General features: G+C 42.6%; 53 protein-coding genes (2 of these 53 running past the window's edge). 29 read left to right on the top strand and 24 right to left on the bottom strand.

Features of this window, described 5'->3' with window-relative positions:
* Positions 1-408, bottom strand: partial view of a hypothetical protein gene (locus R8N28_RS05900; RefSeq protein WP_017634623.1) — the 5' portion only. It extends 129 nt beyond the left edge of the window; the window shows 408 of its 537 coding nt (coding positions 1-408); its start codon is at positions 406-408; its stop codon lies off the left edge, out of view.
* A gap of 154 nt (positions 409-562) precedes the next feature.
* Entirely contained in the window at positions 563-937 is a 375-nt protein-coding gene (locus R8N28_RS05895; protein WP_005376220.1) for a YgiW/YdeI family stress tolerance OB fold protein, read from the bottom strand.
* 155 nt (positions 938-1092) lie between these two features.
* Here R8N28_RS05895 and R8N28_RS05890 point away from each other — a divergent pair, with 155 nt between their 5' ends.
* The 4 genes from R8N28_RS05890 to modC all read left to right on the top strand — a co-directional run bounded on the left by R8N28_RS05890 (position 1093) and on the right by modC (position 5189).
* Positions 1093-2544 (top strand): cobyric acid synthase, encoded by a 1452-nt coding sequence (locus tag R8N28_RS05890; RefSeq protein ID WP_047101159.1) that lies wholly within the window; start codon positions 1093-1095, stop codon positions 2542-2544.
* Between the two features lie 69 nt (positions 2545-2613).
* Complete coding sequence (modA, locus tag R8N28_RS05885) at positions 2614-3369, top strand: molybdate ABC transporter substrate-binding protein (protein WP_065275320.1); 756 nt, start codon at positions 2614-2616, stop codon at positions 3367-3369.
* Between the two features lie 27 nt (positions 3370-3396).
* Complete coding sequence (gene modB / locus R8N28_RS05880; protein WP_054575444.1) at positions 3397-4086, top strand: molybdate ABC transporter permease subunit; 690 nt, start codon at positions 3397-3399, stop codon at positions 4084-4086.
* On the top strand, positions 4083-5189 hold the full coding sequence (gene modC / locus R8N28_RS05875; RefSeq protein ID WP_065275319.1) for a molybdenum ABC transporter ATP-binding protein ModC: 1107 nt from the start codon (positions 4083-4085) through the stop codon (positions 5187-5189). Before modB ends, modC begins: the two co-directional genes overlap by 4 nt.
* 76 nt (positions 5190-5265) lie before the next feature.
* Here the strand turns inward: modC and R8N28_RS05870 are convergent, their stop codons facing one another.
* Complete coding sequence (locus R8N28_RS05870) at positions 5266-5703, bottom strand: DUF3069 domain-containing protein (RefSeq protein ID WP_005376232.1); 438 nt, start codon at positions 5701-5703, stop codon at positions 5266-5268.
* A gap of 273 nt (positions 5704-5976) precedes the next feature.
* Here R8N28_RS05870 and R8N28_RS05865 point away from each other — a divergent pair, with 273 nt between their 5' ends.
* Positions 5977-6936 carry a diguanylate cyclase gene (locus R8N28_RS05865; protein WP_017634619.1) on the top strand — a complete coding sequence of 320 codons (960 nt, stop codon included), beginning with the start codon at positions 5977-5979 and terminating at the stop codon, positions 6934-6936.
* A gap of 250 nt (positions 6937-7186) precedes the next feature.
* Here R8N28_RS05865 and R8N28_RS05860 read toward each other — a convergent pair whose 3' ends face one another.
* Positions 7187-8425 (bottom strand): sensor domain-containing diguanylate cyclase, encoded by a 1239-nt coding sequence (locus R8N28_RS05860; RefSeq protein ID WP_065275318.1) that lies wholly within the window; start codon positions 8423-8425, stop codon positions 7187-7189.
* 253 nt (positions 8426-8678) lie between these two features.
* Here R8N28_RS05860 and R8N28_RS05855 point away from each other — a divergent pair, with 253 nt between their 5' ends.
* From R8N28_RS05855 to R8N28_RS05810, 10 genes are all read left to right on the top strand, one after another.
* Entirely contained in the window at positions 8679-9047 is a 369-nt protein-coding gene (locus tag R8N28_RS05855; protein WP_065275317.1) for a late competence development ComFB family protein, read from the top strand.
* A 41-nt stretch (positions 9048-9088) separates the two neighbouring features.
* On the top strand, positions 9089-9370 hold the full coding sequence (locus R8N28_RS05850) for an HlyU family transcriptional regulator (protein WP_005376244.1): 282 nt from the start codon (positions 9089-9091) through the stop codon (positions 9368-9370).
* A gap of 434 nt (positions 9371-9804) precedes the next feature.
* Positions 9805-11361 (top strand): Re/Si-specific NAD(P)(+) transhydrogenase subunit alpha, encoded by a 1557-nt coding sequence (locus R8N28_RS05845; protein WP_065275316.1) that lies wholly within the window; start codon positions 9805-9807, stop codon positions 11359-11361.
* Positions 11362-11369: 8 nt separating this feature from the next.
* On the top strand, positions 11370-12746 hold the full coding sequence (gene pntB / locus R8N28_RS05840) for a Re/Si-specific NAD(P)(+) transhydrogenase subunit beta (protein WP_005376248.1): 1377 nt from the start codon (positions 11370-11372) through the stop codon (positions 12744-12746).
* Between the two features lie 155 nt (positions 12747-12901).
* Entirely contained in the window at positions 12902-14356 is a 1455-nt protein-coding gene (vxrA, locus tag R8N28_RS05835) for a sensor histidine kinase VxrA (RefSeq protein ID WP_025767766.1), read from the top strand.
* Positions 14331-14993 carry a response regulator transcription factor VxrB gene (vxrB, locus tag R8N28_RS05830; RefSeq protein ID WP_005376251.1) on the top strand — a complete coding sequence of 221 codons (663 nt, stop codon included), beginning with the start codon at positions 14331-14333 and terminating at the stop codon, positions 14991-14993. The genes vxrA and vxrB overlap by 26 nt, the downstream gene beginning before the upstream one ends.
* A 6-nt stretch (positions 14994-14999) precedes the next feature.
* Entirely contained in the window at positions 15000-15881 is an 882-nt protein-coding gene (locus R8N28_RS05825; RefSeq protein WP_005388048.1) for a DUF2861 family protein, read from the top strand.
* A gap of 60 nt (positions 15882-15941) precedes the next feature.
* A complete protein-coding gene (locus R8N28_RS05820) occupies positions 15942-17063 on the top strand; it encodes a conjugal transfer protein TraF (RefSeq protein WP_065275315.1) in 1122 nt (373 codons plus the stop codon).
* Between the two features lie 41 nt (positions 17064-17104).
* Positions 17105-17266, top strand: coding sequence for a YoaH family protein (locus tag R8N28_RS05815; protein ID WP_005376257.1), 162 nt, complete (start codon positions 17105-17107; stop codon positions 17264-17266).
* 875 nt (positions 17267-18141) lie between these two features.
* A complete protein-coding gene (locus R8N28_RS05810) occupies positions 18142-18531 on the top strand; it encodes a universal stress protein (protein ID WP_017634770.1) in 390 nt (129 codons plus the stop codon).
* Positions 18532-18621: 90 nt separating this feature from the next.
* On the opposite strand, the gene R8N28_RS05805 is transcribed toward R8N28_RS05810, so the two are convergent.
* Complete coding sequence (locus R8N28_RS05805; protein WP_065275314.1) at positions 18622-18834, bottom strand: hypothetical protein; 213 nt, start codon at positions 18832-18834, stop codon at positions 18622-18624.
* 296 nt (positions 18835-19130) lie between these two features.
* Positions 19131-19970 carry a LysR family transcriptional regulator gene (locus R8N28_RS05800; protein WP_065275313.1) on the bottom strand — a complete coding sequence of 280 codons (840 nt, stop codon included), beginning with the start codon at positions 19968-19970 and terminating at the stop codon, positions 19131-19133.
* An 81-nt stretch (positions 19971-20051) separates the two neighbouring features.
* On the opposite strand from R8N28_RS05800, the gene R8N28_RS05795 reads away from it, so the two are divergent.
* A complete protein-coding gene (locus tag R8N28_RS05795; protein WP_065275312.1) occupies positions 20052-20402 on the top strand; it encodes a hypothetical protein in 351 nt (116 codons plus the stop codon).
* Between the two features lie 736 nt (positions 20403-21138).
* On the opposite strand, the gene yciH is transcribed toward R8N28_RS05795, so the two are convergent.
* From yciH to R8N28_RS05775, 4 genes are all read right to left on the bottom strand, one after another.
* Entirely contained in the window at positions 21139-21450 is a 312-nt protein-coding gene (gene yciH / locus R8N28_RS05790) for a stress response translation initiation inhibitor YciH (protein ID WP_005376292.1), read from the bottom strand.
* Between the two features lies 1 nt (position 21451).
* On the bottom strand, positions 21452-21838 hold the full coding sequence (locus R8N28_RS05785; RefSeq protein ID WP_005376294.1) for a DUF3319 domain-containing protein: 387 nt from the start codon (positions 21836-21838) through the stop codon (positions 21452-21454).
* A 128-nt stretch (positions 21839-21966) separates the two neighbouring features.
* On the bottom strand, positions 21967-22956 hold the full coding sequence (locus R8N28_RS05780) for a D-alanine--D-alanine ligase (RefSeq protein ID WP_065275289.1): 990 nt from the start codon (positions 22954-22956) through the stop codon (positions 21967-21969).
* A gap of 149 nt (positions 22957-23105) precedes the next feature.
* Positions 23106-23675, bottom strand: coding sequence for an SPOR domain-containing protein (locus R8N28_RS05775; RefSeq protein ID WP_065275288.1), 570 nt, complete (start codon positions 23673-23675; stop codon positions 23106-23108).
* A 236-nt stretch (positions 23676-23911) separates the two neighbouring features.
* On the opposite strand from R8N28_RS05775, the gene R8N28_RS05770 reads away from it, so the two are divergent.
* Positions 23912-26545, top strand: coding sequence for a bifunctional acetate--CoA ligase family protein/GNAT family N-acetyltransferase (locus R8N28_RS05770; protein ID WP_065275287.1), 2634 nt, complete (start codon positions 23912-23914; stop codon positions 26543-26545).
* 77 nt (positions 26546-26622) lie between these two features.
* On the opposite strand, the gene R8N28_RS05765 is transcribed toward R8N28_RS05770, so the two are convergent.
* The gene (locus R8N28_RS05765) at positions 26623-27510 is read right to left on the bottom strand and encodes a LysR family transcriptional regulator (protein WP_017634152.1); all 888 of its coding nucleotides are present in this window, start codon (positions 27508-27510) and stop codon (positions 26623-26625) included.
* 231 nt (positions 27511-27741) lie between these two features.
* On the opposite strand from R8N28_RS05765, the gene R8N28_RS05760 reads away from it, so the two are divergent.
* Complete coding sequence (locus tag R8N28_RS05760; protein WP_065275286.1) at positions 27742-29880, top strand: TonB-dependent hemoglobin/transferrin/lactoferrin family receptor; 2139 nt, start codon at positions 27742-27744, stop codon at positions 29878-29880.
* A gap of 335 nt (positions 29881-30215) precedes the next feature.
* Here the strand turns inward: R8N28_RS05760 and galE are convergent, their stop codons facing one another.
* On the bottom strand, positions 30216-31232 hold the full coding sequence (gene galE / locus R8N28_RS05755) for a UDP-glucose 4-epimerase GalE (RefSeq protein WP_005376309.1): 1017 nt from the start codon (positions 31230-31232) through the stop codon (positions 30216-30218).
* 54 nt (positions 31233-31286) lie between these two features.
* Positions 31287-33245, bottom strand: a complete 1959-nt coding sequence (locus tag R8N28_RS05750) for a diguanylate cyclase domain-containing protein (RefSeq protein ID WP_065275285.1) — start codon at positions 33243-33245, stop codon at positions 31287-31289.
* A 319-nt stretch (positions 33246-33564) separates the two neighbouring features.
* Here R8N28_RS05750 and R8N28_RS05745 point away from each other — a divergent pair, with 319 nt between their 5' ends.
* From R8N28_RS05745 to R8N28_RS05735, 3 genes are read left to right on the top strand one after another with little or no spacing between them, the layout of a single operon-like run.
* Positions 33565-34320 (top strand): 5-oxoprolinase subunit PxpA, encoded by a 756-nt coding sequence (locus R8N28_RS05745; protein ID WP_064354779.1) that lies wholly within the window; start codon positions 33565-33567, stop codon positions 34318-34320.
* Positions 34320-35003, top strand: a complete 684-nt coding sequence (locus tag R8N28_RS05740; protein WP_064354778.1) for a 5-oxoprolinase subunit B family protein — start codon at positions 34320-34322, stop codon at positions 35001-35003. Before R8N28_RS05745 ends, R8N28_RS05740 begins: the two co-directional genes overlap by 1 nt.
* The gene (locus tag R8N28_RS05735) at positions 35000-35935 is read left to right on the top strand and encodes a biotin-dependent carboxyltransferase family protein (RefSeq protein WP_064354777.1); all 936 of its coding nucleotides are present in this window, start codon (positions 35000-35002) and stop codon (positions 35933-35935) included. The genes R8N28_RS05740 and R8N28_RS05735 overlap by 4 nt, the downstream gene beginning before the upstream one ends.
* A gap of 28 nt (positions 35936-35963) precedes the next feature.
* Here the strand turns inward: R8N28_RS05735 and R8N28_RS05730 are convergent, their stop codons facing one another.
* The 3 genes from R8N28_RS05730 to R8N28_RS05720 all read right to left on the bottom strand — a co-directional run bounded on the left by R8N28_RS05730 (position 35964) and on the right by R8N28_RS05720 (position 40904).
* On the bottom strand, positions 35964-37403 hold the full coding sequence (locus R8N28_RS05730; protein WP_065275283.1) for an FAD-dependent oxidoreductase: 1440 nt from the start codon (positions 37401-37403) through the stop codon (positions 35964-35966).
* Between the two features lie 352 nt (positions 37404-37755).
* Complete coding sequence (locus R8N28_RS05725; RefSeq protein ID WP_065275282.1) at positions 37756-40212, bottom strand: ABC transporter permease; 2457 nt, start codon at positions 40210-40212, stop codon at positions 37756-37758.
* Positions 40212-40904 carry an ABC transporter ATP-binding protein gene (locus tag R8N28_RS05720; RefSeq protein WP_054575180.1) on the bottom strand — a complete coding sequence of 231 codons (693 nt, stop codon included), beginning with the start codon at positions 40902-40904 and terminating at the stop codon, positions 40212-40214. Before R8N28_RS05720 ends, R8N28_RS05725 begins: the two co-directional genes overlap by 1 nt.
* Here R8N28_RS05720 and tesA point away from each other — a divergent pair.
* The 4 genes from tesA to R8N28_RS05700 all read left to right on the top strand — a co-directional run bounded on the left by tesA (position 40903) and on the right by R8N28_RS05700 (position 46608).
* A complete protein-coding gene (gene tesA, locus R8N28_RS05715) occupies positions 40903-41505 on the top strand; it encodes a multifunctional acyl-CoA thioesterase I/protease I/lysophospholipase L1 (protein ID WP_005376324.1) in 603 nt (200 codons plus the stop codon). The genes R8N28_RS05720 and tesA overlap by 2 nt on opposite strands.
* A gap of 82 nt (positions 41506-41587) precedes the next feature.
* Positions 41588-42787, top strand: coding sequence for an enoyl-ACP reductase FabV (gene fabV / locus R8N28_RS05710; protein WP_054575179.1), 1200 nt, complete (start codon positions 41588-41590; stop codon positions 42785-42787).
* 180 nt (positions 42788-42967) lie between these two features.
* A complete protein-coding gene (locus tag R8N28_RS05705; protein ID WP_017821934.1) occupies positions 42968-44881 on the top strand; it encodes a sensor domain-containing phosphodiesterase in 1914 nt (637 codons plus the stop codon).
* 71 nt (positions 44882-44952) lie between these two features.
* The gene (locus R8N28_RS05700) at positions 44953-46608 is read left to right on the top strand and encodes an ABC-ATPase domain-containing protein (protein WP_065275281.1); all 1656 of its coding nucleotides are present in this window, start codon (positions 44953-44955) and stop codon (positions 46606-46608) included.
* A gap of 79 nt (positions 46609-46687) precedes the next feature.
* Here the strand turns inward: R8N28_RS05700 and R8N28_RS05695 are convergent, their stop codons facing one another.
* Both R8N28_RS05695 and R8N28_RS05690 read right to left on the bottom strand, forming a co-directional pair.
* Positions 46688-47308 carry a DNA-J related domain-containing protein gene (locus tag R8N28_RS05695; RefSeq protein ID WP_054575177.1) on the bottom strand — a complete coding sequence of 207 codons (621 nt, stop codon included), beginning with the start codon at positions 47306-47308 and terminating at the stop codon, positions 46688-46690.
* Positions 47309-47436: 128 nt separating this feature from the next.
* A complete protein-coding gene (locus R8N28_RS05690; RefSeq protein ID WP_005376329.1) occupies positions 47437-48276 on the bottom strand; it encodes an isopenicillin N synthase family dioxygenase in 840 nt (279 codons plus the stop codon).
* A gap of 242 nt (positions 48277-48518) precedes the next feature.
* On the opposite strand from R8N28_RS05690, the gene R8N28_RS05685 reads away from it, so the two are divergent.
* Entirely contained in the window at positions 48519-49115 is a 597-nt protein-coding gene (locus R8N28_RS05685; RefSeq protein ID WP_005376330.1) for a DUF2238 domain-containing protein, read from the top strand.
* On the opposite strand, the gene cutA is transcribed toward R8N28_RS05685, so the two are convergent.
* From cutA to R8N28_RS05660, 5 genes are all read right to left on the bottom strand, one after another.
* Entirely contained in the window at positions 49077-49409 is a 333-nt protein-coding gene (gene cutA, locus R8N28_RS05680) for a divalent-cation tolerance protein CutA (RefSeq protein ID WP_005376332.1), read from the bottom strand. The two genes, R8N28_RS05685 and cutA, sit on opposite strands and share 39 nt — an antisense overlap.
* A gap of 14 nt (positions 49410-49423) precedes the next feature.
* Complete coding sequence (locus R8N28_RS05675) at positions 49424-49675, bottom strand: hypothetical protein (RefSeq protein ID WP_005376334.1); 252 nt, start codon at positions 49673-49675, stop codon at positions 49424-49426.
* Positions 49659-51368, bottom strand: coding sequence for an SgrR family transcriptional regulator (locus R8N28_RS05670; RefSeq protein WP_054575176.1), 1710 nt, complete (start codon positions 51366-51368; stop codon positions 49659-49661). The genes R8N28_RS05675 and R8N28_RS05670 overlap by 17 nt, the downstream gene beginning before the upstream one ends.
* A 79-nt stretch (positions 51369-51447) precedes the next feature.
* A complete protein-coding gene (locus tag R8N28_RS05665) occupies positions 51448-51681 on the bottom strand; it encodes a DUF3389 domain-containing protein (protein WP_054575175.1) in 234 nt (77 codons plus the stop codon).
* 6 nt (positions 51682-51687) lie between these two features.
* Complete coding sequence (locus R8N28_RS05660; RefSeq protein WP_054575174.1) at positions 51688-52122, bottom strand: hotdog fold thioesterase; 435 nt, start codon at positions 52120-52122, stop codon at positions 51688-51690.
* Positions 52123-52323: 201 nt separating this feature from the next.
* On the opposite strand from R8N28_RS05660, the gene R8N28_RS05655 reads away from it, so the two are divergent.
* Positions 52324-53112, top strand: coding sequence for a M48 family metallopeptidase (locus R8N28_RS05655; RefSeq protein ID WP_017634168.1), 789 nt, complete (start codon positions 52324-52326; stop codon positions 53110-53112).
* Between the two features lie 82 nt (positions 53113-53194).
* Here the strand turns inward: R8N28_RS05655 and R8N28_RS05650 are convergent, their stop codons facing one another.
* Positions 53195-54223 (bottom strand): site-2 protease family protein, encoded by a 1029-nt coding sequence (locus R8N28_RS05650; protein ID WP_054575173.1) that lies wholly within the window; start codon positions 54221-54223, stop codon positions 53195-53197.
* Between the two features lie 422 nt (positions 54224-54645).
* Here R8N28_RS05650 and R8N28_RS05645 point away from each other — a divergent pair, with 422 nt between their 5' ends.
* Both R8N28_RS05645 and R8N28_RS05640 read left to right on the top strand, forming a co-directional pair.
* Positions 54646-55881, top strand: coding sequence for an outer membrane protein transport protein (locus tag R8N28_RS05645; protein ID WP_054575172.1), 1236 nt, complete (start codon positions 54646-54648; stop codon positions 55879-55881).
* Between the two features lie 20 nt (positions 55882-55901).
* Positions 55902-57671: the 5' portion of a VolA/Pla-1 family phospholipase gene (locus R8N28_RS05640; protein WP_065275279.1), read on the top strand. The gene runs 639 nt beyond the window's last position; the window shows 1770 of its 2409 coding nt (coding positions 1-1770); the start codon lies at positions 55902-55904; the stop codon falls past the right edge of the window.

The following is a 57671-nucleotide window of genomic DNA, read 5'->3' as shown; positions in this document are numbered from 1 at the left end:
GTCATTATCTATGATTTGGCCGATACGGCCATGTAGCTCAACATTTTGCATAAACCAAATACGAGTACCAATATTCACTTCCGTGCGCCACTCGTCGCCCACTTTATCACTGCCGTTCTCTTTAATGTTGTGTACCAACATTTGGCCATAAATATCTGCAAATTGGCCTGCTGGCCCATTAAAGCCTATACCACCAGCAATGTCCCAGTCTCCGCTGAATTCACTGTCTGCGCGAGCAATGAAATGGGTATTCTCTGTAAAGTAGGTATTGAACTCGCCACCAAATGTACCAGGGCTAGTGCCCATGCGAAATTCCATCGTGTTGTAGTTGAAATTATTTGCATGTGCGGAAAGTGGCAAAATAGCACACAAACCAAAGGCTGCAACCTTTAGAGCTTTACCTAGCATGGTGTCTCCGGGCAAGATGATTAAAATGAACAAAAAAATGGTCTGCAAAAAGCAGACCAAGATTGATAAAGCTATCATTTTAAGTGCTTGCCGTCACTATTTAGCTGTAATCGTCACTACATCATGTTGATATGCACAGCAATCGGGGTTTGTTTTACATGACCACGAGTTGTTCGACTTCAATCTCTGGTTTGTTCCCGCCTTCAAATTCGCCAAACAGACGGACTTTAGTCGTGTGATCAATCGGAGTATTTAGCTGAATATCGTCATCGAGTTCGACCATCACTTCACCGGAACCATCGCTAAAGACAAACTTATCCGCGCGAACTTGACGCAATAAGTTACCTTCAACGACCACATCTTTTTCAGTAAACATATTGGAGTCGTTTAGCAAGGCATCCAATTTTTCCACAGTGACAGGACCGTTAAACTGCAAGTTTGATTGGTTTTGAGCGTTATCTTTCGCGAATGCGATAGAAGGAGCAATAGCTAAGGCGGCGATTGTTGCGATAATTGTATTCTTTTTCATGTTACATCCTCATCGGTTTGTTTTGATGGGGTCATTAAAGCAGGGCTTGTTTGAACCAATGATGATTTCAACATTCATATTCTATTCATTTGCTTGAGTAAGTGGGGACGATGACGTTATGATTATTCATCTTCCTCTATTCCTTACAAATGTTCATGAAATCAGCGATCCCATCTTTAATGGTTCAAGGCACCACTTCGGATGCCGGAAAAAGTGTCCTTGTGGCAGGTTTATGCCGTGTATTAGCACGAAAAGGGATAAATGTTGCCCCATTTAAGCCACAAAACATGGCACTAAATAGTGCGGTAACCAAAGATGGCGGTGAAATAGGTCGAGCACAGGCCGTTCAGGCACAGGCGTGTAATATTGAGCCAACTGTACATATGAATCCGGTTTTAATTAAACCTAACAGTGATACAGGTGCTCAGATCATTTTGCAGGGTAAGGCGATTTCCAATATGGATGCGGCTGGCTTTCATGATTACAAGAAAGTGGCGATGGACACGGTGTTAGATTCCTTCTCTCGTCTGACTCAAGAATTTGATTCGATCATTATCGAGGGCGCGGGGAGTCCTGCTGAAATCAATTTACGAGAAGGCGATATTGCAAACATGGGTTTTGCTGAGGCCGCTGATGTACCAGTGATCATTGTCGCTGATATTGATCGTGGTGGAGTGTTTGCACATTTGTACGGAACACTTGCGTTACTTTCTGAATCTGAACAAGCGCGAGTAAAAGGATTTGTTATCAACCGTTTTCGAGGTGATATTCGTTTATTGCAATCGGGCCTCGATTGGCTCGAAGAAAAAACAGGTAAACCTGTACTTGGTGTACTTCCTTTTCTTCATGGTTTGAATTTAGAAGCAGAAGACGCGATCACTGCACAGCAAGAGTTGCACTCTGAGGTAAAACTGAATGTTGTTGTGCCTGTTTTAACCCGGATTAGTAATCATACTGATTTTGATGTGCTGCGATTGAATCCAGACATCAATCTACGTTATGTAGGTAAAGGCGAAAAAATAGATAAAGCCGACCTGGTTATTTTGCCTGGGACCAAATCAGTGAGAGACGATCTGGAGTATCTAAGAAGCCAAGGGTGGGATAACGATATATTACGTCATATTCGTCTTGGTGGAAAAGTGATTGGTATCTGTGGCGGCTACCAGATGCTTGGAAACTTGATTGATGATCCAAACGGCGTCGAAGGCCAACCAGGTCAAAGCGAAGGACTTGGCTTGCTTGATATCACTACGACGCTAACTAACAGCAAACAGCTTACAAACACACAAGCACAGCTTTCTCTTAACGGCAAAACAGCCAATGTAAAGGGTTATGAAATCCACGTAGGGCGAAGTGAAGTACGGGGCCTGCAACCTCTTACATTCAGTTCCGGTGAAGCGGAAGGGGCGATCAGCGAGTGTGGCCAAATCATGGGAACCTACCTTCACGGGTTCTTTGACGAGGCAGATGTCTTAAGCCTGGTATCAGAATGGGTAAACGGCACCCAAATCAAACAACAAGACTTTGAAGAGTTAAAGGAGCAAGGCATTAATCGCATCGCAGATGCGATAGAACAACATATGCGCCTTGATTTTTTGTTTAAATAGCACATTAACTGATTGAACTTTATATTCAAATAACCTGTTCTTTCGCTTGCCTTGTATTGGAGTATCTCTATGAAAGCATGGAAACAGCATGCTTGCCTTGCGGCAGTATTAAGCATTTCATTTTCAGCAAACGCAGCAACGAACCTAAAAGTGTATGCAGCCTCTTCTATGACGAATGCGATTAACGAGATCGCGCAAAACTTTGAAGAAAAGTATGACGTTTCTATCACTCCCGTTTATGGTGGTTCTTCTTCTATCGCTCGACAAATTATCAATGGCGCACCAGCGGATGTATTCATTTCTGCGAACACGAAATGGATGGATTATTTGGTCGATAAAGACGTCATTTATCGTGACAATGTCACAAATCTAGTGCGCAATAGCTTAGTGTTGATTGCTCCCCAGTCTTCAGAATTAACCTCATTTAACTTTTCTGATACAAAGGCATGGGAGAAGGCATTGCATGGAAATCGTCTTGCTTTAGGCAATCCGACGTCAGTACCTGCTGGTATGTACGCGAAAGAGTCATTGACTACACTGGGTGTATGGAAAGCGGTTCAAACTCACGTCGCACCAGCAAAGAATGTGCGCTTAGCTTTGGCGTTGGTTGAACGTGGAGAAGCGCCTTTAGGTGTGGTCTACAAAACCGATGCTCAGTTAACTGATAAAGTCAAAATTCTCGGCGAATTTGCGAGTGATACGCATGCGGCTATTGTTTACCCGGCTGCAATTGTGAATGATTCTACTGAGTCGGAGCAGTTCTTCCAGTACCTAAAATCGGACGAAGCCGCACGCGTTTTTGCTCAATATGGCTTTCAGCAATAAACCGGCCTTCAATTATAGGAACTAAGCGTGACAGAACTGGAATACCAAGCCTTAATGTTAAGCCTCAAAGTAGGCGCGTACGCAGTACTTTGGCTGATTCCTCTCGGCGTTTTTCTTGCTTGGCTACTTTCTCGAAAAACGTTCTTTGGTAAATCGATTCTCGATAGCTTAATTCATTTACCACTGGTATTGCCGCCAGTGGTAATCGGCTATTTATTGTTGATTTCTTTAGGACGACAAGGGGTCCTTGGAAAGTGGCTCTATGAAAACTTAGGGGTAGTATTTAGCTTTAATTGGAAAGGGGCAGTAGTCGCTTGTATTGTCGTGGCTTTGCCTTTGATGGTTCGTTCAGTACGCTTAAGCTTAGATAGCGTCGACCCTAAATTGGAGCACGCAGCCTCTACGTTAGGCGCTTCTCCTTTAAAAGTGTTTCTCACCATCACGTTACCACTGACCATTCCCGGAATTATTACGGGCACGATGCTGTCATTTGCTCGTAGTCTTGGCGAATTCGGGGCGACGATCAGTTTCGTCTCTAACATTCCGGGTGAGACCCAAACGATTCCGCTGGCAATGTACAACTTTATTGAAACGCCAGGTGCAGAAATGCAGGCGGCTCGTCTGTGTATCATTTCTATCGCGTTAGCCTTGTCTACATTAATGATCTCTGAATGGCTAAATCGTAAAGCGGCAAGCAGATTGGGTGCGAAGCAATGACGATTAAAGTCCAATTTAAACAAATGCTTGGTGAGACTGACTTCGACATCAAACTTAAGTTACCCTGTAATGGAATTAGTGCCTTGTTTGGACGATCTGGTGCAGGTAAAACGACGTTGATTAACATCATCAGCGGATTAGTCACTCCAAGACAAGGGTATGTTGCGGTTGGTGAGCATGTTTTGTTTGACAGTGAACAGGGAATCAACCTACCAACGCACAAGCGTGGTATTGGTTATGTGTTTCAGGATTCACGTTTGTTTCCTCACTATTCGGTTCAAGGCAATTTGTTATATGGCGTTAAAGAAAAAGATGACGAGTATTTTGATGCAGTCACCGAACTCTTGTCTATCAAACCGTTACTAAAGCGCTTTCCGGTATCACTTTCTGGTGGTGAAAAGCAACGTGTTGCGATTGCGCGCGCATTGCTATCTAAACCCAATTTGCTTTTGATGGATGAGCCACTTGCCTCACTCGATATGCCAAGAAAGCGTGAGGTAATGCCTTTTCTCGAGGAGTTGTCGGAGAAGGTAAATATCCCTATTATCTATGTCACACACAGTCTCCAGGAAATTTTAAGGCTTGCTCAGCACCTTGCAATTATTGACCAAGGTAAAATTTCGAGTTCAGGTAAGCTTGAGGAAGTGTGGGCTTCTCATGTTATGCGTCCATGGCAATCTTTCTCAGATCAAAGCAGCTTATTTGAAGGCCGGATTGCTGAACATCATGAACGTTATGCACTGACTTGTATCAGCCTTGCACCTAATGTATTCCTGTGGGTGCAAAAGATCGACGGAACACCAGACACGCCAATACGCTTGCAAGTGCGTGCCAACGACGTTTCTATCACGCTCGAGCAACCCAAGGCGACGTCGATTCGAAATATTTTGCCTGCTATTGTCGATTCCATCGAGGCGTTTAACGCAGCCGATGACAAGCAGAGTATTAATGTATCACTCAAGCTAGACGAGAAATGTTATTTGTGGGCAACGATCACACCGTGGGCCCTTGATGATCTCAACCTAAAAGTTGGTAGCCGTGTTTTTGCACAAATTAAAGGTGTCAGTGTGACACAAAAAGATATGGCACTAGCGCCTCATTAACCGTTTAGACTGATTTACGCTTCATGATCAAAAAAGGCCGCAAAGTGCGGCCTTTGTTACTAGAAGAATGTCGGAATTACTTCGCGAATACTTCTTTGAATTCACGCTTAAGAAGTGGGTCACGACGTGCTTTCTTAAGTTGCTTAACCATGTCTTTCACACAGTTGTGAAGCACATTATCAAGTAGTTGAGCACGGTATTCTTCTTTATCTTCATCTGTCATGTTTTCTGGCAGATTAAGAGTAGGAAACTCTTCCATCACATTAATACCAGCGAATGCTTGGCCTACAGAAACTAGAGCATGAAACTGTTCAAAGTTGTCTAGAATGTTCTGTGCACTTGCTGGCATTTCGTCCCATGATTCACGTACCGCTTCTTCAGACACTTCATGGATAGAGGTAACCATTTCGAACATTTGCTCTGGAACTTCGTCAAATTCGATAACTTTACGTAGCTCTGGAGAAATGCTGGCTAGATCGATTTTTTTGCTTTCGCTGTTAGTTGCTTCTGACATGGTGTGTCTCTCATTACAAAAAGGCGGGAATATTAATACCAAATGCATCAAATAGCTATACCCATTAATCCACAAGATGACCAAAGTGAATGAGTTTGTTGAACTTCTGCTCACAGGCCATGATTAGATAGGGTAACGTCCAGTCTAACTGCTTTATGCAATGGATTCCGTGATATTCAAACAAAAATATAGCACTTAATTATGAGTCGAATGCAACAACTCTATGAGTATGGTATATGTTTAATAAAGACATAATTAAAAATGGAACGCGTTATGCAACCGACAGGGACATCGATGCGAATCCTTCTGGTTGACGATGTTCAGCTAGACAGGATGCAGTTGGCTATTCGTCTAAAGCAACTTGGACATATTGTAAAAGCCGTAGGTAGTGGACTAGAGGCGTTAAATACCTACGAGAGTTTTGATCCGGAACTGGTGTTGCTCGATATATCAATGCCAGATATGAACGGTTTTGAAGTCTCTCTTCATATAAGAGAAACGTTTCCGGATTGGATCCCAATTATTTTCTTGAGTAGTCACGAAGAGCCAGAAATGATTGCTAAAGCCATAGATGCGGGCGGTGATGACTATTTAATTAAGCCGGTAGATAAACTGGTACTAAACTCTAAACTTATCGCAATGCAGCGTATTGCTCATATGAGACGAGAGCTTAAGCAAGCGACAGCTCAATTAGAGCAAGTTAATCAACTTTTGACTCAGCAAGCGAATGAAGATGGCCTAACCAAACTCTATAACCGCCGTTATATCGACCATAAGTTGGAATCGATGGTTGCATGGCATGGCCGTCACAATATGCCAATGGCTTTGATTCTATTGGACGTCGATTTCTTTAAACCGTTTAATGATAATTACGGTCATATTGAAGGCGACCGTTGCTTGCAAGCGATTGCGAATCAACTAAAGGCGACGTTTTGTCGCTCTGGGGAATATGTAGGTCGATATGGTGGGGAAGAGTTTGTCGTGTTGCTAGGGTGTACCGACACTCAAACAGCAGAAAGAGAAGCCGAGCGTATACAAGAGGCTATGTATTTTCTCGATTACCCACATGAGTATTCTAGTGTGTCAAATAGAGTGACAGTGTCACAGGGTGTTTTTGTTTTTCAACCGACAGGGAAAGAAGTGCAATCAGACTTGTATGCAACCGTTGATAAAGCACTATATACATCGAAGTCTTTGGGAAGAAACACACATACTGTAGTTAATTCTTTTTAAAAACAAAATCTTATGAATGCCATTCTTTTTGTTGCGTTGTCACTTTTGGTGGTTATTTTAAAGCTAACTCAAAGTAAGATAGGCAAACAGTGCGAACGGAATGTCGCAATCGGGCGTATACCTTATACCTTTGATTAGATAGATAACATCGGGATAGTGGCAACGATGAGTGCAGTTATTATGCTGATGGGGAAGTTCGGTTTTGTTGTAAACCCAGACAAGCTTGTTAACTTTCACGATTGGTGAGGGTCTAACGAAGCTTTATGCAGTTACGTCCGGCCTTTTTCGCTTTGTAAAGAGCTTCGTCCGCTGATTTAATGACGTCCAGAGGAGCTTGCCCATTCCGGCTATCAGCAACTCCGAAACTTGCGGTAACAAAAACCGACTTTCTTTTCGAACTGTTGCTACCACGACGTTTTTGTCCTTGTTTATGGTTCTCAGGGCGAGATTCTTCATCGCGTAATATCATCTCGTATTCTGCAATCGATTTGCGAGCTTCTTCCAAAAAGTTCTTACATTCGTCAGCGTATTTGCCTTTAAAAACGATGGTAAATTCTTCTCCGCCAAATCGATAAACTTTTGCGCCGCCTGGGGTTTTAGTGAGGCGCGAAGCGACCATTTTTAGAACGTCATCACCAGTATCGTGACCGTAGGTGTCGTTAAACTTTTTAAAATGGTCAACATCAAGCATTGCGATCGTGAACTTCTTACCCATGTGTTTTAGATCGAGATCAAGTGCACGTCTGCTCGGAATCAGCGTTAGGCTATCGGTGAAAGCCAGTTGATGGCTAGCGGAAGCGGCATAAATAATGATAAGCAGCCCTGTTAGCGTAAACATGGTGCTTGATATGTACTGCACATCAAAGAAAATGAACGTCGCAGACGCCAATACCATGGCAGAGTAGGTCATCGCATGGATAATTTCATTCTTCTTTAAAACAAGGATTCCAAGAAAACAGACAATACCCACGCAATATAAAACAAGAATTAAAGGCAGTTTAGAGACCGTAGGTACAATAAATAAAATACCGCTTGTCCATTGTTCAAACCCTCCTTCAACGTAATATGCTAGCGTTAGATAAGACCAAAGAACGAACATTGCTAACATCAAGATGTAAGTCAACATGGCTCTAGAGTCAAAACCTTCTTTACTAAACAAAAATACCGTAAGAAACGAGACAGGAAGTAACGTGGCTAAAATGGTTAGCTCAAGTAAAGCGGTACCACTTTGAAGCGGGACTTGTAGGCGGTGCTGTATCACGAAGTAGGCTAGCAACATTGCCAAGCACACCATGGACTCTCTGCCTTGCTTAAATGAATAACAAAGGAGTAGCGCACAACCTAATAGTATGTACGGCAAGTTTGCGGCAATGCCCCAGTTTGCCTGAGTCATCTGAATAATGCTGTCCATGCCCGAACTCACTATGCCCAGTAGCAAAAAAGGGAATGAGAATCTGAAGCCTGATGAAGTCATTGACGATGAGGACATCTATTACAAACTGCCTGAAAATAGTTGACTATATAATTGGTTAGGTAAATCGTTTTATCAATATGGATATTTATCCGTTATTGAATTTCGAACTTTGAGAACTAGCAAGAATACGTCTATTTGTTCCTTTTCCCAAGTATTTTGGAAGACATTACGGCAAAAAGAGAGAGATTGATTAAATTAAGAGCAATCAATAAGTTGTTATAAACAAGTCGTTGCTATACTCATTTCATAGGAAAAAGGAGATTTATAGATGAAGATAAGCTCAGATGTGCACAACTACATGGAAACATTAGTAGGCCAGGTTCTCAGTTTGCCCGAATTTTTAGAACAGTATGACAACGAACAGTTAGCCGATATTGCTTGCCTTGCGCTTATCCAGCTCAAGCCTGTCTATATCCGTCATGATATTGATTTTTTGTCTTCACTTCCTGAACAAAAATTAAGCCAGTTTAAGCAAAGCGCGGATATAGCGGTGAAAAACGCCGCAGAAATGGTGAAAGAAGACAGGCGTAAGAACCGAGAGTATGATGTGCCTGTAATTTTTTCCCATACTAGTTATGATGATGACAAAGAGTTGGATTGGTATGAAAAACCGATCCTTAACGTTAATATTAAGTAAGAGTCGCTCAGTTGACTAGTGAGCTGACCCAAGGAGGAATCGTGGGATTTTTTTCGCGTTTGTTTGGTGGTAGTGAGAAAACGGTTGAAGCCAAAAATATCGAACCAGTTGAATATAAAGGTTTCCTTATTTACCCAGAGAGCCTTTCAGAGGGCGGACAATATCGCATCGCTGGTCGAATAGAAAAGCATGACAATGATGAAGTGAAAACACATCGGTTTATTCGCTCCGATTTACTTGGCTCAGAGCAAGATGCCAATGACCTTATGTTGAAGAAATCTCAAATGTTTATTGATCAAATGGGCGATAAAATCTTCGACTAGCAATTTACTGCAATTTGATTCCAGTCATCTTAAAAAGAGCCATTAGTGTATATGCTAGTGGCTCTTTCTTTTTAACGCTTAAATCTCTGTTAAGTCAGTATTTAATCGTTACCTGGTTAGACCTCAGTCTAGTACGGTGTTGCGTTGTTATTTTTCGAGCACAGAGCGACAATCATTCATTACTTAGCGTTATATGTAATGAAATTTAGTATTTAAATTACAAAACACTTGAAGTAATGAGACGCGTTCGATACAAACAGAATAATAACAGGGCTGTTAGTCAAGGTGTTATTGTGCAAATGGGTGTCCCCAAACATCATCTTTCGTTTGCAATTGTCTTGCGTGGTAAACAGATAGAAATAAAAAAGAATTAGAGTAGAGCGACGCTCTGTTTTGGGACTAATTTATTGATATGTATACAAGGAGTATGCGTTTTGCAAATCGGTGTACCTAAAGAGATACTCGCGGGTGAATCGCGAGTGGCTGCATCGCCGAAGTCGGTTGAGCAGTTAATAAAATTGGGATTCGATGTCGCGATCGAATCCCAAGCGGGGGTGCTAGCGAGTTTCGATGATGCCGCTTATGAAGCAGCTGGTGCGAAAATCGTTTCTAGTGAAGAAGTTTGGGTATCTGGCCTTATTTTAAAAGTTAATGCGCCAATTGTGGATGATGAGCAAAGCATTGACGAAATTGCGTTACTGCAAGATGGAGCAACACTGGTTAGCTTTATTTGGCCGGCTCAAAATGCTGAGTTGATGGAACAACTTTCAAGTAAGAACATTAACGTTCTTGCCATGGATTCCGTTCCTCGTATCTCACGTGCACAAGCCTTAGACGCGCTATCTTCGATGGCTAATATCGCTGGTTATCGTGCAGTGGTTGAGGCAGCTCATGAGTTTGGTCGTTTCTTTACAGGTCAAATTACGGCTGCCGGTAAAGTACCTCCAGCGAAAGTATTGGTTGCGGGTGCTGGCGTCGCTGGCTTGGCGGCTATCGGTGCTGCAGGTAGCTTAGGTGCCATTGTCCGTGCGTTTGACGTCCGCCCAGAAGTAAAAGAGCAAGTTGAATCGATGGGCGCTGAGTTCCTGACCGTTGACTTTCAAGAAGAGTCAGGCTCTGGGGATGGCTACGCAAAAGAAATGTCTGATGACTTCAACAAAAAAGCGGCAGAGTTATACGCAGAGCAAGCTAAAGATGTTGACATCATTATTACGACCGCGCTCATCCCTGGTAAACCTGCGCCGAAGTTGATCACCAAAGAAATGGTCGACAGCATGAAAGCGGGCAGTGTAATTGTCGACTTGGCAGCTGCTAATGGCGGTAACTGTGAATATACAGTGAAAGACCAAGTTATCATGACGGATAACGGCGTAAAAATTGTTGGTTACACTGACATGGTTGGTCGTTTGCCAACACAATCTTCTCAGCTTTACGCGACAAACCTTGTCAACCTTCTAAAACTGCTTTGTAAAGAGAAAGATGGCAACATCAATATTGATTTTGAAGATGTTGTTATCCGTGGCGTTACCGTGGTGAAAGCAGGTGAAGTTACTTGGCCAGCGCCACCAATTCAGGTTTCAGCTCAGCCGCAAGTGAAACAAGAACAGCCTGTAAAGCCAGAGCCTAAAGTAGAAGAACCTACGTCTCCAACGAAGAAAATTATTGGTGTGGCAGCGGCTGTTGGAGCCTTTGCATGGGTAGCATCGGTTGCTCCGGCAGCGTTTCTTTCTCACTTTACTGTATTTGTTCTAGCGTGTGTTGTCGGATACTACGTAGTATGGAATGTTACCCATGCACTTCATACTCCACTAATGTCAGTAACGAATGCTATCTCTGGCATTATTGTCGTTGGTGCATTACTGCAAATTGGACAAGGTAATGGCGTCGTTTCATTCCTATCTTTTATTGCCGTATTGATCGCGAGTATCAATATCTTCGGTGGTTTCACCGTCACCAAGCGTATGCTTGAAATGTTCCGCAAAGATAAATAGGAGTCACAATGTCTGCAGGATTAGTACAAGCAGCTTACATTGTTGCTGCATTATTTTTCATCATGAGTTTGGCGGGGCTTTCAAAGCAAGAGTCTGCTCGTAATGGTAACTACTACGGTATCGCTGGTATGACGATCGCGCTAATAGCGACGATCTTTAGCCCAGATGCGCAAGGTTTTGGTTGGATCATTATCGCGATGGCGATAGGTGGTGCGATCGGTATTTTCTATGCGAAGAAAGTAGAAATGACCGAGATGCCAGAACTGGTTGCGATTCTACACAGTTTTGTAGGTTTAGCTGCGGTTTTAGTTGGCTACAACAGCTACCTAGATGCGCCAGAAGCAGCAACACATGCTGAGCATGTTATCCACCTTGTAGAAGTATTCTTGGGTGTGTTCATCGGTGCCGTAACTTTCACCGGTTCAATTGTCGCATTTGGTAAGCTGCGTGGTGTGATTTCTTCGTCGCCACTTAATCTGCCTCATAAGCACAAAATGAACCTCGCAGCGGTTGTTATTTCTACGCTTCTTATGATCTACTTCGTAAAAGCAGATGGCAGCATGTTCGCTCTTATTGTGATGACTTTGATCGCGTTCGCATTCGGCTACCATTTAGTCGCTTCAATCGGTGGTGCAGATATGCCAGTTGTTGTCTCTATGTTGAACTCATACTCAGGTTGGGCAGCAGCGGCAGCAGGTTTCATGCTAGCAAATGATCTATTGATTGTAACAGGTGCTTTGGTAGGTTCATCAGGTGCGATTCTTTCTTACATCATGTGTAAAGCAATGAACCGTTCGTTTATCAGTGTTATTGCCGGTGGTTTTGGTCAAGAGATAGTGATTTCAGGTGACGAAGAGCAGGGCGAATATCGTGAAACAACGGCTGAAGAAGTTGCAGAGATGTTGAAGAACTCAAAATCAGTAATCATCACTCCAGGATATGGCATGGCAGTAGCTCAGGCACAATACCCTGTTCATGAAATTACTGATGTACTTCGTTCACAAGGTATTGAAGTTCGCTTTGGGATTCACCCAGTAGCGGGTCGTCTACCGGGGCATATGAATGTGTTACTCGCTGAAGCAAAAGTACCGTATGATATCGTTCTTGAAATGGATGAAATCAATGATGACTTTGCAGAAACCGATACCGTATTGGTTATCGGTGCTAACGATACGGTCAACCCAGCCGCACTGGAAGATCCGAACAGCCCAATCGCTGGTATGCCCGTATTGGAGGTATGGAACGCGAAAAACGTAGTGGTATTCAAGCGCTCAATGAATACTGGTTACGCAGGAGTACAGAACCCACTGTTCTTCAAAGAAAATACATCAATGCTATTTGGTGATGCGAAAGAAAGTGTTGAGTCTATTTTTAAAGCACTTTAACCATTCTTGATTTAAAACTATACAGGGTCAGCAATCGCTGGCCCTTTTTTGTTCCGTTTCAATGTTATAGTAATGCAAATCCTTCTGTTAGCAGATGTCAATTGCTTGTAGATTGATGTATAGTTTTGGCTAATGTAACAAGTGACGGTAACAGTTTGATTAAAAAGTTTTTGCTCGGTTTTGCAACTGTATTGCCGCTTTTTTCGGCACCTGCATTTTCCGATTCACTACCAGAAAGAATAGATACGTTTACAGAGCTATTTAACTATGAAGTAGCTCTTAAGTCGTACGATATTCGTATTCTGCAATCAAATTATCCTACCAAGTTACTTGCGCCAGATTCGCTTCTGCCGCAAACGTCTGACTATCCGTTAAAAGATATCCAACAGCTTTACAGCTTGGCGAATACTTGTCGTGGCAAATTACCATTAAGTCCTTTAATTACTGAGCCTTTAGTATTTACAAGGGCGATTTGTAAAGGGACGCAGCTGACACCTCGTTGGTTCTCGCGTAGTGGTCTCATTCACCCTGGTGGTGGGACGTATGCGGCACGTTATGTGGATAAGTATCCAGAACTCAAACCCAAACTATCTCAGTACATGCATATAAAAGAGCGTGATAACGAGGAAGGGGATGAGTTGCTAGAAAGCTTGAAAAACATGGATGACGACGCCATTAATGCTTTGATTGCAGGCGCGAGCATGTTTATTGAAGGTAACGAACTTTGGTTAAGACGTGGTGACCGTTACTTTGTTTTCGAGAAAGATATCTGGCAAGAGAACGTAGCGAATGCGGGTCTGTCATACGCTCTAGCGTCTCAAAGCAAAAGTTGCTTTGTTAAACGAGGTAATATTTGTTGGGATGTAGAAGATCACTCGCAAGTTTTGCGGATCAGTATGATCATACTGGTAATCGCCAATATTCTTTTGGTGATTGGTTGGGCGGTGTACCGTTGGAATAGCAAGCGAGAAGAACTACGTAGTAGAATGCTCGTGTTGCAAATTTTAACGCATGAGCTCAGAACACCGATTGCATCTCTGTCACTAACGGTTGAGGGCTTTCGTCGAGAGTTCGAGCATTTGCCTGAAAGTGTGTATGACGAATTCCGCAGATTGTGTGAAGATACGCGCCGCCTGCGTCAATTGGCAGAAGCGAGTAAAGATTATTTGCAATCTGATAACCAAATGCTTGCAACAGACTGGGTACCATCCGTTGCAGATTGGTTAGAATTTAAGATCGAAGAAGAATTTGATAGTGCCGTGCTTTTTAACATCAATGAAGATGTGGCTGCTAAAGTTAATGTGTACTGGTTAGGAACTTGTATCGATAACTTGCTTCGTAATGCGCTTAAGTACGGTGTCGCACCGGTTGAATTGGATGTCTCAACTAGTGAAGAAAAAATAGTATTCCAAGTCCGAGATGCAGGAGGCCTAACGGCTAAAGATTGGGCAAATTTGAAGAAACCGTTCGTAAGTAAGAGCGGGTTAGGACTTGGATTAACAATCGTTGAATCTATGGTAGGCCGCATGGGCGGAAAAATGTCCTTAATGGGACCACCTACAACTTTTATATTGGAGATACCTTGTGAAACAGACACTGCTTCTCGTTGAGGACGATAAAAACTTGGCTGACGGCCTGTTAGTAAGCCTGGAACAAGCAGGATATGAGTGTTTACATGTGGAGCGTATTGCAGACGTAGAGCCACAATGGAAAAAAGCTGACTTGGTAATTCTCGATCGCCAACTCCCAGATGGTGACTCTGTACAATGTCTCCCAGAATGGAAACAGATTAAAGACGTACCAGTTATCTTGTTAACGGCACTTGTTACCGTAAAAGATAAAGTTGCAGGCCTTGATTCCGGCGCGAACGACTACTTAACAAAGCCTTTTGCTGAGGCGGAGCTTTTTGCGAGAATCCGTGCACAGCTACGAGCACCGGATTCAGCAGAACAAAGCAACGCTGATAAAGTGATTACAAAAGACTTAGAGATTGACCGCTCGACTCGTGAAGTGACTTATAAAGACGAGCTAATTACGCTTACTCGAACAGAGTTTGATTTGCTGCTATTTTTGGCGTCAAACTTAGGTCGCGTGTTTACTCGTGATGAGCTACTTGACCACGTTTGGGGTTACAATCATTTCCCGACAACACGTACGGTTGATACACATGTACTACAGCTTCGTCAAAAACTGCCAGGACTGGAAATTGAAACACTTCGTGGTGTTGGCTACAAGATGAAAGCATAAGTCGTAATGAAAATACTACTCCCTGTAGTTGTCTCATTAGCGTTAGTGAAACCAGTCCATGCGATGGACTGGTTTCAAACTAACACGCCTTTAACACAGGCACATCAACACTTACTTGAAGATGATCTTGCGGGTATGTTCAACTCTCTTGTTGAACTCTGGCAAACAGAACCAAGTAAAGATTTGACTCCTCACCTTAATGATCTTCTTGGTCAGTCACTATCTAAAAACTGTGGCAAGGCTCTCACTGGTGTAACGCTGCCTGATTGGATAAGTGGTGTGAACGTTATTCGTCAGACTATTCAAAGCCCTGGGCGAGATACATTTAGATTGGTGATCAAGCTAAGAGCTACAACTGACATCGAAAATATTTCATTTAATCGATGGGTGGATGATTCTATATCCGCGGACAGTTCATTCAGCTATGAACAACAGCCGAACGGGACAGAACTTGCCAACGAGCGTAGTTACTCGAAACGCTATAACTTAACAGGTAAGCTTGAAGCTGGTTTATATCACTTAACCGTTGTTTCTACTGATAAACAAGAGTATCGAACTTGGGTAATACTTGGAGATTCAAACTCTTCTCAATATGTTCGTTGGACATCTAAAGAGAATTGGAAAGTAGAAAAGAGCGCACTTCGTAATCCCCATTGTCCATTACCGCAACTTGAAGTCGGTTTGTATGACTACATTGATGGCCAGTACGAGCAAATGTGGAAAAAGACTTACGAGTCTAATTATCCAAATTCATTGGAGCTAGCGGGTGTCCCAAACGATAGATACGTATTGGCGGTAAGTATCAATAGTCGCCGTTGGCAGGGCGATATAATTGTTGAGCAGGCTCAAACTATTAGCCGAACCTATGATCTTTCCCAGGAAGAATAGTTAAAGAAATACTACTTGTGCCGATAAAGGTTCAGGACGAACTAAAATCACAAGTGTAGTATGAAAAACAAATATAAAATTCTTGCCACTTCTGTTGCTACTATTCTTTTCGCTAATGCTGCCTCTGCTGCTACTTATGCGATAGAGGCTCGTAGTGATGCAATGGGTGGCGTTGGTACCGTATCAGCAACTTATCTAACTGCGCCTTTTTTCAACCCCGCTCTTACTGCGATTTATCGCCGAAATGACGATGCAGGCATGATCGTGCCAAGTTTTGGTGGCAGCTACGATGATCAATATGATCTAGTTGATGAGATCGAACGCATCAGCAAATTGACAGACGTCGATGAAATCAAAAAATCGATGGATGCTATCGATGGGAAAAAGACAGACTTTGATCTTGGTGGTGTCGTTGCCATTGGTATTCCCAACAAATTCTTATCTGCAACTGCATACGGTAAGCTATACACTGAATCATTCGTACAACCAAATGTTGATACCTCAGGTACTAATCCATTAGATGATAGCTATGTACAAGGTGTTTCTATTGGCGTGGCTGAAGCTGGTATTTCACTTGCTAAATACACTAATTTCATGAACCAACACCTTTCTTTTGGTGTTACTCCTAAACTTCAGCGTATATACACATACTCATACGCCACGAGTTTTCAGAATTTTGATACTAAAGACTTACGTGAAAATGAGACCGCGGAAACGATGTTTAACTTAGACGCCGGCGCACTTTGGTTCTTTGGCCCATATCGTCTCGGTATTTCAGCGAAAAATTTGATCGGAAGAGACGTTAAAACAAAGTCATTCCAATATGGCAGCGATACGATAAAATCATACGAATATAGCATGCGTCCTGTATACACCGTTGGGGCAGGGATTGTTGCCGATTACTTTACGATGAGTGTTGACTACGATCTTAACGAAGAAAAACGTTTTTCATCCTTTGATGATAATACGCAAATGATTCGAGCTGGTATTGAATTTGATATTTTGCGTCAAATGGCATTACGAGCAGGGTATATGAAGAACTTAGCTCGAAGTAATGACGAAGGAACCATTACTGCTGGTATCGGGTTGTCTCCACTTAAGTTGTTCGAATTGGATATCGCAGCTCAGTACACAAACGAGAACTCTATGGGTGCATCCATTAATTTCCTTGCTACCTATTAATTGAATCGTTATAGTCAGCTCCTCAAAATGAGGAGCTTTTTATGTTTGACGATTTACCCCCTCTATCTCACCAAGAGCAACAACAAGCTGTAGAGAGAATTCAAGAATTGATGGCGAAGGGCACAAGTACTGCAGAAGCTATCAAAATTGTTGCCGAACGGATTCGATCTGAGTACGCAGAAAAACAACAGCAACAAAACTAATCAATTCATGGACAGGGCATACGCCCTGTTTTTTTTGCGTTTCTATTTTCTATTCCTTTACATTCCCAAATACCACCCTAGTTACGCTGTAACTAAAATTTACTATACCTCTATGATTGTAATCTTGTTCAATTACCTTTAAAACTAAATAGCGGGTTAGTAAAACTTTACCTCATCATATTAACCTTGGCTTACACAGTGCAGGTAATTAGGCATTTTTTAAAGAACTTATAAATTAAACTCAATTATATCAATTATTTACCTCGGTCTTTTAATCTGCCAACCATATTGGTCGCGATTGATCTTGTAATTTAATTACAAAACCCAAGAGAGCCTCGTTCTCAGGCGGAAGATTATGCTAAAAAAAGAAAAAAGAGACACCGTAACTTATAACGATAATTCAACTGGAGTTATTAAATAAGCGATATAAAAACAGTAAGCACTCGCAGACATATGTAATAGATGAAGCGAAATTCATCTTATTGAGCTGCTTTTTTTAGCCGAAATACGTCTCCTGGATTTGAGCGGAGCGTTACATATTGAGCATGCTTAATCTAAAGTAGTTTTACTAAACTAGGCGACGTTGAAGTGGGTAATATAAAACCTCAAGAGTAGTAGAAATCAAGAGTAGTAACGCGTGTTACAACGTAATGTTTTCTGGCATCCTTCCTGTTAAATAGTCCGATAATTAGAGAAGAAATTGGAAAAACATCGTTGATCTTTGGATGAGAGGAAGCAACAAGGTTGCAATGAAAACTATTTGCCTGTTTTACACTAAACTCCTTTAACTATCATGTAGCAGTAGTTTTGATGTTGTGTTCGCTCTATGTGGACTAGACTTAATATGAGAACAAAAACTAACCTAGGGAGGAATGATGGGTTATAAGCACGTTTTGGTTGCTGTCGACTTATCTCAATCTAGCCAAGCCGTTATCGAAAAAGCAATAATGCAAGCAGATAACTCAAGCAGCAAACTCTCATTTGTTTACGTAGATGTTGATCGCATAGTCATGGAAGCGAAGGAAGAGCAAGAATTGGAAAGAAGGCTGCAAGAGCTCGCTGATAAATGCTTATACCCAGTAAACGAGACCATGGTAGTAATAGGCGATCTTCATATAAAACTATCGGGAATCGTCAAAAAAGAGGGGATAGATTTAGTTGTCTGTGGTCATCATCACAACTTATTGAGTCGCTTTTTTTCATCGATACCAAAGGTTGTGAACGAAGTTGAAGCTGATTTATTAATCGTCTATTTAGACGAGTGATCGACAACTCTTGTTCGCACTCATCATTTTTTGTCACTAAAAAGCCGAACGTTTATGTTCGGCTTGGTGTATCGGTGATAATAAAAGTTTTTAGCCAGGAATGATTGATGCCTCATGAGATAAAACAGATGCAGACTCCGCGTTTGACTGCAGATCAAAATGTACGTTAACTTGCACGCCTTCTCGCTCAAAAGTGACATCATCAAAATCGGTCATAGTGATTTTGAATCCATTTCTAGCAAAAAAGCCAGTCACCATAGTTCGCTGCTTAATTTCTAATGCAGACGCGAGTAGCTTATCCATGGCATTCTCCTTGGTTATTGTGGGGATATGGGTAGAAGATACACATAGATTGGTATGAAATCAATTTTATACAAAGTTGCTTTTGATGAAAATTTTAATGTAAGTCAATCTATCGTTTACCCCACGTGATTTATTCCACGCAAAACCTTGATAACAAGACGGCAGAGCATCTCACATTGTGATAGCAAGCATAAAGATGGGGGTGTTAATAAATACCGCTGAAACAATATGTTACAAAGATTAGCGTTAGGCCTAGTTGCGTAGACAACGCAAAATTCTAAATCTGAACAACCGCCCTAAAATGACTCACTCTTCAATACTTGTGATAACTCAGACCTAATAAAAGTAGATATCTCAGCTAGCTTTCTTGGCAAAGGGTTTTGATAAGGGTAGGCAATATACATGGAACGTTCTATATCAAAAGTTTGCGATATTCGGATATTTTTGTCTATATAGTTACTTTTAATAAGATAGTTTGGAATGACACCAACCCCAACTCCCTCAGAAACAAAGTTTATTAAAATAGAGGTGTTATCAACTTCGATAACATCAGTATATTGATTTTTAATTGATTCCTTATTCGAATGATGTTTGTAGATTAATAGTGTTTTGTTGTTGGCATTACTTATCCTAGATATCAAAACATCACTATAATCACCAATTTTATGTGCAATAAGAGTGTCATCAATAACATTATTAAGCCTAATCGCTAAATCTACATTGCTTTCTAATAAATTTTCTACATTGTTACTTGACGATATTTCAAAATCAACTTTTGGATATCGTTCTTTTAAGTCTTTAAGAACAGAACCAAAAATAGAAGAGGCTATAGAGTTGGGCATTGTGATTTTAAACTTTCCATCAATGCATTCACTCAACGAGCTAGCTCTGTAATTTAACTCGTGCAAACTCTCTAACGTCTTGATAGCAAGCTCTCTAATGCTTTCGCCATGATCAGTTAAAACGAGTTTCCTTGTTGTTCTGTGGACGAGTGTTACGCCAAGTTGTTTTTCTAATGCTGCTAGCTGCCTGCTGACTTGAGCCTTCGACTTTCCAAGTTCTTTTGATGCCTCTGTAAGAGAGAGGTGTTTACAAATGGCTGCAAAGCAGATCAGCTCATTGTTCATCAATTCCATGATTGTTACCTTTTTGCAACTCTGAGTCACGTTGTCTTTTAACTGGTGGGAAAGTATAACTTGCATCATCGGAGGGGGACAATGATATTTAAAAGCCGCCATGAAATAATGGCAGACTACTATCTTAATAAAACTATATTGGATATTAAGTTAAACCGATATCCTGAAGAAATTAACTCAATCGGATTAAATATAGAAAATAAAGATTTAAAAATAAAGAATTTGTCTCGTGAAATTACTAAGTTGGATTCGGGTGATTTAATTGTTGATTGTGCATCATTGATAATGACTCATTACATATCGAAAAAAGTAATAATAAAAGTTGAAATTGATTTTTTAAATTATAAAGTTAAACGTGTAAGGATATTGAAATATGAAGACTGCAATACAAAATTCGAAAAGATGTGTTTATCAGAAAGATACATTGTATAGAATAATAAATAATATTAGTACTTTGTATACCAAATCACTAGTAAAATTATTTGGTGAAGAGTTGAGAATCCATCATTGCAAACATAAGATTAATGTAAGAACCACTAACGAGTTGAGTGAACATATGAAGAAAGATCTAGGTATAGATTGAAAAGTAGAGAGTTTACATCTGTTAGATTCCTTGTTCCTATAAAACTAATGTAGTACTTACACGTTTGGGTTAAGCAAATGCGTGTCCATGTTGACTCATGTTGAATGAGCAAGATGCAGAACCAACGTGTACTGTGTTGAACGTAACCCAAGATACAATGAAGGAACTTAATTAGCCACACGGTTTTAAAGTTGATGACTGGTTATTATCAAGTTGTCGCTGTGGTGAAATCGAAGTTCACGGTCCATACAAGACAGCTGATGAGGCTTGCAAAGCAGCAACAGCCAAATACGGTGTAACTAAACTGACTTCACCAATGATAATCTTCTAACCCTTAAGTTCGCATTATGTATATTATGTTAAATTGTATATCGCCGTACGCCAAATGTTGTCTGAGTATGCTCCTATTCCCCTGCAGATTTTAAATTTAAGGGCCTTACTGTGAGCATTAAACATAATGGTTATTTACCATAAAATAGCTAATATCGATCTATCAATCTACGATTGCTTGCTCTTCAATTAGCAACTTATAAAAAATGGCGTCTATTTCTTTAGACGCCATTTTTGTTTACTGGAAATATTAAATTAGCCACCGGCTAATTTGACTGTCATGCCTTTCTTTTCAAGATGTGCCTTGATCTTGTCTCTAGCATCACCTTGAATCTCGATATTGCCATCTTTTACAGAGCCACCACAGCCACAGACTTTTTTGAGTTCTGCCGCTAATAACTTTAAAGGTGCATCATCCAAGTCTAAACCTGTAACAATGCATACGCCTTTACCTTTACGGCCTTTCGTTTGGCGCTGAATCCGAACAACACCATCGCCTTTAGGGCGAGATACTTTTTCTTCTTCCGGTTTAATTCGACCGGTTTCTGTTGAATATACCAGAGTCATTCTATTGTTTCTTTTGTTGTTGAGCTTGCATCGCTTTTTGCTTTGCAACCAAATAAGCTTCGATATGGCGTTGAATAGCGGCTTTACTGCCCTTAATCAGTTTACCATTAAACATACAGTACCAAGAGTTAGGTTGGCCTGTATCGTTTTGAATAGTATAGCCGTTAAAGACCTCTGATTTTGCAACACCAGTTTGCTGCACTCTTTGCCCGAGTGAAGCAAACTCTTTGGGATCAATAATCGATGCGGTGTCACACCACCAATCAATGCTCTTCTTTACCGCCGTCAAACTGCCCTGTAAAACGTGGTTCTTGATTTTAACCTTCCAAACACTGCCATCTGATCCGACTGACTGCAGGTTAAAACCTCTATAATTTGAAATCGCCATACCACTGAGTCATCTGTTTAATGCGTTGATATAATCATAATTGCTACTGAGCAATATTCAAATACGGCTTGAATAATCCTTGCTCTAGAAAACAACTTGTATCATAAAACGCGTCTCGATAACGTTAATCACTTTGCACTGTTTATACAATCTTCCAAGAACTCATGAAATTTGTGCCCGTTGTTTTGAAGCATTTTAGGGAACATTGAGATCGGAGTCATTCCTGGAAATGTGTTTACTTCGTTTAAGTAAATCTCATCATCTTCCGTTAGGAAAAAGTCGATACGAGATAAATGACGAAGATTCATTTGTCTAAATACCGTCTCTGACGCGTGTTGGATGGAATCTAATTGTATTTGAGTTAGATTCTTCGCCTCAACTTCTGTGAGCGAGTGACTTGAACTGCTGTACTTTTCATCGTACGAGTAAAAAGCACCATCAGGCGCGATGACCTCGCCTGGCTTAGTGATATGTAGTTGGCCATTCATCTCATATGCAGCAACTTCAAGTTCTCGAGGTTTTACTGCTTTCTCAACCAACACTTGGTCAGAAAACCCAAAAGCATCATTTACTGCATTAGAAAGCTTGTCTTTTTCTGTGACACTGTAACAGCCAACGGAAGAACCTTGGCGAGCGGCTTTAACAAAAACTTTTCCCCACTTTTCAAAGGCTTTATGAGCTTGAACGTGAGCTTCTTCATCGTTTCGCGTTAAGAATAAGTATGGCGTATTGGGTATGCCAATAGCGTCGTACCAAAGCTTAGATGTGATTTTATTGAAACTATTGCTACTCGCTTCTGGCCCGCAGCCAAGATAAGGAATACCTGCGATTTCAAACAGAGATTGAATGTCGCCTGTTTCGCCAGGAAAACCATGTATACAAGGCACGATGAAATCAATGGTTTGATTAGATTCACTTGAGCACAACTGCTTGGTATTGAGATCCAAGTAAACCAACTCACCTTGGTTGGTCATCCAACCTTCGTTTTTTATTTCTACGCGTGTAACGTGAACGTCTTCAATAAGATTTAGTTGTTGTTCGACAAAGTTTGCAGACAATAATGAAATCTCGTGCTCAGAAGAGCCACCGCCGCATAGTAAAAGAATATTTTTAATCATGAATCCATCTTTCCGTGACCTACAAAAGATACTATTTATTATGATAAACCTTTGAAGTGTGACGTACAGTAATTTTAATGTGAGGAATGTTGTTCGAATAGGATTTGAGCAAATAAATAAGGGAGCTATTCGCTCCCTTATTTGATGTGTTAATTTAATTTGTTAAGCGTTGGGTAAGCTGAGTTTTTGATTGCATCAATGCTTTTAACAAATGGTCTTAACTGCTGAAATTGAGCTGGCAAAGTCGAAATCGCTTGCTTGGCTTCTGCGCTTGTTGCGTAGTCTCCGTATAAAACTGAGAACCACTTAGTACCGTTTACAACTTTGTAGTTTTCCCAAATTGGCTGACCGTTCTGTGGCAGCTTATTTGCAAACTGATCGACTTTAGCTTGGCTACCCACAGCTGCGACTTGAATGGTATAGCCGAATCGTTGAATGCCAGCTTGCTTTTTACTTGGTGGTACGATCTTAACTGGCTTCGCCTGCTCTTTTGGCGTTAGCTTGACTACTTTCTTTTCTTCAGACTTTGCCGTCATTTTCACAACAGTTGGTTGTACGTCTTTTTCTACTACAGCGTTTTCAGACGCCATAATTGGTTTAGAGATACGATCTGATTTGTAGTCCTCTCGGTAACTTTCTGAGGTCACATCCGTGATGTAAGTTTCAGATGCACAAGCAGAAAGCAGAACTGACAAGCCGATGATTGCGATTTTTTTCATGAAGTAACAAATGCTCTGGATAAATATTACGATAAATCATGCCGATAGCAGGGCCGTTTATCAAGCATCAAATACAATAATCTGTGATTTTGATGTGATGAATAACACAAACTCCATAAGCATCGTACACATTTTCTGCAATGTCTGGTCTGAAGATGTTTTATCAGTAAATTATTCGTTTATGATTGATATGAAACCGAGAAGCCAACGTGACTTACAAACGGCCAGGAGTCAGCATGAATAAACTACATAAACTCTTTAAACCCAACTCTGTGGCCGTTATTGGGGCATCTCAAAAAGCATTGCGAGCAGGACATGTTGTGATGCGCAACCTTCTACAAAGTGGATTTGGTGGCGCGATTATGCCAGTAACGCCGCGATATAAAGCCGTATCTGGCGTGATCGCTTACCCTGATGTAGCTTCCCTGCCCTATACGCCAGATATTGCAATTTTGTGTACGAACGTTTCACGTAACGAGCAATTGCTTAAAGAGCTAGATGAGAGAGGCACACCGTTTGCGATTGTTATCTCTGATGACCCTAATCCTTTAGATATCTCATCATTGAACATTCGAGTCTTAGGCCCAAACAGCTTAGGTATCATCCTTCCTTGGCACAATTTTAACTGCACGTTTTCCCCTGTTGCAGCTAAACCCGGAAAAATTGCTTTCATCTCACAATCCGCGGCGGTTTGTACCACGGTTTTAGACTGGGCAAATGATAAGAACATTGGTTTTTCTTCGTTCATTTCGATTGGGCGCGGACAAGATATCGATTTTGCAGATTTGCTCGACTATTTGAGTATGGATGGAAACACTGAAGCTATTCTGCTTTATGTTGATAATATCCAAGACGCTCGCCGATTTATGTCTGCTGCGCGCGCCGCTTCACGTAACCGACGTATATTGGTGCTAAAAGCGGGCCGCTCTAAAGAGATGAATACTTTTGAGCAGCAAGACGGAGATACACTTGACGTAATTTACGATTCTGCTATTCGCAGAACTGGTATGTTACGAGTCAGCAATACGCATGAGCTTTTTGCCGCGGTAGAAACACTCACGCATTCTGTGCCACTTCGTGGAGAGCGTTTAGCGATCATCACCAATGGCGGCGGCCCTGCTGTTATGTCCGTTGATACTTTGATTGAACGTGGTGGCCAACTCGCAACGCTTGATGACGCTTCCATTGAGCAATTACAAGCAGTACTTCCATCCAACTGGCGTGCTCGAAATCCAATTGATCTGTCTGGTGACGCAACCCAAAAACGCTATATTGATACCATTAACGCACTGATGAATAACGACTGTGCAGATGCGATATTGATTATGCATAGTCCTTCTGCTGTTTCTGATCCTCTTGAAACTGCTCAAGTCGTTATTAATGCCATCAAATCTCACCCTCGGCATAAGCATTTTAATATCTTGACCAACTGGTCAGGAGAACAAACGTCGAGAGAAGCGCGACTGGCCTTTACTCAAGCAGGCATTCCAACCTATAGAACACCTGAAAGTGCGGTTGTAGCATACATGCACTTGGTCGAATACAGACGAAACCAGAAACAACTAATGGAAACGCCAACGACGGCAGAGCCATTACATTCTGGAAGTGTGAGTTCAGCAAAAGAATGGGTAAACGAACGACTACTGGATAAAAACACAGTCACCTTGGATACGCATCAAACCAGCCCATTATTTAAGCTGTTCGGGTTTAACGTTTTGCCTACGTGGATTGCATCTGACGACATTGAAGCCGTTCATATGGCAGAAAATATTGGATATCCTGTTGCGGTTAAATTGCGTTCTCCAGACATTCCTCATAAATCGGATGTTCACGGTGTCGCTCTAAATTTAAGAAACAGTCGAGAAGTTTCCAACGCAGCGCTATCCATTTTAGATACCGTAAAGCTCAGCTACCCTTCCGCCAATGTACATGGGCTGTTGGTACAAGGGATGGCAAAGCTCGGCAGCGCTGAAGAGCTACGGATTAGTATTGCAGTAGATAAAGTCTTTGGACCAGTGATCTTGCTTGGTCAAGGCGGCTCTGAGTGGAATATCGCCCAAGATGCCGTCGCTGCACTTCCTCCTTTGAACATGACGCTTGCGCGCTACCTTGTCGTTGTTGCCCTAAAGTCTGGAAAGATTCGCCTGCAGAAACACAAAGATGCGCTCGATATTACTGAGTTGTCGAAGTTCTTGGTTCGTATCTCCCAAATGGCAGTTGAGTTACCAGAAATACAAAGGCTGGATATCCATCCAGTGCTGGTATCCGGAAGCGATTTAACTATCCTTGATGCAGATGTCACACTGTGTAAATACGAAGGAGACGCCCAAAAACGGCTAGCGATTCGCCCTTTCCCGGCAGAGTTTGTCGAAACTGTAACGCTTCGAGATGGCCAACCTATCCTGCTTCGCCCTATCTTGCCTGAGGATGAACCGCTGCATGCTCAATTCATTAATAGCGTATCGAAAGAAGATCTCTATAAACGTTTCTTTTCTGAAGTTGGAGAGTTCAACCATGAGGCTTTGGCAAACTTTACTCAAATCGACTACGACCGCGAAATGGCGTTTGTTGCGGTAGCGTTTAATACTGACGGACCGTCTATCATAGGGGTAGCCCGCGCATTGATTACACCAGACAATAGTGACGCTGAGTTTGCTATTTTGGTTCGTTCAGATTTGAAAGGAAAAGGTTTAGGCAAAGTGCTGATGCAGAAAATAATCAGCTATTGCAAAGTTAAAGGCACAAAGCAAATGTCTGGAATGACCATGCCAACAAATAGAGGAATGTTGATGTTGGCTCAGAACTTGGGGTTTGAGATCGATGTCCAGTTTGCAGACGGTACGGCAGATATGGTGCTCCCTTTAAATTGAAAAGCTCAGCATTAGCGATGACTTTTACTTCTTACATTCGATAATCAATGGGAATTTAAGAAGTAAAAGTTACGTTGTTACTTTAGTTTCCAATTCTTTTTTAGGTACTGAATACACCAGGATTTTGCTTCACCCATAGTGTTCCGGCGCCATGCCAAAATAATATCCATCGGCTGTTCTTCAGTGCCTTCGATTCGTTTCAATACACCACTATCAATAAGAGGTTGCGCAATTTGGCTTGGTAATGTACCAATGCCTAAACCTGCAGTGAGCGCTTCTACTTTTGCCGTAAAGTTGGTGACGGTCAAGCGAGGCTGTTTTTGAATGATATTAATTGAGAGCGCGGGTTGCTCACGTGCGGTATCTGCAATAGCAATAATCCGATACTTTTCTCGCGCTGCTTCATCAAACTTACCACTACGCTTGTGAACATAGTGATCAGCGGAAGCTACCCAATACATACTCATTTTACCAATTTTTTCTGACTTAACTTCTTGAGGAAGCGTATCCAGTGATGGGCAAATCAGTAAATCAGCTCTCCCCGTATTCAACGACTCCCAGCTACCAGCCAGAATCTCCTCTTGCAGCCTGACTCGAGTTGAGCTGACCTCGGCCAGCGCATCAACCATCGGGAAAAAGTTGGATATAGGAATAATGCCATCGAAGGCAATGGTAATATCCAGTTCCCAGCCATTCGCCAATAACGTTGCATCGTTCACTAACTTTTCACTGGCTTGTAAAATGGCTCTTCCTCTTTCAAGAATAAGCTTACCTGCTTCAGTAAAATGGGCTTTGTGACCAGAGCGATCGAAGATAATAATGTCTAAGTCTTGCTCGAGTTTCTGGATTTGATAGCTCAGCGATGACGGGGCTCTGTCTAACTCATTCGCAGCAGCAGCAAAACTCCCTCTTCGATCAATAGCATCTAGAATATGGAGTGCTTCTAACGTAATTGGACTCTGCACACGGCCTCTCTTAATGTGACATTCATCACATTCGTTGTATTTGGATGAACTTATCAAGAACTAACGACAAATAATATAACATATTGATAACTAAAGACTAGGAATGCTCATAGCCTAAGAAGAAGATTCAATACAAATCAATAAATGACAATGGTAATGATAGTAATTACCATTTAGATCCATTAATATCCGCGTGTTGTTACCTATTATGGATCTAAGGTATTGAAGCCAATGTATAAAAAATCAATTTTGTCAGCCTCCATTTTAGTTGCCCTTTCCCATACTGCTTATGCGGAAGAAGCTTCTAAGTTTGAAGAAGTCGTTGTGTCGGCCACCCGTACCAACCAAACCATAAACACTGTTGCTGCTTCTGTTGCTGTTGTATCAGAGAAAGACATCGAAGAAAACATGGTAAAGGACTTGAATGATCTATTCGAGTATACGCCAGGTGTTACTGTTAATGGCACTCAACGCCAAGGCGTCCAAAGTATTAACATTCGCGGGATGGAAGGTAAACGAGTTAAAATCTTAGTAGACGGTGCATCTCAACCAGGTGTATTCAGCGGTGGACCATATTCGTTTATCAATTCTAGTGCCGTTACTGTCGACCCCGATATGCTAAAGAGTGTCGAAATTGTTAAAGGAGCAGCTTCTAGCCTACATGGTAGTGATGCAATTGGCGGTGTTGTCGCATTCGAAACAAAAGATCCGAAGGATTTCCTCAAAGATGGTAAAGACTTTGGTGGTCAAGCTAAACTCTCTTATTCATCGGAAGATAACTCTTTTAGTGAGCATGTAGCTTTAGCAAAGCGTTTCGGTAATACAGAAGCACTTATAGCCTTTACACGCCGTGATGGTGCAGAGCTACAAAATTTCTCTAAGGCGCCTTACGATAACTATTCTGTGGACAACCAAGATTATTACAAAAACGATCTATTGGTAAAACTTCAATCTCAATTGAATGACGCTCATCGCTTGGAGTTTTTGGGAGAAGTTATTTACAACGAGACTGACTCAGAGATCGCACATAAAAGTTACAAAAACTTCAACGCTGAAGACACAACCAAGCAAAATCGCATTGGGCTCAAGCACATTTGGTTTGCAGATGCAGCTATCTCGGATACGATCACGTCCAAGCTTACATGGATTGGTAAAGAAGAAAACGGCGTCTCTAATCGCTTTATCGAAGCTAGCCCTGGTTACCCACCTTACGTACCGCCTAGTGGTGACAACCAACAGAAAAAAGATTACGAATATACTGAAGACAAATTTGAATTCGAAACTCAGTTAGATAAAGAGATTCAAAATCACTATATTGTTTACGGAATATCGTACAAACATAGTGACATCAGTAATACCAATCGCGAGTTTAATTCCGATCCTGGCACGCCAGATACTGTTTACGTTTACACACCGGATGCAAAAGAAGAAAGCTTTGGTTTATTCTTGCAAGATGAAATTTCGCTTCTTAATGACAAGCTAATTCTGACTCCAGGTGTGCGTTACGATTACTTCTCTACTAATCCTTCAAATACTTCTGAAGAGTCATTCGAGAAGTTTAGCGACTCTGCATTAACTGGTCGTTTAGGAGCAACTTACTCTATATCGCAACCAGGCACGATATTCGCGCAAGTGAGCCAAGGGTTCCGAGCGCCATCGTTCGACGAGCTTTACTACACCTACGATAATCCGGCTCATGGCTATACCAACCGCCCTAACCCAAATTTGGGATCTGAAAAGAGTTTGTCTTATGAGCTTGGTTACCGTCATAACACTGCAGCGTCGGCAACTGAAGTAGCGTTCTACTACAGTGATTACAGTGACTTTATTGAGCAAACGTCATCAAACAATGGTGGCTTAACTGAATTCACAAATATCAATATTAGTGAAGCAAACATTAAAGGGGTTGAGCTCTCTAACCGTCTTGATTGGCATGCCATTGCTGGTCTTCCATCAGGCATGACAACTCGCTTTGTTGCAGCATACACAGAAGGTGAAGATGGTGATGGTAATCCTTTGAACAGTGTAAACCCATGGAATGCCGTAGCTGCTGTAAATTACGATTCACCAAATGCACTTTGGGGGACAAGCCTAAAAGTAAACTACACGGCTAAGAAATCGAACAGTGATATCAACTCTGATGGTGATAAAGGCGGAATCAAAGACCAAGTTGCTTTGCCGTCTGCGACAGTCGTTGACTTAACGGCGTACTACAAACCAATGAAAGATATAACCATTCGTGCTGGTGTTATGAATCTAACGAATGAAGAATACCATCTTTGGAACGATGTTCGCGGTAAGACTGAGTTAAGTCGAGACAAAACGCAAGCTGAGCGTAATTATAACATTAGTGTTAAATACGAGTTCTAAACCTTAAAAACACAAAAGCCAGCGTAATGCTGGCTTTTTTTATGGCTTTCATTTCAAAAATGTAAAGAAAAGTATGAAAAATGAAAGTTTACTGTTTTGCCATCTCTTTTTTCACCATTACTGCTGCTGCAATGATGAAAGTGATGATCAGACCGAGTTCCATGAACTACCCCAATAGCTATGAGAAAATTTATAACCCAAATTAAGAGTCGGGCATAGTTTAACAGCTCTATATATACTTGCTACCTTTTAACCAGTAATTTACGATTTTTTCCGATTTGGATCAAAAAAGACGCAATCACGCGCCTTTTTGTTACTATTATGTAAATTAAAGATTAGGCATCTGGATAACCTTGAGGGTTAGTAGACTGCCAGCGCCATGTATCGCCAGTCATTTCTTCTAGAGTGCGAGTTGCTTTCCAACCTAACTCATTCATCGCTTTTGATGGATCCGCCCAACACTCTGCAATATCACCTGGACGACGCTCAACAAGTTGGTATGGGACATCTTTACCACTTGCGGCTTCAAATGCTTTCACCATGTCCAGTACACTGTAGCCGTTACCAGTACCGAGGTTATAGATATGAAGGCCAGCTTTGCTACCTACTTTTTCTAATGCAGCAACGTGACCATCAGATAAGTCCATTACATGAATATAATCACGTACGCCTGTGCCATCTTTGGTCGGATAATCACTACCAAACACAGAAAGGAACTCTCTGCGCCCTACCGCAACTTGAGAAACAAACGGCATTAAGTTGTTTGGAATACCTTGAGGATCTTCACCTAGCTCGCCTGTTGGATGTGAACCTACCGGGTTAAAGTAACGAAGAAGTGTAATGCTCCAGTCAGGGTTCGCATTTTGGAAGTCGGTTAAACACTCTTCTACCATTAATTTGCTGCGCCCATATGGGTTAGTTGCGCTAGTTGGAAAGTCCTCTGTGATGGGTACAGATGCAGGATCACCATATACAGTCGCTGATGAACTAAATACCAACGATTTAACTCCGGCTTCACGCATTGCATCAACCAATACTAAAGTGCCATTAACGTTGTTGTCGTAATACTCTAAAGGTTTTGCTACAGACTCACCGACGGCCTTTAAACCTGCAAAATGGATAACAGCTTCAATATTGTGCGACTTTAGTGCTTCTACCATCGCCAATTTATCTCTGATATCGGCTTTAATGAAGGTTGGCTTTACACCACATACCTTTTCAATTCGATCTAATACCGTAGATTTACTGTTGTACAGGTTGTCTAGAATCACTGGCGTCATGCCAGCTTCGATCATTTGAATACACGTATGACTACCGATATAGCCCATACCACCCGTAACGAGTACTTTCATTTTATTATTCCTTCTGACGCGAATTGAGTTAGTTTAAAGCTTTGACGTTACGATTTAAACTGTCTCTTGTAATTCGCATCCCATTAATATTGCTTGGCCTTTTCCGGCTTTCTTTGCTTGATACATTGCCGTATCCGCACTTTTTAAAACTCGAGTAGCATCGCGCTCATTTACGCCGACTAATTTTACGCCGATACTAACGCCAACTTTGAGTAAGTGACCTTTGTACTCAATTGGAGCACATATGCTCTCGAGCAACTGTTCTGCTATTCGGGTGACCACTTTTTGATTGGCGGGATTTACCAACATGACAAATTCATCACCAGAAAGTCTTGCGATTAAATCACTATGTCTCGTCGCAGATGTTAGACGCTCGGAAACTTTTTTCAAAACTTCATCACCTGCATCATGACCGTAGGTATCGTTAACTTCTTTAAATCCATCCAGATCGAGGTACAAAACTGCAAATTCGTCACGCAAGTATCCAGAGCGTTGTACTAGTTGTTCCAACTCTAAATGGAACTTAGATCGATTGGCTAACCCCGTTAAAGCATCGTGATGAGCTAAATGCTCCAATCGTTCCATCTCTTTTGCGCCGGAAAGGTCGGTAAGAACAATAACCAGATCATAGAAACCATAGTCTTCACACTTAACGATACGATTGACTCGAGCAAACATCGGTACAAACTGACCAATATGGTTCTTCTCGATAACTTCACCTTGCCAAACGCCATAATTTTCTATCGACTCGATGATACTAGGCATCATTTCCTGTAACTTGCGCCACTTTAGCGTTTGGATGAATGATTTCCCAATAAGCTGATCCACCTCTAAGCCGACTAACTTAGTGACGGCAGGGTTTGCCATCGTAATGACACCGCGATGATTAAGAACAATGAGACCATCTTGGCTGCTTTCAAAAACACGCCCCGCAACACGTTGCCGGTTTATGGCTTCTTCAATTTCGGTGATATCTTGAATCGAAAACAGTAAGTATTCATGTGTCGAGAGGCGACGACTGGTTAGGCTCAACTGCTGTTCGTTATCTGCATTTTTGAGGTGAATATCATCGCACTCTAGGCCTCGACTCAGGATCTGACTCAGCTCATTCGGTGTTTTGGTTTTAATTAGATCACGAATATTGGCATATTTAAGTTCATCTAATTTTTTTTGAAATATTTGCTGGGTCGCCGTATTACAATGAATAACACGTCCGGAATTGTCGGTAATAACTAATGCATGCTGAACAGATTCGATAACCTCTTCTGAAAATGCGCGCTTTTGTTCTAGTGTGTCTAGCGAATGTTGCCGCTGCTTCTCACGTACTGTTAACCTATTCATCATTTGATTGAAAGAGCGCGCGAGGTCTCCAATTTCATCCTTGGCGTAATAGCGAGCTTGATTTTCCGTGTTTCGTCCGTGTGTCACATTCTCTATTACGCGGTTGAGTTCCATCACGGGCTTGAGAACAAGCCTCTCGATACTTATGTAAAAAACAGTGCCACCAGCGATCAGAAACAGAAGAAGTAAAGCGCTATCTTGAAGTAAAGATTGCATGGCTTCTACGATTGGACGATGAGAAAGCGTGACTCTAATGCTACCAATGACATAGCCATCATGGATAATCGGCTCTAGAACATAAAGAAATTTGGTTGATAAGGCATAGCCTAGAGCGTGCAACCTACTTCTTTCGGTTTGACTGGGAACGGGTGCTAGTGCCCCACTTATCTCCATAACAGCGAATGGTTGGTCATCTTGGTCATAAAGTTTGACCCGCGTTACATTTGGCTGGTTTAAAAAGTTGGCGAGAATAGTTTGAGCTTTTTGCTTGTCCTTTGTCGTCAGCGCATCTTTAATTGAGAAAGAAACGTTGTTAATCAACTTTCTTGTCTGCTCGACCAGTTCATGCTTAGACGATTGGTATACAGTATACGAGGTGTAACCTTTTGAGATAACAAAGATAGCCGTTAAAAAGACCAGAAGAGGCCAAATAAGCTTCGCTCGTAATGACATATATATTCCTGTCGCAGACAACCACAAAAATGACAGAAGAACCATTATGCAATCTATCACCCATGAAGGGCGACAAGATTAACACGATGCTAATGCAAAATAACCTTAAATTCTCAAAAATTGGATGGAAAAGAAACGAAATACCTTAAAATTCGGATCAACTCAAATAACGGCAACATCTTTATGGACTAACGTGATCTTTTTCGTCAGCTATCTGCTCAAAAAGCTTCGTTTTCATGATAGAAGAATGAAGTGAGTCACTGAACCTAGATGCATTTTCCTGCATCGTAAACCCATTGCTTGTGTAGAAATAAAACGTATGACATTGAATAAACAGCAACTTACATTGAACTGTGATATGGGCGAGAGCTTTGGCTCTTGGAGTATGGGCGCAGATGAAGACGTGATGCCCCATGTTGATATGGCGAACATCGCGTGTGGTTTTCATGCCTCCGACCCTAATGTCATGCACGACACCATCACCCTAGCGAATGACAACGATGTTGATATTGGCGCACACCCAGGTTACGCCGACCTACAAGGCTTTGGCAGACGAAGCATAAGCATGACGGGTGATGAAATTACGAACATGGTTATATATCAGGTTGGTGCTTTACAAGCATTATGCCGGGCGCAATACACAGACATCAGTTACATAAAGCCTCATGGTGCTCTATACAACGACATGATGAAAAGTGATGCGATATTTAGAGCGGTAGTAAAGGCGGCAGCACTGTTCAAAGTACCGTTAATGATCCTAGCTTCACAGGAAAACGAAAAATACTTAGAAATCGCAGACGATTATGATGTTCCCTTGCTATTTGAAGCATTTGCAGATCGTTTATACCAAGATGACGGCTTACTGACTCCTAGAACACAGCCCAATGCCGTGTTAAAAAGCGAGCACGCGATACTTGAGCAAGTCCGGACCTTAGCTGACTCTGGGCGTGTCAAAACCGCTTCAGGCGGTTACATATTATTGGAAGCCGATACAATTTGTGTTCATGGTGACAATGAAGAGTCGATCGCGCTGCTCCAAAAGATCCGCCAAAGCCTATACGCTGGAGGAAATTAATGCATAAAGAGAAATTTAATATCTCTTTGATCTCCGAGTGCAGTATTTTCATTAAGTTTGATGAGAGTATTTCTGAAAATGCAGTCGGAGAGCTTGCTCGCAGCATAAGAGAAACTTTCGCTTCAATTGTTATGAACGTTGTCCCCTCCTATCAAACTATTCTCATTGATTACTTACCTTTTCGAATCAACGAAAAGAACTTAGTCAATGAGCTGCAACAAATCGTGAGCCAGTTTGATACTCAATCACTTAAGCTTTCCCAGCCGAATCACATTACTATCCCTGTATATTACTCTGAAGAAACCGCGTTAGATCTATCTCGTTTTAAAAAGCGAGGTCTGTCATTAGACGATCTTATTACCCTGCATACGAAAACCGAGTACGCGGTTTCTGCAATTGGCTTTGCTCCAGGCTTTGCATTTCTCTCTGACGTTGATACTCAATTGCACATGGCAAGGCTTGCCACACCAAGAACTCACGTGCCGGCCGGAAGTGTCGGAATCGCAGACTCTAAAACGGCCGTCTATCCATCAGATAGTCCTGGCGGATGGAACATTATTGGTAAAAGCCCGCTTGCGCTCTTCTCCGACTCTCCTCCTTTTATACCGTTTGAAGTGGGTGACAAGGTCACCTTTAATGCTATTTCAAAACAAGAGTTTATCGATTTAGGAGGCGTACTATGAGTTACGGTGGATTACTGGTGGAAAAGCCAGGACCGCTCTCTTTAGTTCAAGACTTTGGTCGTTTTGGCTTGGCGCATGTCGGTGTGACTCAAGGTGGCCCGGTCGACGACTATGCTTACAGTTGGGCCAACCATTTGCTTGGTAACGTAGTCAATTGCGTTGCGATTGAAATTACTTTGGGTAACGCTTGTTTTATTGCCTTGCATAACTGCCACCTTGCTATATGTGGCGGTGATTTAAATGCAAAAATAGATGGTGAACCTATTTCAAATTGGTCTGACTTTACGTTGAAAAAAGGACAGAAGCTTCAGTTCGGAGTCGCAAGGAATGGGCTTCGCTCCTACCTAGCGGTTAAAGGTGGATTCAATGTTGCTCAGCACTTAGGAAGCGCATCGACCGTCTTGCGAGAATCTCTAGGTGGTTATGATTCAAATGGTGGCGCTTTGAAAGCTGGCGATATTCTTCCCTTTGTCCCTCATAACTTACCGAAACGTAAACCAAGGCAAATGACGTTTCGCTTTAAGCCAGATTACAACTTACCCATTAAGCTGAGAGTGATTGAAGGCTATCAGAACGAGGACTTTGATGAAGACGCTCGCCAAGTATTTTACAACAAAGCATTCATCATCTCCCCCAATTCGAATCGCATGGGCTACCGTCTTGAGGGCAATAACATTCGTCCACCTTACGAAGGCGTCCTATCAGAGGGAATTGCATTAGGTTCAATTCAAGTACCTAGCGATGGTAACCCTATTGTGCTGCTCAACGATCACCAGACTATTGGCGGGTATCCTAAATTTGGCTGCGTAGCCCGTATTGACTTACCTAGACTGGCACAGGCGAAGCCCGGACAAAAAGTCAATTTTGTGAAAGGAGATAGGCTAGGCTTGCAAGAAGTATGGTGCCAATGGGCTCAGTTTTTTGGGTACTAATACAACCACTGAGCCCAAACACAGCCGATTATGTAGGCATACCATAACGCACTGCTAAAGCTTGTGGATAGCCTCGCTCTTGAGTGAGTTTAATCGCGTACTGCTCGACCTCTTGTTCAGACCACTTTACAGCGACCGGATGCTGTGTTTCCACATTTTGGTTAGGATCGATGTCAAACCAGAATTGAAGCATTTTTTGCGCTGCGAGTAGTGTCGATGACGCTTTTACCACCTCTATTCTCGCGTAGTGGTTATCTTCAAAAGTCACATCTGCCGCTCTGAGTACTGGATCTGTTCCGGGAATTTGCTGAGCGCCAAATAATGCTTTTCCTCCTTTTACAGCAGAGTGATAGTCGGGAATGAACTGTGCCATGTGTTTGATGGCGTTGTTCGTTCGCTCTTCTAACACTTCTTCTCTCCAGCCGTTACGGATCTTCGAGAGTAAAGGCATAGGCAGTTCAGGTTGAGCAGATGAGTTCGTGCTCTCTACTAAACCATCTTCAAACAGCGTGATTCCTTTTGTCATACCATGAAGTTGAAAGTAACCATCGCCATAAGGCGTCAATTGAGCCATTCCTTTATCGGTTCCACGCGGGCCATGAAAAATAACTTCTGGCCATTGTTGTTCACAGTCTGCCCACCTCGTAACGTAAGCGGCTTTAAACTCCACCAACCTGTCACGCTTGGCACCAACTGTGTTGTCAATTGAGCCTGTTTCAAAGCCACACGCGTTAACCAAGTAGTCGCATGTCATCAGGTAATCGATACCTTCACGTTCATAGCCAAGTTGCCAGTGTTCCCCCATCCAATCGGCTTGCTTAAACCTTGCTTGTGTGAAGACCGAAGCATTAGGAAGCGTATCTAGTGTTAAGTTGGCAATTGCGGCGAGGCGAAAAACACTCCAACCATATTCTTGAACTGCGACAACAGGATACTTTAGCGCTTCAAGATCAGCATGTTGAGCAAAAGGAATGCACCACTCATCGAAGTTTGTAGGATGACTTGGTTGAGTACGTTGCGCGAGAGCTTCTAGCTCCGCTTTTGAATACAGTTTGTAGTATTCACTTGGCTCGCCGAGCACTTTATTACTCTCATCTTTATCAACGAGCGTTTGATAAGCACTTTTCACAACCTCTAATCGCGGAATTAGTGTGGATGGGTCTCCACCATCGGAATGAGGAACCGCGATGATTGTCGGACGAATATTCAGTGAAAGCGGATACAGGCGAACAGTATCAATAGATTGTGCTAACAAGTCTAAGCATTGTTGCTCGGAAATCTCTCGATATAAATTACCACCAGCATGCAAATGACAAATGGGTGGACCATTTACTAGTGATACGCCCTTCTCTATTACGGAAACTTTAAAACCCAGCTCCGCAAAATGAATTGCTGCTGTTGCACCTGCTACACCGCCACCAACAACAGCGATATGCTTATCTTTATAACTTGGAAACTCAGACTTCATTGCTTCACTAAAAATTTTATAAGGAAAATTCTTTACTAACGGTGGATTCTACTCGTGTTTGGACTTGATTAAAATCACAAAAAGTTCATGGGTTTGCGAAATATCCAACAGCGCCTGTAAAGTGCATTAAAGTAGAAAAAATTTGCGAAAAAGTACTTGACGACATGGTTAAGAAGACACTTTTTTGTGTCTATGTGAATAAGAATTTCACTGTAAGACCCATGGCGCAAAGCCTGCAGAAACACCCCACTTTTTACCCCATTTAGTTATCCCAAAAGTTATCCACTGTTTTTGTGGATAACTAAAATAAAAGTGTCATGGAGTGTTCCAAACTTGATAACACTCGCTGCGCTTAAGTGTTTACTGGCGTTAACAATCTTTTCAACAAACTCATCACTACAAGTGCCAACGTAACAAATGTTACAAGCGGTAAAGCTATCCACAATTCGGGGTGAATTTGTGCATTGAGATCGAATCCATATGTCATGACTGCGGCCACACAAACTTCCGCAGCGAATACCGCAACACCACTAGCAATCAACGCCATAATTCCGTACTCGGCCCACAGGGTTGTGTTGATCCGTTTCTTACTTGAACCTAATGTGCGATACAAACGAATCTCTTGTTGACGTTGGGACAAGCTTAACCTCAGTAGAGTAAAGATGAGCAGCAGACCAGCAACAACGCCTAAAAGAGCAAGGATAGTGATTGCTGATACGATTTGCTGAATCAAAGCCTGAATTTTCTCGCCCATAGTTCGGATATCTAAAACAGAGACCGTTGGGTGAGCACGTGACATTGACGTCAACAACGCTTCATTTCCTTCTTCAATCCTATAACTGATGAGGTAAGAACCAGGTAAATTAGCCATCACGTCAGATGAGAAAATAAAATAAAAGTTAGGCTTCATGTCACGCCATTCGACATAACGGATGGTATCTACTACTGCATCGTAATTCTGACTGTTTATTACAAAGCGCAGCGTATCACCGAGTTTGATGCCTAAGTCATTTGCTACATCCGCTTCTACAGATACACTCCCTTTGTTTGTCCATTCACCCGAAAGCACATCATTATATTCTGGTAGGCTATCTCCCCATGTCAGGTTTAGCTCTCGACGTATCGCGTCAGAACCTTCTCCTTCGTAATCAATCTCCTTGACGTTTTGACCGTTGATCTCTGTTAGTCGTCCACGAATTATTGGATAAGCTTGTGACCGCGTAACTCCATTTTTATCTAGGGTTTCTAGGTAGTTATCGAGTTCATAATCACCAATGTTCAATGCGAACACATTTGGCGCATCTGCAGGTAAGGTTCTCTCCCAATCAGCGAGAATATCGCTGCGCACAAGCCAAATGATAGACAGCAACATTAAAGATAATGCCAAAGCACCAAACTGTAGACCGCTGGTTACTGGCGTCCGGTTGATACGACTCAACGCAAGCTTCATTGCAGGATGGGTTGAAACACGTGCAAACAGCTTTGTGAGTATGACGCTAACTGCTGCGAGTACCACAAACAGTACCGCTATACCAGTGAGCACGATCCAAACTAAGGTGTTATCTGCATACAGTAAAAGCAGTGGAACAACGGGAACTAGAACAAGTAACATTCGCTTCCAAGAACGTTGCGCTTTACCCTGCTGTAGCACTTCTAACGCGGGAGTTTTAATCAAGCCTAACAATGGTATACCGAGAGCGGGCACCGTAATCAAGACTGCTGAGATAAATGCCACCAAAAATGGTGTGACGCCGTAACTAGGGAGTGGTTCGGGTAATAAGTCTTTGAGTGGAATGCGTAATAAATACTCCAGCCCGCTCCCTAGCAGTAGGCCGACGACACTGGCACTAATGAGAAGGATTGTGACTTGAATAAATAACCACTTTTCAATCCATCGGCGGCTCGCACCAAGACTTTTCAACATCGCAATAGTTTGTGTCCGGCTGTTCACGTAATTTTGACAAGTAAGAACCAATGTTGTCGCCGCCATAATGATGACAATTGCTACGGTCAAAGACAGATACTGCGTCGTACGTTCAAAAACCTCATTACTACGACTGGCAGTATCTTGCGTGCGCCAGCGATCGCTCGGAGAAAGCCGCGTATCATCTTGTAAGCTCTTTAGTGTTTTATCATCGGCTTGTAAAAACAGACGGTATTGAACTCGGCTCCCAACTTGAATTGCTCCTGTTTTATCTACGTCACTTTGATGAATGTATGCAGAAGGCATTTGCTGAAATGGATTAAAGCTCAAGCCAGGTTCCATCAATACTGCGCCTGATACAGTAAACTCGGCATCGCCTATCGTGACACTGTCACCTGACTTTACGCTTAGTTGAGTCATAATCCGTTCATCAAGCCAGAGTTGGTTCTCTTTAACGCGACCGGCCGGATTATTTTCAAGAACGAGCTCTCCCATTAAAGGGTAATTATCATCCACCGCCCTTACAGAAATAAGCTGCATACCATTATCGCTAAATGCCATAGTGGCAAATCGCGTCATCATCGAACGTTCAAGGTTTTCAGTCGAGGTTAACAACGTGTCCGGAATGGGATTAGCAGACACAAACACCGCATCTGCCGTTAATGCATCCTTCCCCTGCTTGACGATCACCTGCTCCATTCGTTCTGCTAATGCAGAAAGCGCAAAGATACTCGCAATCACGAGAATAAGAGCAACGCTAATAGGCCAAAGGTTCCCCTGCCTTATTTCGCCGAAACTCCAACGTATCAAACTTTTATTCGGCGAGTGCTGTGTTGTACTGTTTTGCTCTGTGGATGTTGCTTCACTTGATGATACTGCAGACATTACATCTCCTCCTTAAGCTCACCCGCCTCCATACGATAAATACGGTCACATCGGCTTGCTAGATGACCATCGTGTGTTACTAAAATCAGAGTTGTCCCGTGCTGTTCATTAAGATCGAATAGCAGCTCAATCACTTTGTCTGCGGTTTGATGGTCAAGATTGCCGGTAGGCTCGTCTGCGAACAACAGCTCAGGCTGTGTCATAAATGCACGCGCTAGCGCAACTCGCTGTTGTTCACCACCAGATAACTGGTTTGGTAGATGATCGACACGTTTTTCCAATCCAACAGCAGCTAATAATTCCGCTGCTCTTGCTTCATCTTCGGCTTCACCACGTAAAAGACAAGGAAGCGTGACATTACGTAATGCACTCAAACTCGGGATTAACAAGAAACTTTGGAAAACGAAACCTAAAGAGTCAGCCCGAATTTTCGCACGTGCTTCATCGTCCAGTTTTGATAATTCATGACCTAATAAAGTAATTTCGCCTGATGTCGGCGTATCAAGACCAGCTAGCAACGTCATCAATGTTGACTTACCTGCACCGGAAGTTCCGACGATGGCGATTTTTTCTCCTTTTCGGATGTCAACATTTACGTCTTTGAGGATTGTTAATTGTTCTTGATTAGTAGAGACTTGTTTAGAAACCAAATTGGCTTGAACAATAGGTGCATTAAGTACAGGTGTTTGCATGATTCGTATACTTTCCTTAGTTCTATTTTTTTGCTTTTCCGCTACTGCACATGCGAGCGAAAAGCTACTTGTCTTGGGTGATAGCTTGAGTGCAGGCTATCAGATGCCGATCGAAGAGAGTTGGCCTAGCTTACTCCCTGATGCGTTGTCAGAACATGGTCAAGATGTAACAGTTATTAATGCCAGCATTTCTGGCGATACCACTGGCAATGGCTTAGCACGGTTACCTCAGTTGCTAACTCAGCATAGCCCTGACATGGTACTTATTGAGTTAGGTGCCAACGATGGCCTAAGAGGTTTCCCTCCTAAACTTATTACGTCGAATCTTTCAAAAATGATTACCATGATAAAAGATTCTGGTGCGGACGTTGTCATGATGCAAATTCGGGTTCCGCCTAATTATGGTAAGCGCTATAGCGATATGTTTTACGATATCTACCCTAAGCTTGCACAGCATCAACAAGTTGCCTTGATGCCATTCTTCTTAGAGCATGTTGTCACCAAACCAGAATGGATGATGGATGATGGCCTTCACCCAAAACCAGATGCACAACCTTGGATCGCTGATTTCGTTGCTCAAGAATTAATTAAACATCTCTAATTTTAATGGTCTAGCTCAATAAGTTTTACGTAACTTTACGTTAATCTATTTTCAATTCCACTCATCGAGGATAGATAACAACATGCGAATAGAACCGTTAATTCAAGGTGTTGTTGCTCGCTCTGCGCACCCCAAAGGGTGTCATGCATCTATTAAAGAGCAAATTGAATACGTAAAACGCGCCCCACAGATCAAAAAAGGCCCAAAACGGGTTTTGATTATTGGTGCCTCCTCTGGTTTCGGCCTAGCGGCCCGAATAGCCCTAACGTTCGGTGGCGCTAACGCCGATACCATTGGCGTCTCATTTGAGCGTGGCCCTTCAGAGAAAGGGGTTGGGAGTGCGGGTTGGTATAACAACGTCTTTTTTAAGAAGGAAGCAAATCAAGCCGGGCGTACCGCAATAAATATTGTTGGCGATGCATTCTCTGGTTCGGTGCGCAATCAAGTGATTGAAGCCATTGAAACGTACTTTGAGGGTGAAGTTGACTTAGTCATCTATAGCTTGGCAACCGGTGTTCGACCTAAACCTGAATCTGATGAGTTTTGGCGCAGTGTCATTAAACCGATTGGTGAACCTGTCACTGGCGCTTCTATCATGCTGGAGAACGATAAGTGGATAGAAACCACCTTAACGCCTGCAACAGAAGAGGAAGCCAATGCCACCATTAAAGTAATGGGCGGCGAAGACTGGGAAAGCTGGATTGACACCCTCATCAATAACGACTCTATTGCAAACGGCTGCAAAACCATCGCCTTTTCTTACATGGGCCCTGACATTACGCACCCAATTTATCTCGATGGTACGTTAGGTCGAGCGAAAATCGATTTACACCAAACCAGTCATTCATTAAACCTCAAACTCGCCAACTTTGACGGCGGTGCTTACGCAACCGTGTGTAAGGCGTTGGTGACGAAAGCCAGTGTATTCATCCCTGCGCTAAGTCCCTACCTGTTAGCGCTTTATCGAGTGATGAAGGAAAAAGGTACTCACGAACGCTGTATTGAACAAATGCAGCGACTGTTTACTACGAAGTTATACGATCAAGAGAAAGTGCCAGTTGACGGTGAACGCTTGATTCGAATAGATGACTTGGAACTTGAACCGCAAGTTCAACAAGAAGTCCACGCTCTTTTAGAACAGATGAATGCTGATAACTTTAAAGAGATTGGTGATTACCAAGGTTTTAAAGATGAGTTTATGAAGCTCAATGGCTTTAACTTTGAAGATGTCGACTATTCGCAAGACATTTCTATTGAATCGTTAATGTCGCTTAAGCCTTGATGCTTGTTACCTGTTTCAAGGATGAGATATGTGACAACTATTCCTAGTCCTGAACACTTTTCAGGACTTTTTTTTGTTTCGAGCCCTAGCCACCCTATACTTAATTAAAAAGCGAGAACAAAATAGAGCAGTCTGCATTTTTAATTCACAGGAAGTGAAACCACGTAAAGGATGACCTATATGGGGAGATTGCAAACATTAGACTACGAAATCCCTGAGTCTATGCGAAGAAGTTGGCAAGAAATCGTCAACTTACTGGCTCAAATAACACACGTACCCACCACATTAATTATGCGTATCCATCCGGATCGCATAGAAGTAAATACATCTAGCGAAACTCTAGGTAATCCTTATCGTACTGGCGATGCAGAGCAGCTTGGTAACGGTTTGTATTGCGAGCAAGTTATAGAACAGAAAGGCGAGCTTGTAATCCCCAATGCGCTTGAAGATGAAGAATGGCAAAATAACCCAGACATCAAACTAGGCATGATTTCTTATTGCGGCTTACCGCTATTCTGGCCAAATGGGGAGTCATTTGGAACAATCTGTATGCTTGACTCTGAGAGAAACGAGTACAACGATAGTTACCGTCAGTTGCTTGAAACTTTCAAAGATTCAATCGAAGCACAGCTTTCAGTTGTGTACCAACAACATAAACTTCAGCGACTTAACACCGAGCTAAAGAGTCGAATTGAAAATCGTACCACGGATTTAGCCCAGTTAAGTTACTCCTTAACACAAGAAATTGATCGCCGTAAAGCCGCGGAAAAACAAGTGAGCTACCAAAAAACACATGATCAGGGAACTGGATTTCTAAATCGTTCTGCACTTGAGAACATTGTCCAATACACCTTACAGTCCCTTGATAGTGATCAGCAATCGCTTGTGGTCATCAACATTGGTTTTAGTAACGCTCGCAGTATTCAGACCAGGCACGGGTTCGAGGTCTTTGACAACATTTTAAAAGAATTTCACTCCAGATTAACCAGACACGGTGCTAGCGGATTTATCACTGGTAGACCAAGTTCGAATGACATGGTTTTATTGATTTGGGGAGAGGATATTGAAGCTCGGTTAAATCAACTATTAGATGATATCACTAAAATTAGCGTAGATGGATTTGTCTTCAACAAAACAGAAATACATTTGCACACGTATATCGGTATAGTTCAAGCTTACAAAGATTGCAGCAATGCTAAGCGTATCCTTCAACATGCATGTTACGCGATGCTTCTATGTAAAGAATCCGGCGAACCTTTTAGTTATTTTAGAGAAAATCATTCGGCGGATCTCAATAGTCACAATGAACTGGAAAGTTACCTTTTACAAGCAGTGCGTAACGACGATTTAGTGTTGTACTTTCAACCTCAAGTAGACTCCAAAACACGTAAATGGATTGGCGCAGAAGCCTTGCTTCGTTGGAGACATCCAATACTTGGCGACGTTTCCAACGAAGCATTGATACATATGGCCGAACAAAACGGGCTTATCTTTGAAGTTGGCTCTTTTGTTCTGCGTACCGCGATAGACAAAGCGAAACAATGGTCTGAGTTAATCGATAACTTCAAAATTGCCGTCAACGTTTCTCCCATTCAATTACAAAACGTAAATTTTGCAGAACAAGTGCAACACCTACTCGACACTTTCCATTTGCCAGCACACTTTCTCGAACTCGAAGTAACCGAGAGCGCTCTAATTGCTGATGAAATAGTAGCACGCACAACGTTAAATAAGTTGCATAAACTAGGTGTGACATTGTCACTTGATGATTTTGGTACAGGATATGCTTCGTTCAGCTATTTAAAGAAATATCCGTTTGATGCCATCAAAATTGATAAAAGCTTCGTCCAGCAAATGGAAAAGTCAGATGATGATCGCGAGATCATTTGTTCAATCATACACATTGCAAAAAAACTGGAACTCCAAGTAGTGATCGAGGGCATTGAATCCCACCAACAAGAGCAGTTTCTTATTGGTGAGGGTTGTGATATCGGACAAGGTTTTCTTTATGGTAAACCTATGCCTTGTAATGAATTTGAGCAAAGTTTGTTTAATCAGCGCCTTTCTGGCGGGCAATACGCCTACTCTTCCTAAGCATTCTCTTTACTATGAGGGCGGTGGTTTCTATAATCGCCGCCCGCTTCTATTAAAAGGCCAATATCTTCATGGATCAGTTGACTGCCACGCTTAAGAAAATTGAAAAGCAGAACTACCGAGCTTATCAGCAAATCAAAGGTCAATACGACTTCACTGATTTCACTTTGTTTATCGATCATGTACAGGGTGACCCTTATGCATCGGCGTCACGTTTTCGTGCGACTCGCGCATGGTCTTTGACTGGTCTTGAGTGGCTAAGAGACGAGTCTCCTGCATTTCAAAGAGCTGCACGTGATTTTATTGCGCGTAGTTTTGAACAGTTTGCTAAACAAGAAAACTCAGTATCAATTTCACTGACAGGCCAAACTGTACTGGAAAGCACCGCGGTGTTGTTTACTGAAGAAGGTATTGAACTGCGTTTTCGAGTTAACTTACCAGCCGAAGGTCGTTCAGTATTGGGGAAAAAAGCCAACAACATACTGACTTTCCACCTGCCTAAGTTTATCCGTCGAGCAACTTTAGAGCGTGAACTCGACAAAGCCGTTTTAATTAAGCACTGCCAAGTTGTTGAAGACCAAGATGCCCTACGAGAACAGTTAGAGGCCAATAACTTAGTCGCGTTTGTCGCAAACGGCAGTATTCTTCCTCGAATTGCAGGTAATTGCGACCTTCCAATGAAAGAAGCCGTTGAGTTTAAAGCCCCTGAATCTCTACAAGTCACTTTACATGCGCCAAACAAGGGCCATGTCACAGGATTAGGAATTCCAAAAGGTATCACACTGATTGTAGGTGGTGGCTTCCACGGTAAATCTACCTTATTAAATGCAATAGAGCGTTCAATTTACGATCATATTCCAGGAGATGGTCGCGAATACATTGTTGCCGATAACAAGGCTATGAAGATTCGTGCCGAAGATGGCCGATGCGTACACCACTTGAACCTGTCAAACTACATCAACCATTTACCGATGGGTAAAGATACGGCGGACTTTTCTACTCAAGACGCATCAGGCTCAACGTCGCAAGCCGCTTGGCTTCAAGAGTCTATTGAAGCGGGTGCAAGCACATTATTGATTGATGAAGATACTTCTGCTACCAACTTCATGATTAGAGATGAGCGTATGCAGGCATTGGTGGCAAAAGGTGATGAGCCAATTACTCCTCTCGTCGACCGCATTGGTCAATTACGAGATGATCTTGATATCTCTACCATTATCGTTATGGGTGGGTCGGGCGACTACTTAGACGTTGCCGATACCGTCATTCAAATGCACGACTACCAAGCCGTTGATGTGACTGAAAAAGCGAAAGAAGTTATCGCTCAGCACCCTACTCAACGCCATAACGAGTCGGAAGAACGTTTACAGACCTTCCCACCTCGAGCACTAAACCGCGTTGCTTTGATGAATATTCTGACTGACGGCAAGTTCCGTGTGAATGCGAAAGGCAAAGAGTCACTTCGATTTGGTAAAGAGTTTACTGATCTTAGCGCTTTGGAACAGATAGAGTCAGCCGATGAAGTCAACACAATTGGCTGGTTATGGTTCCAAATTGCTCAACTTCCAGGTTGGTGTAATCATCCGGCGAAGGAGATTGAAGAAATGCTGTCTGGTGAGTGGCATGCCGCTCTTCCTAAGCAAGGCGACTTAGCCAAACCACGCACACTAGACGTTATGGCTGCCCTCAACCGCATGCGAAAATCTCAGTTTAAGTCATCATGCTAGTTTTGATACGCTGACAGGGACAGTTCAATCAAAAGGCAGCTATAGTTAGCTGCCTTCCTTTATCTTTATTCTTAGCGAATCATTCGTTTCTCAGTACATTCCACGCTTCACAAAGAACTCTAAATCTTTCTGCATCGCCATTTTCTCGATCAGGATGCCAACGAAGCGCGAGTTTTCGCCATTGTTTTCTAATTTCCGCAGGCGTAGCGTCAGTGTTAAGTTCAAATAGTGACAGTGCCTTTGTCTTATCTACGCTGGCTACTGACGAACCACCGATGAACTTTTGATAAGTTGTCCAAAATTCATTCAACAGTCGACGCACTTCATCTTCGTCCGCTTCGTAATTGCGCCAATCTAAGTAATACTCACGCAAAGGATCATGAATATCGATCTTATGCTTCAAAGCTTCCATCGAAGACATGAGCTGAATATCCATGGCTTCGACTTGAAGCCAGCTATCCGGATACAGAGTGTCTTGCAGTTGATATAATGCATTCATGATCAGGAAATTTCTTTTGAATAAATCCTTATCGGGAGAGTCGTCCAGCTTTGAAATATAACCTTGTTCACCCAACGAGCTTGCCAAGGTGTGCACTTTCCAATTAGAGGGCTGTTTTCTCAGAATTTCTAGCATTGGCCAAAGCAGCGGATTTTCTATTGCATGAGGCTCAATACTATTGACAGTACGTTGTCCTTCCATTCATCCTCTCTGACACGAGTTTAGGGCCCCATTCACGGCACAAAAAACATAGTTTCCACTTTGTAGCATAAATGCAAAAAGGCCGATAGTCATTCACCATCGGCCTTTGTAAGGAGATCACGTAAAGGTTAAATAACCCCTAGCTCACGTAAACGTTCCATAAGGTAGCTATGTGCAGTGTAGCGCTCAGATAACACCACTTCCGGCTTTGGATGCAGGAACAACGGTAATGAGATACGTGACTTTTCTTGACGGCCACCCGTAGGGTTGATTACACGGTGAGTCGTTGAAGGGAAATAACCACCTGACGCTTCTTGAAGCATATCACCAATGTTGATGATTAAGTTCCCGAAGTCACATGGTACATCGATCCAATCACCCTCTTTACTCTTTACTTGCAGTCCAGGCTCATTGGCAGCAGGCAAAACCGTTAGCAGGTTAATGTCTTCATGCGCAGCAGCGCGAATAGCGCCGGGCTCTTCTTCGCCTGTCATCGGTGGGTAGTGAAGCACGCGTAGTAATGTTTTGTCGCTGTTATTGATCATTTCTGACAACGCGATAGAGAACTTCTCTTGAACGTCCTTAGGTGCGTACGCTTCAACCCAACCTAATAGCTCTTGAGCAAATGCATTGGCACGCTCGTAGTACTCTAAGATTTCAGCTTTAAGCTGCTCTGGGATCTGCCCCCAAGGGTAAACATGAAAGTACTCTTTGATGTCTTTCACTTTGTGCCCTTTCGCTACTTCAGACACTGAAGGTGGGAAATAGCCATCTTGGGTGTCTACGTTAAAGTGAAAATCATTCTTTTGATCTGAACAGAAAAACTCATGCCAGTTTTTGTAAATTGACTCTACAAGCTCTTGTGGAATCGGGTGGTTTTTCAACACACCGAACCCCGTTTCGCGTAGAGAGGTAACGAACTGTTGAGCAGCATCGTCAGCAAGATAATCGACAGTTTCCAGTTTCATGGCTTTACTTCTTTTTTATTAGACTGAATCATGGATTCTATGGATGGGCATGTTGTAAATCAAACTTTAATGAAAAGTGCACGCGCAAACGTTTTAATGTTGAGCAGTTTGCCAATAAATCAACATTTTCAGTGATCAAAAAACCCATTAAAATATCAATTGCACACCGTTCAATTAAGTGCAATCATTAACACAATCTATGGAGTCCCACTGTAAGATAAATTGAAGGATCAAGTAACTCTATGAAAAGCACCTCGACACTCTTAGGATTAACGATTTTTTATGCCATCGTGTTTTTATTTTCTGCGTTGGAACCTAACTCACGCGCAGTTTGGTTTGCGGAGATTATCCCGGCGATTGGTATTCTTGTTGCTATTTGGGCGATTTCGATTCGCTATCAGTTCAGTAATACGGCTTACTTTTTAATGTTCATCTGGCTCTGTTTGCACACTATCGGTGCGAAATATACGTTCTCCGAAGTGCCGTTTGACTGGTTTAACGACATGATTGGTTCAGAGCGAAATAATTTTGATCGCGTTGCGCACTTTTCAATTGGCCTTTACGCATATCCGATCGCTGAATACTTGATAAACAAAAAACGGTTCAACAAAGCGTTCTCTTGCTGGTTTGCTTTGTTTGCTATCATGTCACTTGCTGCTGGCTATGAGATTATCGAATGGTGGTATGCGGAGTTGGCTGGTGGCGATGAGGGAATTGCCTTTCTGGGCTCGCAAGGTGACATATGGGACGCCCAGAAAGATATGTTGTGCGATACCGTTGGTGCAGTGTTGTCGTTATTCTTAATGTCGGCTCAACGTCGATTCTCTCAACCATTCTAAATAAGGGTTAAACCCATCAACAATTGGAACCTGTACGATTTGAGCTACCTCGTATTCGTGCAGGTTTTCTATTTTCTCTTCCACCAATTCATAAAGTTCTCGACGAGTTTTGATCACCAGCAACCATTCGTTGTCAGTACAAATCTCCCCTTTCCACACATAGTGACTTTCAATAGGCATCGTTTGAATACACGCGGCTAATTGAGCATCTAGCAAACCTTTAATGATCTGATCTCGATTTTTTTCATTACTGGTTGTACTTAAAACCATGCAATAGTCATGTTTCATACTCATTTTCTAGCCCTTTATTATTTCATCGTCACTTTGCCGCCAATCATTTTGTAAGCGGGGGTTCCTCTTACTAAAGTATCTCTTGCAAACTCTTGTCCGCAAGCGGGGCAAATACATGGGGTTTGTGTGAAATCGTCAACAATGCGCTCTTTGAAGCATTTAACCAGTGCGCCTTTCCCGCCTTTACGGTACTTAAATAGTTGAGTTTTACATTTAGAGCAAAAGATATCGACGGTTTTCGTCGGTTGTTTTTTATTCGGTTTCGCCATGGTTACTTTCTATATCCGGTTTGACCCATACATTATTAAAATCAAACCAACCTAAGGCATTACACTTTGCATTTTGTAACGCGCCGCTGTGGTCTTTATTCACGCCTAGCCAGCAGTGAAACATAGGAATCACCTGACAGCTTTTTACTAACTGTCGTCCTAGCTCACGCGCAGGAAAGTCTGTGTGCATGCCGGCACGCCATTGATCGACAAGTTTAGCCCATTCACTAAAATCGTAACCTGAACTGAACTTCTCAATATCACTGTAATCCAGGAGCCAGCCCGCCAACGCGTCATTTCGGTTCGTTGCAATGCCCATAGCTTTCACCCAGATATCCACTTCCTCCGGTGCGGGCGGTTGAGAATCATAACGAATAAACTCAACCTCGATACCGTGCGGTTTTAAGAGTGTCTTGATGGCCTTGGCAACTACTGGAAACATCGGATGCTTTTTCTGATACGCTACGGAAATTACCTTATTAACCTGTGGTACGCTGCCCGCTTCTGCTGGCCTAAGATCAATCCAACCGGGCTTAAGGCCAAACGCTTGCAATACTCCCAGTTCCATCACTTTATCTTGTGGAACATGCGCGTAAATCTGGTGACTGTTGAGGGTTTGCGAGAGGAACTCTGCCCAACGTGGATCTTTTGCAATCCCGGTGTTTTTGTTTAGTAATAGGAATGTACAGCCAGGGTCCAGCTCGACTTCATCGGATGAACCTTGTTTATCCATCTTCGGTTTTGACAGGCTTGGATAAACCATTGAAGAATAGGCTTCATCGATTACCCACACCTCCACTTGGTCAAGTAAAGGGCGAAAACCAAAGTAGCCATCAAAAGCAGTCAAAATAAGACGCTTATCATCATTCATTTTAACTTGGAACGGCCCTGTCCCTATCGGTTGTCTATCGAAGCTTTCAGAACGCAAAGCACTCGGTAGCAAAATTTTTGCTTGCGACTCACTCAGAGCCAGAGGCAGGTAGCGATCAGGACGGACGAGCTCAATATCAACGGTCCACTCTTGTGGCGAAGACACCCGCTTTATGTGAGAAAACAAGTTCAAGCTATTTAACGCAAGCACACTTTCAAGAACACAACTAGTTGTTAACGGTTCACCGTTATGAAAGCGTACTCCACGACGAAGATAAAAACGCCAATGTGTATCAGAAATTGCTTCCCACGTGTGGGCTAAATCTGGTTGAAGTTGTTCATTTTCATCAAGGCGAGTGAGTCCGCTAAAAATTTGTCTGGCGATGTGCTGTTCAGAACGCCGCATCGGTTTCTGCGGGTTTAACATCGACAATGGTCGATAATAAGGCAAACGCACGACCTGCTCGCCCTGTCGATGCTGAAGCCCTAAATAACCTTGGATAACCTGCGTCAATCGTGCCGCATCGTTATCAAGCGCATCTAGAGCCTGACCGATTTTCCCTTCATCGAGATAACGCCTGGCGAGGTTTTCGCTGACGTCGCTTCGATTACGTTTAAAAACGAGTTTCGAAAGTTTTCCTCGACCCGCTGCCGGATGCCACTCAATCCAGCCCTCTTCTTCAAGTTTATTTAGAACAATACGAGCATTACGACGTGTACAAAACAACGCTTCCGTGATGTCTTCGAGCTGAACGTCCGTATCGTGACCGGAAAATTTTTCAAACAGTGTTTCGAACTGAACACGTAAACGAGGGCTACTCATAAAGAGGAAATTCTTATCTTGTTGTCGACAAGCTAAGTTTCCTCATTTTTACCAAAAAGTGCAAACATCACACTATAAATTATTGAATATCGATACCAATTTCTCGCGAAAGTTCGGCCAGTTGTTCCTCGCTGTCCAGCTTGATAGACCATTTGCACTCTGCTCCATGAGATAAAACAACGTTCGCTCCTCTACCCAGCAACTGAATTGCATCGGTTTGCGCTTGCAAGGTTACCATTGCGCTGCCGGAGATCTTAATCACTATTTCACGCTGGGTTGCAATGATTTTTCCTAATGAAAACTCAATCACCATCTTAGTTTATACCGACTTTGTTTTATGTTGTTTCACAGCGATGGTCAAGCGACTGGTACACACTAAACGGCCTCGCTCATCAGTGATATCGATTTGCCACACTTGCGTTGAAATACCCAGATGAAGCGGTTTTGCCGTACCAATCACATGACCACTTCGCATGGCTCGCACATGGTTCGCGTTAATATCTAAACCGACGCAGTAGCTGTCCTCATCGACAGAGAAGTTTGCAGCCAATGAGCCTAATGTTTCTGCGAGCACGACTGATGCACCACCGTGAAGCATTCCTAAAGGTTGATGAGTAAAGCTGCATACGGGCATGGTTGCTGTAAGGGAGTCGTCAGTGAAATCTGTATATTTAATTTGTAGGTGCTCGATCAGGGTATTTTTTGACGTGGCATTCAGAATCTCTATGCTTACGGGCTTTTTCCATATACTCATTGCTTTACTCTTAGTTTCACAAACTGGTTTGTTAGGTTGTAACGATGTGCTAGGAAGTTAGCATAGACGCTACTTGGGCATAACTTCAAGACGTAACATCTCACCTTCTTTATTAAGCAGATGAATAACTTGATCCATGCATCATGTTACTATTTGGGTATATACTATTGCTTCAAAACAAAAAATTAAATGGAGCCTGTTATGAAGGTATGGATGAAAGCCTCTGCTCTTTTAACTATCGCGGGTTTAACAGCGTGTAGCGCATCACCGACGGGTCGCAACCAGATCCTGATGTTTTCAGATCAGGAAATGTCATCGCTTGGCGCTAAATCTTTCGAACAAATGAAGAAAGATATCCCAATCAGCAAAGATCGCAAAACGAATGCCTACGTTCAATGCGTTGCCAAACACATCACTGACACCATTCCCGCTCAATCTGGATTTAAAGACTGGGAAGTCGTTGTTTTTGATAGTGAACAAGTCAATGCGTTTGCTCTACCAGGTGGAAAGATCGGCGTGTATACCGGGCTTTTAGATGTCGCGAAAAACCAAGATCAGTTGGCAACAGTTATTGGTCACGAAGTCGCTCACGTCCTCGCTGACCACAGTAATGAACGTCTTTCACAAAGCCAGTTAGCAAATGCAGGGTTGTCTCTAGCAAACGTTGCCATTGGCGCTTCCGAGTACAAACAGTATCAACAAATGACGATGGCGGCACTTGGTGTCGGTGTTCAATACGGTGTTATCTTGCCATACGGTCGTACTCAGGAATCCGAGGCTGATATTGTCGGGCTGGAATTCATGGCAAAAGCAGGTTTCGACCCACGTCAAAGTGTCGATTTATGGAAAAATATGAGTGCTGCATCAGGTGGTTCTCAACCACCTGAATTCTTCTCAACCCACCCATCGCACAGTACGCGCATTAAAGATTTACAAGCAACCATAAATAAGCTGCCTGCGTATAACGCGAAAGCACCAAGATGTGGCTAATTCATTGCTACTTGCTACTATCGTCTACTACTTAAGCTTGCCAAATAAAAAAGCTCCCTAGGGAGCTTTTTAATGATTCTAATCAAGTGCCCAATATCTGTAGCGGCAAACTTAACAAACTATCTCCGAGAGTGGCAAAATACCAGATGATAGAAACAAAACCTCCGACAGAGACCAAGTACCAAGCCAGTGAGAATAGCTGCCCATAACGGGTTAATGGCAATAAATGGCTTTGATGTCGAGCTCTCCATTCCATCACCACTTCCAACATTCCCATTAACAATAAAAACCCTAGCAACGTCAGACCGAAATAGTAACTGATAAAAATGCCTAATAAAGCGGTCGCAATACTGCCAACTAACCCGACCCAAGTATTCATTGAGAAGGTAATACTTTTGAGCACATGGCCACCATCTAATGGTAAAATAGGCAGCAGATTAAATAGGTTTAGCAAGGCGTTAAACACGGCAAGCCCAGCGAAGATCACCTCACCAGTCATCCAATAAAGCAAAGTAAAAACAATACTAAGTACTAAACCGAAAAATGGCCCCATGATTGAGATAACCACATCCTGCCAGCGCGTGTTTATCTTTTCGTCACTTAGCGCCAAACCACCTAGGAATGGAATCAAATAGATTCCTTTGGTCTTCATTCCAAAATACTTCATCGCTCTAATGTGACCATATTCATGAAAAACCAAACAAGCGATCAACGCTAGCGCGAACTCGATGGAAAATAGCCAAGAATATGCAGCGAGACTTGCAGACGCTAACGCCACTTTAATAACTTTCGCACTTTTAAGTGCTTTCATCCCAAGAGATACGAGGCCTATTACACTTAAACGCTTTTCGGATGGTGGCGTAACTTCTGGCACTTGGCGCTCGATGTCTTTTTCATTTCGACAACCTTCATTGATGAGCTCACCGTTAATTGTGACCTTGTAACTCAATTCAAACGGTTGCCATGTTAAAGAACACTCTAAATGACAGTTCAGGATTTCCTCACCCGCAGAGAGCCTAAACTGGTGTAGACAAGTCTCTGCGGTATTGTCACTGGCATCGATTTGAGACACCAACGTATTATCCCAATATAACTGCTGCCACCCAGCCATCGATCCTTCGAGCCTTAGCGAACGACCTAAAAATTCAACATTCAGTAATTCCAATGCGGTTCCTATTGCGTCTATTGAATAACTACATAGCGAGCGCGAATTATGCCTGTGAAGTGAAGAAACAGCAAAGCGAGCTATCTCTTGATTTGATCGTTATTTAACTATAAAGCTCGCAAAACAATTCTGGTCGTACCATTCTCTTCAAAAATATAACGATAATACATGCCCTTACAAGCCATCGTTTGACCTATGCATCATATTTAAAACGCAAAATACGCTCAAACTTTGACAAGTTATTAAACATACAATTAACATTACATTTACATCACCGTTGTATTTCGCGTATTAACAATTGGTGTAAGTACCACACAACAATTACAAGGACTTCGGTCCAGCATTATGACACCCTAGGAGGGTCAAGGATGAACAAGAAGCACTGCTCTCTGCTTACAATTTCAATATTGTTTGCGTGTAATGCCCACTCAGCGGGCTTCCAGGTAGCTGAACATTCGGCATCTGGTCTTGGTCGAGCATTTTCAGGTGAAGGGGCTGTCGCAGATAATGCCAGCGTCCTTGCTCGTAACCCTGCAGCAATGACACTTTTCAAAGAAGCTCAATTTTCGGGCGCGTTATCTATCATCGACCCTGAAGTCGATGTGTACGACACTGTAAACAATGAACACGCGAAAGATGTCGCCCCTTTACAGATCGTGCCAGCAGGTTATTACATCAGCCCTATCAATGATAACTGGGCTTGGGGTATCGGTATGTTCACAACATACGGTGTTGCTACTGACTATCCAAATGATATTTCCGCTGGTGATATGGCGGGTGACACTTCCCTACTTTCAGTAAACATCAACCCTAATGTCGCTTACCGTATCAACGAGTCTTTCAGTGTCGGTGGTGGTATCAACCTAGTATACGCTGAAGCAGAGCTGACTCGCCACAAAGGCGCACTTGCCGGTATTTTAGGTGGTAATAAGTCCGATAACCTTGTCGGCATGGAAGGTGAAACTTTCGCTTGGGGTTGGAATGTCGGCGCTTTATTTGAGCTAAATGAAAACAACCGTTTTGGCTTTGGCTACCGCTCTAAGGTTGATCTAGATTTTGATGACGGTGAGTTTAGTAGTTACGACTCTGCTCGAGCTTCATCACCAAAAGTTGATGGCCGTTTAAAAATCTCTCTCCCTTCAATTATCGAATTATCGGCTTTCCATCAACTGAATGAACAATGGGCTGTACATTACGGCTGGCAACAAACCGACTGGAGCACATTTAAAGAACTAAAAGCGACCAGTAACGAATGTAATGACGGAGTATGTTTCTTTAAACCTGAGAAATATGAAGACAACAATCGCTACTCCGTTGGTGCAACTTACATACTTAATACAGACTGGACATTCCGTGCAGGCTTTGCGTACGACGAACAAGCAGGTGAAGCGACATTGAGTATCCCTGACAGTGACCGTTTTTGGTACAGCGCGGGCCTAACTTACGCAATGAGTGAGAATTTAACTTTCGATGCAGGCTTTGCACTTGTTAAGAGTAAATCAGGCTCTTTCACTGAGACAAATGCTCTGGGTGAAGAGATTAAGTTTGACTCAGAAGGTACTGCTTACATCAGCGCGGTACAGATGAACTACACCTTCAAATAATGGGATTACGGAGTAAACCAATGAAACACACGTTTAAATTATCAATGCTTTGTTCTGCAATCCTTCTTGCTGGTTGTGGTGATGATACCTCCAGCTCTGGTACTTCCGACAAAGTTCAATTTGAAGATGAAGTCCAAGCATTGCTTGATCGCGAAACATCCATCAGTTTTACGCTTCAAGGAGCGAACGCAGATGTACCGGCACCGTCTTACTTATTAATGGACACAAGCGATGGTACGCTTGGTCTGCCAACTGATGGCGATGATGCTTTAACCAACCCTAGAGCCTCAATGAACACGATGGATGGATGGTCAACGTCTATGCCAATCGTTCTTAACTTCAACGGCGACGGTTTTGCAACGGGCATGCTGTCGTCTGGTGTTAAAGTCATCAAGATTAACCAACGCTTAACCGAGTGGGACGGTAAATCTAACCCAATCGAAGAGGTACTCGTTCAGAATCAGGACTACGTAGTTCAAGCAAAAGGTAGCTCTCTATACATCCAGTTCTTGGCTGCACTTGATGAGTCAAGCGAGTACATTTTTGCGGTTACACAAGATGTTACTGACGTGAATGGTGAGCCAATTGGTACATCAGCAAGTTATGCGACTGGTAAATCGAAAGAAATCGTTTATGAAACTGGCGACCTTGCTTCTGTTCAAGCAGTCACTCAGGCGGTTGAAGGCATTTTTGGTCTAGCTCAAGTTAATCCTAACGACATCGTTTACTCCTCATGGTTCAGTACCCAGTCTGTAGGTGATACGTTAGCGGCAGTCAAAGGAGTAACCGCTACTGGTTTTTCTACTGGCGCAAACACACTAAATACCGTTTACAAAAATGACTCAAACGAAGGTTCAGTAGACTTATCAACGGCCTACACAATAACGCTCGGTGAAACCCAAGACTTTAGCACTGCGCTAGACTCTGACGATGACTTTAGTAAATACATTAGCGATCTAGACGCAGCTAAAACGGCAATTAAAGGCCTTTACATGCAATCAGGTGCCGATGTAAGCGTGACACAAGGTGTGGTAAGACTGCCTCATTACCTGGAAAAAGGCGCAAGCTGGAACATGCAACCAATGGTATCTGCGATGCCAAGCCTAGCGAAGCTAAGCGCAGCATTAGCGGATCCGAACGAGCAAGCAAACATGGTTCAGCAGCTATCAACAGGCGTTTTTGCAAATGATCCTGTTGATGTGACAAAGCTTGCTACAGATCCTACAGAGCAGCTAAAACTTGTTGGAGCTAAGCTTACTCTTACCGATGGTACCCAGCTTGATAGTGAGCGTATTATTACTCGCTACTCGCCTGTTCCCGTAGTGAAATCGGTTGAAGATGTCGAAGTACTGGTCTTCACACCTAAATCTGGCGTCGCGACAGACGTTGTGATTTATCAACACGGCATCACCTCAGCGAAAGAGAATGCGTACGCGTTCGCGTTCAATATGGTAAAAGCAGGTGTGGCAGTTATCGCTATTGACTTACCTATTCATGGTACGCGCAGCTTAGATGAACAACGTTCCGCAAATGCGAATGTACTGGCTTATCTAAATCTTTCCAACTTAGCCGTTGCGCGTGACAACCTACGTCAAAGTGTTCTGGATGTGTTAGGTTTACGCGCTAGCTTGGTAGTATCTGCTCAAGGCGGTCTTTTAGCTGGAGGTCCTCTGCAAGGCTTCAACCCAATGACGGGTTCAAAAGTCAAAATGCTAGGTCATTCACTTGGCGGTATTGTAGCTACATCTGCCGTCGCAGCAGCAAACAATACATTGGGCAGCCCTACTGCG

The organism is Vibrio sp. Vb1554, from assembly GCF_033344235.1.
This window is presented reverse-complemented; position numbering and strand designations above follow the sequence as displayed.

Bases quoted from the DNA above. Each gene is read 5' to 3' on its own strand.
- R8N28_RS05895 (WP_005376220.1), bottom strand. From the start codon at position 937: ATGAAAAAGAATACAATTATCGCAACAATCGCCGCCTTAGCTATTGCT.
- R8N28_RS05890 (WP_047101159.1), top strand. From the start codon at position 1,093: ATGAAATCAGCGATCCCATCTTTAATGGTTCAAGGCACCACTTCGGAT.
- modA (WP_065275320.1), top strand. From the start codon at position 2,614: ATGAAAGCATGGAAACAGCATGCTTGCCTTGCGGCAGTATTAAGCATT.
- modC (WP_065275319.1), top strand. From the start codon at position 4,083: ATGACGATTAAAGTCCAATTTAAACAAATGCTTGGTGAGACTGACTTC.
- R8N28_RS05870 (WP_005376232.1), bottom strand. From the start codon at position 5,703: ATGTCAGAAGCAACTAACAGCGAAAGCAAAAAAATCGATCTAGCCAGC.
- R8N28_RS05865 (WP_017634619.1), top strand. From the start codon at position 5,977: ATGCAACCGACAGGGACATCGATGCGAATCCTTCTGGTTGACGATGTT.
- R8N28_RS05860 (WP_065275318.1), bottom strand. From the start codon at position 8,425: ATGTCCTCATCGTCAATGACTTCATCAGGCTTCAGATTCTCATTCCCT.
- R8N28_RS05855 (WP_065275317.1), top strand. From the start codon at position 8,679: ATGAAGATAAGCTCAGATGTGCACAACTACATGGAAACATTAGTAGGC.
- pntB (WP_005376248.1), top strand. From the start codon at position 11,370: ATGTCTGCAGGATTAGTACAAGCAGCTTACATTGTTGCTGCATTATTT.
- R8N28_RS05825 (WP_005388048.1), top strand. From the start codon at position 15,000: ATGAAAATACTACTCCCTGTAGTTGTCTCATTAGCGTTAGTGAAACCA.
- R8N28_RS05820 (WP_065275315.1), top strand. From the start codon at position 15,942: ATGAAAAACAAATATAAAATTCTTGCCACTTCTGTTGCTACTATTCTT.
- R8N28_RS05815 (WP_005376257.1), top strand. From the start codon at position 17,105: ATGTTTGACGATTTACCCCCTCTATCTCACCAAGAGCAACAACAAGCT.
- R8N28_RS05810 (WP_017634770.1), top strand. From the start codon at position 18,142: ATGGGTTATAAGCACGTTTTGGTTGCTGTCGACTTATCTCAATCTAGC.
- R8N28_RS05805 (WP_065275314.1), bottom strand. From the start codon at position 18,834: ATGGATAAGCTACTCGCGTCTGCATTAGAAATTAAGCAGCGAACTATG.
- R8N28_RS05800 (WP_065275313.1), bottom strand. From the start codon at position 19,970: ATGGAATTGATGAACAATGAGCTGATCTGCTTTGCAGCCATTTGTAAA.
- R8N28_RS05795 (WP_065275312.1), top strand. From the start codon at position 20,052: ATGATATTTAAAAGCCGCCATGAAATAATGGCAGACTACTATCTTAAT.
- yciH (WP_005376292.1), bottom strand. From the start codon at position 21,450: ATGACTCTGGTATATTCAACAGAAACCGGTCGAATTAAACCGGAAGAA.
- R8N28_RS05785 (WP_005376294.1), bottom strand. From the start codon at position 21,838: ATGGCGATTTCAAATTATAGAGGTTTTAACCTGCAGTCAGTCGGATCA.
- R8N28_RS05780 (WP_065275289.1), bottom strand. From the start codon at position 22,956: ATGATTAAAAATATTCTTTTACTATGCGGCGGTGGCTCTTCTGAGCAC.
- R8N28_RS05775 (WP_065275288.1), bottom strand. From the start codon at position 23,675: ATGAAAAAAATCGCAATCATCGGCTTGTCAGTTCTGCTTTCTGCTTGT.
- R8N28_RS05770 (WP_065275287.1), top strand. From the start codon at position 23,912: ATGAATAAACTACATAAACTCTTTAAACCCAACTCTGTGGCCGTTATT.
- R8N28_RS05760 (WP_065275286.1), top strand. From the start codon at position 27,742: ATGTATAAAAAATCAATTTTGTCAGCCTCCATTTTAGTTGCCCTTTCC.
- galE (WP_005376309.1), bottom strand. From the start codon at position 31,232: ATGAAAGTACTCGTTACGGGTGGTATGGGCTATATCGGTAGTCATACG.
- R8N28_RS05750 (WP_065275285.1), bottom strand. From the start codon at position 33,245: ATGTCATTACGAGCGAAGCTTATTTGGCCTCTTCTGGTCTTTTTAACG.
- R8N28_RS05745 (WP_064354779.1), top strand. From the start codon at position 33,565: ATGACATTGAATAAACAGCAACTTACATTGAACTGTGATATGGGCGAG.
- R8N28_RS05740 (WP_064354778.1), top strand. From the start codon at position 34,320: ATGCATAAAGAGAAATTTAATATCTCTTTGATCTCCGAGTGCAGTATT.
- R8N28_RS05735 (WP_064354777.1), top strand. From the start codon at position 35,000: ATGAGTTACGGTGGATTACTGGTGGAAAAGCCAGGACCGCTCTCTTTA.
- R8N28_RS05730 (WP_065275283.1), bottom strand. From the start codon at position 37,403: ATGAAGTCTGAGTTTCCAAGTTATAAAGATAAGCATATCGCTGTTGTT.
- R8N28_RS05725 (WP_065275282.1), bottom strand. From the start codon at position 40,212: ATGTCTGCAGTATCATCAAGTGAAGCAACATCCACAGAGCAAAACAGT.
- tesA (WP_005376324.1), top strand. From the start codon at position 40,903: ATGATTCGTATACTTTCCTTAGTTCTATTTTTTTGCTTTTCCGCTACT.
- R8N28_RS05720 (WP_054575180.1), bottom strand. From the start codon at position 40,904: ATGCAAACACCTGTACTTAATGCACCTATTGTTCAAGCCAATTTGGTT.
- fabV (WP_054575179.1), top strand. From the start codon at position 41,588: ATGCGAATAGAACCGTTAATTCAAGGTGTTGTTGCTCGCTCTGCGCAC.
- R8N28_RS05705 (WP_017821934.1), top strand. From the start codon at position 42,968: ATGGGGAGATTGCAAACATTAGACTACGAAATCCCTGAGTCTATGCGA.
- R8N28_RS05700 (WP_065275281.1), top strand. From the start codon at position 44,953: ATGGATCAGTTGACTGCCACGCTTAAGAAAATTGAAAAGCAGAACTAC.
- R8N28_RS05695 (WP_054575177.1), bottom strand. From the start codon at position 47,308: ATGGAAGGACAACGTACTGTCAATAGTATTGAGCCTCATGCAATAGAA.
- R8N28_RS05690 (WP_005376329.1), bottom strand. From the start codon at position 48,276: ATGAAACTGGAAACTGTCGATTATCTTGCTGACGATGCTGCTCAACAG.
- R8N28_RS05685 (WP_005376330.1), top strand. From the start codon at position 48,519: ATGAAAAGCACCTCGACACTCTTAGGATTAACGATTTTTTATGCCATC.
- cutA (WP_005376332.1), bottom strand. From the start codon at position 49,409: ATGAGTATGAAACATGACTATTGCATGGTTTTAAGTACAACCAGTAAT.
- R8N28_RS05675 (WP_005376334.1), bottom strand. From the start codon at position 49,675: ATGGCGAAACCGAATAAAAAACAACCGACGAAAACCGTCGATATCTTT.
- R8N28_RS05670 (WP_054575176.1), bottom strand. From the start codon at position 51,368: ATGAGTAGCCCTCGTTTACGTGTTCAGTTCGAAACACTGTTTGAAAAA.
- R8N28_RS05665 (WP_054575175.1), bottom strand. From the start codon at position 51,681: ATGGTGATTGAGTTTTCATTAGGAAAAATCATTGCAACCCAGCGTGAA.
- R8N28_RS05660 (WP_054575174.1), bottom strand. From the start codon at position 52,122: ATGAGTATATGGAAAAAGCCCGTAAGCATAGAGATTCTGAATGCCACG.
- R8N28_RS05655 (WP_017634168.1), top strand. From the start codon at position 52,324: ATGAAGGTATGGATGAAAGCCTCTGCTCTTTTAACTATCGCGGGTTTA.
- R8N28_RS05650 (WP_054575173.1), bottom strand. From the start codon at position 54,223: ATGGCTGGGTGGCAGCAGTTATATTGGGATAATACGTTGGTGTCTCAA.
- R8N28_RS05645 (WP_054575172.1), top strand. From the start codon at position 54,646: ATGAACAAGAAGCACTGCTCTCTGCTTACAATTTCAATATTGTTTGCG.